This window comes from Desulfitobacterium sp. (assembly GCF_035539115.1).
In the GTDB taxonomy this organism is placed as follows: Bacteria; Bacillota; Desulfitobacteriia; order Desulfitobacteriales; family Desulfitobacteriaceae; genus Desulfitobacterium_A.
The window spans coordinates 1-52,863 of sequence record NZ_DATLJA010000098.1; the positions used below are offsets into that span (position 1 = coordinate 1).

General features: G+C 45.3%; 51 protein-coding genes and 1 pseudogene. 44 read left to right on the top strand and 8 right to left on the bottom strand.

The window, feature by feature from the left end; genetic code table 11:
* Positions 1–231: 231 nt before the first annotated feature.
* A complete protein-coding gene (locus VM640_RS15575) occupies positions 232–570 on the bottom strand; it encodes a hypothetical protein (RefSeq protein WP_325393863.1) in 339 nt (112 codons plus the stop codon).
* A gap of 114 nt (positions 571–684) precedes the next feature.
* Here VM640_RS15575 and VM640_RS15580 point away from each other — a divergent pair, with 114 nt between their 5' ends.
* On the top strand, positions 685–1,509 hold the full coding sequence (locus VM640_RS15580; protein ID WP_325393865.1) for a hypothetical protein: 825 nt from the start codon (positions 685–687) through the stop codon (positions 1,507–1,509).
* 200 nt (positions 1,510–1,709) lie between these two features.
* Positions 1,710–2,042 carry a hypothetical protein gene (locus VM640_RS15585; protein WP_325393867.1) on the top strand — a complete coding sequence of 111 codons (333 nt, stop codon included), beginning with the start codon at positions 1,710–1,712 and terminating at the stop codon, positions 2,040–2,042.
* Between the two features lie 659 nt (positions 2,043–2,701).
* Here the strand turns inward: VM640_RS15585 and VM640_RS15590 are convergent.
* Together VM640_RS15590 and VM640_RS15595 are read right to left on the bottom strand one after the other, a co-directional pair.
* Positions 2,702–2,995 carry a hypothetical protein gene (locus tag VM640_RS15590; protein WP_325393869.1) on the bottom strand — a complete coding sequence of 98 codons (294 nt, stop codon included), beginning with the start codon at positions 2,993–2,995 and terminating at the stop codon, positions 2,702–2,704.
* Between the two features lie 241 nt (positions 2,996–3,236).
* Complete coding sequence (locus VM640_RS15595) at positions 3,237–5,093, bottom strand: Rqc2 family fibronectin-binding protein (RefSeq protein ID WP_325393871.1); 1,857 nt, start codon at positions 5,091–5,093, stop codon at positions 3,237–3,239.
* 156 nt (positions 5,094–5,249) lie between these two features.
* On the opposite strand from VM640_RS15595, the gene VM640_RS15600 reads away from it, so the two are divergent.
* The 9 genes from VM640_RS15600 (at position 5,250) to VM640_RS15640 (ending at position 14,365) form a co-directional block, all read left to right on the top strand.
* Positions 5,250–7,991: a calcium-transporting P-type ATPase, PMR1-type gene (locus VM640_RS15600; RefSeq protein WP_325393873.1), complete on the top strand. Its 2,742-nt coding sequence runs from the start codon at positions 5,250–5,252 to the stop codon at positions 7,989–7,991.
* Positions 7,992–8,389: 398 nt separating this feature from the next.
* Positions 8,390–9,244, top strand: coding sequence for a diaminopimelate epimerase (gene dapF / locus VM640_RS15605; RefSeq protein WP_325393875.1), 855 nt, complete (start codon positions 8,390–8,392; stop codon positions 9,242–9,244).
* 15 nt (positions 9,245–9,259) lie between these two features.
* On the top strand, positions 9,260–10,141 hold the full coding sequence (locus VM640_RS15610) for a YicC/YloC family endoribonuclease (RefSeq protein WP_325393877.1): 882 nt from the start codon (positions 9,260–9,262) through the stop codon (positions 10,139–10,141).
* A gap of 13 nt (positions 10,142–10,154) precedes the next feature.
* Positions 10,155–10,430, top strand: a complete 276-nt coding sequence (gene remA, locus VM640_RS15615) for an extracellular matrix/biofilm regulator RemA (RefSeq protein ID WP_325393879.1) — start codon at positions 10,155–10,157, stop codon at positions 10,428–10,430.
* A 10-nt stretch (positions 10,431–10,440) separates the two neighbouring features.
* Positions 10,441–11,043 carry a guanylate kinase gene (gene gmk / locus VM640_RS15620; RefSeq protein ID WP_325393881.1) on the top strand — a complete coding sequence of 201 codons (603 nt, stop codon included), beginning with the start codon at positions 10,441–10,443 and terminating at the stop codon, positions 11,041–11,043.
* 2 nt (positions 11,044–11,045) lie between these two features.
* Positions 11,046–11,252: a DNA-directed RNA polymerase subunit omega gene (gene rpoZ / locus VM640_RS15625; RefSeq protein WP_325393946.1), complete on the top strand. Its 207-nt coding sequence runs from the start codon at positions 11,046–11,048 to the stop codon at positions 11,250–11,252.
* The gene (gene coaBC / locus VM640_RS15630) at positions 11,252–12,457 is read left to right on the top strand and encodes a bifunctional phosphopantothenoylcysteine decarboxylase/phosphopantothenate--cysteine ligase CoaBC (protein ID WP_325393883.1); all 1,206 of its coding nucleotides are present in this window, start codon (positions 11,252–11,254) and stop codon (positions 12,455–12,457) included. The genes rpoZ and coaBC overlap by 1 nt, the downstream gene beginning before the upstream one ends.
* Before the next feature lie 6 nt (positions 12,458–12,463).
* Entirely contained in the window at positions 12,464–13,654 is a 1,191-nt protein-coding gene (metK, locus tag VM640_RS15635; RefSeq protein ID WP_325393885.1) for a methionine adenosyltransferase, read from the top strand.
* A gap of 225 nt (positions 13,655–13,879) precedes the next feature.
* Entirely contained in the window at positions 13,880–14,365 is a 486-nt protein-coding gene (locus VM640_RS15640; protein ID WP_325393887.1) for a MarR family winged helix-turn-helix transcriptional regulator, read from the top strand.
* 95 nt (positions 14,366–14,460) lie between these two features.
* Here VM640_RS15640 and VM640_RS15645 read toward each other — a convergent pair whose 3' ends face one another.
* Complete coding sequence (locus VM640_RS15645) at positions 14,461–15,408, bottom strand: helix-turn-helix transcriptional regulator (protein ID WP_325393888.1); 948 nt, start codon at positions 15,406–15,408, stop codon at positions 14,461–14,463.
* A gap of 231 nt (positions 15,409–15,639) precedes the next feature.
* On the opposite strand from VM640_RS15645, the gene modA reads away from it, so the two are divergent.
* The 5 genes from modA to VM640_RS15670 all read left to right on the top strand — a co-directional run bounded on the left by modA (position 15,640) and on the right by VM640_RS15670 (position 19,939).
* Entirely contained in the window at positions 15,640–16,446 is an 807-nt protein-coding gene (modA, locus tag VM640_RS15650; RefSeq protein ID WP_325393890.1) for a molybdate ABC transporter substrate-binding protein, read from the top strand.
* Between the two features lie 84 nt (positions 16,447–16,530).
* Entirely contained in the window at positions 16,531–17,223 is a 693-nt protein-coding gene (gene modB, locus VM640_RS15655; protein WP_325393892.1) for a molybdate ABC transporter permease subunit, read from the top strand.
* The gene (locus tag VM640_RS15660) at positions 17,216–17,884 is read left to right on the top strand and encodes an ATP-binding cassette domain-containing protein (RefSeq protein ID WP_325393894.1); all 669 of its coding nucleotides are present in this window, start codon (positions 17,216–17,218) and stop codon (positions 17,882–17,884) included. Before modB ends, VM640_RS15660 begins: the two co-directional genes overlap by 8 nt.
* A 207-nt stretch (positions 17,885–18,091) precedes the next feature.
* Positions 18,092–18,538 (top strand): MarR family winged helix-turn-helix transcriptional regulator, encoded by a 447-nt coding sequence (locus tag VM640_RS15665; RefSeq protein ID WP_325393896.1) that lies wholly within the window; start codon positions 18,092–18,094, stop codon positions 18,536–18,538.
* Positions 18,539–18,574: 36 nt separating this feature from the next.
* Positions 18,575–19,939, top strand: a complete 1,365-nt coding sequence (locus VM640_RS15670) for an MATE family efflux transporter (RefSeq protein WP_325393897.1) — start codon at positions 18,575–18,577, stop codon at positions 19,937–19,939.
* 73 nt (positions 19,940–20,012) lie between these two features.
* On the opposite strand, the gene VM640_RS15675 is transcribed toward VM640_RS15670, so the two are convergent.
* Positions 20,013–21,245, bottom strand: a complete 1,233-nt coding sequence (locus tag VM640_RS15675) for a solute carrier family 23 protein (RefSeq protein ID WP_325393899.1) — start codon at positions 21,243–21,245, stop codon at positions 20,013–20,015.
* 351 nt (positions 21,246–21,596) lie between these two features.
* Here VM640_RS15675 and VM640_RS15680 point away from each other — a divergent pair.
* The 17 genes and pseudogenes from VM640_RS15680 to hslO form a co-directional block, all read left to right on the top strand.
* Positions 21,597–21,788 (top strand): annotated as a pseudogene (locus VM640_RS15680) (heavy metal-binding domain-containing protein); the annotation flags it as partial.
* Between the two features lie 244 nt (positions 21,789–22,032).
* Positions 22,033–24,336, top strand: coding sequence for a replication restart helicase PriA (gene priA / locus VM640_RS15685; RefSeq protein WP_325393901.1), 2,304 nt, complete (start codon positions 22,033–22,035; stop codon positions 24,334–24,336).
* 61 nt (positions 24,337–24,397) lie between these two features.
* Positions 24,398–24,853 carry a peptide deformylase gene (gene def, locus VM640_RS15690; RefSeq protein ID WP_325393903.1) on the top strand — a complete coding sequence of 152 codons (456 nt, stop codon included), beginning with the start codon at positions 24,398–24,400 and terminating at the stop codon, positions 24,851–24,853.
* 99 nt (positions 24,854–24,952) lie between these two features.
* A complete protein-coding gene (gene fmt / locus VM640_RS15695) occupies positions 24,953–25,906 on the top strand; it encodes a methionyl-tRNA formyltransferase (protein WP_325393905.1) in 954 nt (317 codons plus the stop codon).
* 13 nt (positions 25,907–25,919) lie between these two features.
* Complete coding sequence (locus VM640_RS15700) at positions 25,920–26,609, top strand: zinc metallopeptidase (protein WP_325393906.1); 690 nt, start codon at positions 25,920–25,922, stop codon at positions 26,607–26,609.
* Positions 26,602–27,963 (top strand): 16S rRNA (cytosine(967)-C(5))-methyltransferase RsmB, encoded by a 1,362-nt coding sequence (gene rsmB, locus VM640_RS15705; protein WP_325393908.1) that lies wholly within the window; start codon positions 26,602–26,604, stop codon positions 27,961–27,963. Before VM640_RS15700 ends, rsmB begins: the two co-directional genes overlap by 8 nt.
* A 14-nt stretch (positions 27,964–27,977) precedes the next feature.
* Positions 27,978–29,051, top strand: a complete 1,074-nt coding sequence (rlmN, locus tag VM640_RS15710) for a dual-specificity RNA methyltransferase RlmN (protein ID WP_325393910.1) — start codon at positions 27,978–27,980, stop codon at positions 29,049–29,051.
* Positions 29,048–29,851 carry an FhaA domain-containing protein gene (locus VM640_RS15715; protein WP_325393912.1) on the top strand — a complete coding sequence of 268 codons (804 nt, stop codon included), beginning with the start codon at positions 29,048–29,050 and terminating at the stop codon, positions 29,849–29,851. Before rlmN ends, VM640_RS15715 begins: the two co-directional genes overlap by 4 nt.
* Before the next feature lie 13 nt (positions 29,852–29,864).
* Complete coding sequence (locus VM640_RS15720; RefSeq protein ID WP_325393914.1) at positions 29,865–30,311, top strand: FHA domain-containing protein; 447 nt, start codon at positions 29,865–29,867, stop codon at positions 30,309–30,311.
* Entirely contained in the window at positions 30,292–31,011 is a 720-nt protein-coding gene (locus tag VM640_RS15725; RefSeq protein ID WP_325393916.1) for a Stp1/IreP family PP2C-type Ser/Thr phosphatase, read from the top strand. Before VM640_RS15720 ends, VM640_RS15725 begins: the two co-directional genes overlap by 20 nt.
* Positions 31,012–31,015: 4 nt before the next feature.
* Positions 31,016–32,302, top strand: a complete 1,287-nt coding sequence (locus VM640_RS15730) for an FtsW/RodA/SpoVE family cell cycle protein (RefSeq protein ID WP_325393918.1) — start codon at positions 31,016–31,018, stop codon at positions 32,300–32,302.
* A complete protein-coding gene (locus VM640_RS15735; protein ID WP_325393920.1) occupies positions 32,299–33,717 on the top strand; it encodes a peptidoglycan D,D-transpeptidase FtsI family protein in 1,419 nt (472 codons plus the stop codon). The genes VM640_RS15730 and VM640_RS15735 overlap by 4 nt, the downstream gene beginning before the upstream one ends.
* Complete coding sequence (gene pknB / locus VM640_RS15740) at positions 33,714–35,402, top strand: Stk1 family PASTA domain-containing Ser/Thr kinase (RefSeq protein WP_325393922.1); 1,689 nt, start codon at positions 33,714–33,716, stop codon at positions 35,400–35,402. Before VM640_RS15735 ends, pknB begins: the two co-directional genes overlap by 4 nt.
* A gap of 27 nt (positions 35,403–35,429) precedes the next feature.
* The gene (gene rsgA / locus VM640_RS15745) at positions 35,430–36,323 is read left to right on the top strand and encodes a ribosome small subunit-dependent GTPase A (protein WP_325393924.1); all 894 of its coding nucleotides are present in this window, start codon (positions 35,430–35,432) and stop codon (positions 36,321–36,323) included.
* A gap of 2 nt (positions 36,324–36,325) precedes the next feature.
* On the top strand, positions 36,326–37,000 hold the full coding sequence (rpe, locus tag VM640_RS15750; RefSeq protein ID WP_325393926.1) for a ribulose-phosphate 3-epimerase: 675 nt from the start codon (positions 36,326–36,328) through the stop codon (positions 36,998–37,000).
* On the top strand, positions 36,997–37,647 hold the full coding sequence (locus tag VM640_RS15755; RefSeq protein WP_325393928.1) for a thiamine diphosphokinase: 651 nt from the start codon (positions 36,997–36,999) through the stop codon (positions 37,645–37,647). Before rpe ends, VM640_RS15755 begins: the two co-directional genes overlap by 4 nt.
* 651 nt (positions 37,648–38,298) lie before the next feature.
* Positions 38,299–39,189 (top strand): Hsp33 family molecular chaperone HslO, encoded by an 891-nt coding sequence (gene hslO / locus VM640_RS15760; protein WP_325393930.1) that lies wholly within the window; start codon positions 38,299–38,301, stop codon positions 39,187–39,189.
* A gap of 211 nt (positions 39,190–39,400) precedes the next feature.
* Here hslO and rpmB read toward each other — a convergent pair whose 3' ends face one another.
* On the bottom strand, positions 39,401–39,592 hold the full coding sequence (gene rpmB, locus VM640_RS15765) for a 50S ribosomal protein L28 (RefSeq protein ID WP_325393931.1): 192 nt from the start codon (positions 39,590–39,592) through the stop codon (positions 39,401–39,403).
* 173 nt (positions 39,593–39,765) lie between these two features.
* Between rpmB and VM640_RS15770 the strand changes: the two genes are divergently transcribed.
* From VM640_RS15770 to VM640_RS15795, 6 genes are all read left to right on the top strand, one after another.
* On the top strand, positions 39,766–40,122 hold the full coding sequence (locus VM640_RS15770) for an Asp23/Gls24 family envelope stress response protein (protein ID WP_325393932.1): 357 nt from the start codon (positions 39,766–39,768) through the stop codon (positions 40,120–40,122).
* 81 nt (positions 40,123–40,203) lie between these two features.
* Positions 40,204–41,850 carry a DAK2 domain-containing protein gene (locus VM640_RS15775; protein WP_325393948.1) on the top strand — a complete coding sequence of 549 codons (1,647 nt, stop codon included), beginning with the start codon at positions 40,204–40,206 and terminating at the stop codon, positions 41,848–41,850.
* Positions 41,851–41,953: 103 nt separating this feature from the next.
* Complete coding sequence (gene sdaAB, locus VM640_RS15780; protein ID WP_325393933.1) at positions 41,954–42,625, top strand: L-serine ammonia-lyase, iron-sulfur-dependent subunit beta; 672 nt, start codon at positions 41,954–41,956, stop codon at positions 42,623–42,625.
* A gap of 12 nt (positions 42,626–42,637) precedes the next feature.
* Positions 42,638–43,501, top strand: coding sequence for an L-serine ammonia-lyase, iron-sulfur-dependent, subunit alpha (gene sdaAA, locus VM640_RS15785; protein WP_325393934.1), 864 nt, complete (start codon positions 42,638–42,640; stop codon positions 43,499–43,501).
* Positions 43,498–45,900, top strand: coding sequence for an ATP-dependent DNA helicase RecG (gene recG / locus VM640_RS15790; protein WP_325393935.1), 2,403 nt, complete (start codon positions 43,498–43,500; stop codon positions 45,898–45,900). Before sdaAA ends, recG begins: the two co-directional genes overlap by 4 nt.
* Positions 45,901–46,237: 337 nt before the next feature.
* Complete coding sequence (locus tag VM640_RS15795) at positions 46,238–46,357, top strand: small, acid-soluble spore protein, alpha/beta type (protein WP_325393936.1); 120 nt, start codon at positions 46,238–46,240, stop codon at positions 46,355–46,357.
* Positions 46,358–46,639: 282 nt separating this feature from the next.
* On the opposite strand, the gene gpr is transcribed toward VM640_RS15795, so the two are convergent.
* Entirely contained in the window at positions 46,640–47,626 is a 987-nt protein-coding gene (gene gpr / locus VM640_RS15800) for a GPR endopeptidase (RefSeq protein WP_325393937.1), read from the bottom strand.
* Between the two features lie 340 nt (positions 47,627–47,966).
* Here gpr and rsmD point away from each other — a divergent pair, with 340 nt between their 5' ends.
* Positions 47,967–48,512 (top strand): 16S rRNA (guanine(966)-N(2))-methyltransferase RsmD, encoded by a 546-nt coding sequence (rsmD, locus tag VM640_RS15805; RefSeq protein WP_325393938.1) that lies wholly within the window; start codon positions 47,967–47,969, stop codon positions 48,510–48,512.
* A 12-nt stretch (positions 48,513–48,524) separates the two neighbouring features.
* The gene (locus VM640_RS15810; protein ID WP_414648019.1) at positions 48,525–49,016 is read left to right on the top strand and encodes an ATPase; all 492 of its coding nucleotides are present in this window, start codon (positions 48,525–48,527) and stop codon (positions 49,014–49,016) included.
* Positions 49,017–49,167: 151 nt separating this feature from the next.
* Here the strand turns inward: VM640_RS15810 and VM640_RS15815 are convergent, their stop codons facing one another.
* Positions 49,168–50,334, bottom strand: a complete 1,167-nt coding sequence (locus VM640_RS15815; protein WP_325393940.1) for a nucleoside recognition domain-containing protein — start codon at positions 50,332–50,334, stop codon at positions 49,168–49,170.
* Between the two features lie 317 nt (positions 50,335–50,651).
* Here VM640_RS15815 and VM640_RS15820 point away from each other — a divergent pair, with 317 nt between their 5' ends.
* From VM640_RS15820 to rpmF, 3 genes are all read left to right on the top strand, one after another.
* Positions 50,652–51,851, top strand: a complete 1,200-nt coding sequence (locus VM640_RS15820) for an acetate/propionate family kinase (RefSeq protein ID WP_325393941.1) — start codon at positions 50,652–50,654, stop codon at positions 51,849–51,851.
* Positions 51,852–51,916: 65 nt separating this feature from the next.
* A complete protein-coding gene (locus VM640_RS15825) occupies positions 51,917–52,426 on the top strand; it encodes a YceD family protein (protein ID WP_325393942.1) in 510 nt (169 codons plus the stop codon).
* Between the two features lie 30 nt (positions 52,427–52,456).
* Positions 52,457–52,636 carry a 50S ribosomal protein L32 gene (gene rpmF, locus VM640_RS15830; RefSeq protein ID WP_325393944.1) on the top strand — a complete coding sequence of 60 codons (180 nt, stop codon included), beginning with the start codon at positions 52,457–52,459 and terminating at the stop codon, positions 52,634–52,636.
* The last annotated feature ends 227 nt before the right edge of the window (positions 52,637–52,863 follow it).

Consider the following 52,863-nt stretch of genomic DNA (forward strand, 5'->3'; position numbering starts at 1 on the left):
TCACCTCAAACTACAGTATAGATAAATTATATTGAGATATCTATGGTTATCTCCACTATACTATATAATTCAACACAATTGAGGTAGATTCCTGCTTTTTGATGAAAAAATCAGAGGGTTTCTGCACCAGAATCATTATTACTATGCTTACCACTCTGCCGTAATTCTTTATCTCGTTGATAAATTATCTTTGAAATTTCATCTTGAGATTTAACCTTAAGCTCAAAATTTTTATCGAAAGATACTACCCCTAATTTTACTATGTCGTTTATATTTTCCACGCTTTGAATATATTCTTTGAATATATTCTTTGAATATATTCTCATCAACTCCGAGTGTGGCGGCATTAGCATTGACCGTAATGGTTCCATCTGTGTTTAAAGTGACCGCACCTTGCTTTACAACTTCATTTTTGATTTCTCTGATCTGATTTAATTCATTTTGAGTATAACGAGATTGAATAGATTGTTCATCTGATGTAGCCTGTGTAGTTTGGGTAGCTAATGCAACGTTACTTAATAATAAAGTACCTAAGACAACAAGCGCCAACACTCTCATTAATTTTTCCATTTACATTTTCTCCCCTTTTTCTATTAAGTTTTGGTGTTTTAATGTACATACCTCAACTTTCGCTCTGCGAAAGTTGAGTAACAAAGAGGACATCACAACAAAAATTACAGTTTAATGGGAGAAAAAATACCAGAAGGTTTGACAGAGGTAGAGACAGGTGATCAATCTAAACAATTGACAACTGTAGCGGTTTCGATGTTTAAGGATTCTTCTGGCAACATTCAGCCTGCAAAAATGAATGTTGAAATAAATAATTCGGATGAAGTATTAAAAGTCATCATTATCGCTTTAAGAGATGATGATGTTATTTCATCACACAAAAATAGCGAACAATCATTTATCCAAACTATAAAACCGGCTCAAGCTGCTTTGTACTCATCCTGGCCTGCTGTAGTAGGGTGGCCTGATTATGATTCATTTATGTTCGTTATGGTCCGATGGTCATTTAATCTTTACAAGAGTCCTACTAATCCTGATAGTAATTTAAAGTATTGGTGTATTGGAGAAGGTGGAGTTACTGTAACACCATATTCCGGATATTTATCGGGTGGTGTGCATATTAAATTAACTTCAAATAGTTCTGGCATAATAAATGGTATTGCACCGACTCCTTTCACTAATAAAAGTACCGTTTCGATGTCTTTAGGCGTACTCGCAGCAGCCAGTTTATCCTGTGATTTTAATACAGCGACAAATATGGTAGTCAGTCAAGGCGGAGTTGGTTCCCCTTATGCTGATTTTGCGTTTACGCCTGTTTGGGGTAGTTTTGCGAACCTAATATCTAATCAGACTTATTATGAAGCTTCAGCGCAATATTTCCAATCTCCATCTTGGTTTGGCCTAGGATTTTACTATACTGTTGATATGTATAGAGTTGGTACTCTTGATTGGTTTGCTACAGCAAGTCATTCTGGCTTAAGCATTAGCGGGACGTTGTAGAAACATTGCTTCAGCTCGATATATGAATTTGCGAGAGTTAAATAAACAATAACACCAGTATCCGTATTGATAGAATGCTGGTGTTATTGACATAAAAAGTTATATGAACCATACTCAAATCTACGCGGCCATGCACGGCTTTGATAAGGGAGCTTTATTTTCATATTTTTAGATCAGCTGAATTAACAGGAGGAATTATTATGAACAATAAATTTACTAAATTTATACTGCTGGGAATATTATTATGCCTAATAGTCATTGCAATTAAGCCTACAAATAATCAAATGGCATCAGCAAATCCCTTACCTAACCCCAATTTTAGTTTAACTAATGCAGGAGAAGAAGTCATACAACTGGCACCTAATAGAATTGCTGTTAAAGGTAACTACGGTTCCAGCTTTAGTGGAACAATATTAGTTTTTGATTTTGATAGCAATACTAAGAAATTCAACTATGCCGGTTCTATGAATTATATGGATTATTTTAATAACGCATCTAAATACGGAATACCTACAAATTCATCTAATAAATAAATTAAAGGGGAATGGCCATGGACTTTCCTATACCGTTGATATAGACATAATGACGTAAAACCCACGACAAGACAATATATGGTTGTAATAAGCCGATTTTTCCTAAACTAAGGGAGAGTCGGCTTATTGCCAATAACGACCGTTATCTGCAATGGGCTATATCGGAGTGGAGGTATGGGGTTGAATTGAAAAGGAAAAAGGGGATAATTGGAAATCTAAAACGGTTAAATCTAAATTCATCAAATTGGTGGAAGGAAAAATGGCAAGGAAAGAAAAATCTATCCATATCATTGCCCCCCTTCGTTGTGAAATACAGAAGACAAGATGAATGGACTAGCTAATATAAGTCTATGCCATTTACTCTTTGGAGGTTACTAATTCTCGTCCAAATATTATGGCGAGGTAAAGGGGTAGATGGGGTTCGGTCATTACATTGACTGTGATAGTAAGCAATTTTGGAAATGGTCACATTGAAGATAGCTTTTAATTAAAAGAAGACGTCTTTCCAGGAGGCGTCTTCTTAAGAGGGGCTGGGGTTTATAGTAACCCCCATAAAATGCTTAAAAAAATCTCATCTATTAGCTTTTCGGAAAAGGTGATTATCTAATAAATGGTTACCGTGAGAGCAGCTTTAATAGCTGCTCTCTTGCTGATGATTATTAGGTGCTCACAAAGGTGATACCCCGAATCGGGATACGGACAATTGGACGGATACCATCGATGGGAGTCCCAATGTTGGAGTGAAGAACTGCATTTGTCAACAGTGCGACACCATCTTGGATACCGCCAAAGTTTCCAACCCAGAAACCCGCATCCATTCCGATTTCAATCCGGGCGCCGATCGGGAAGGTATCAAACAGAGCAATAATAGATACAAACGGTGCTCTAGGCCCTAAAAACAGTGGGGCGGCTCCAGAGGGGAATCCAAATGGACTTAATCCGAATCCTGCCATGGTATAGCCTTCTTTCTTATAAATTTGACCCGAAGGTCTATAAGATTAAGAATGGCTAACCCAACGAATTTTCTACCCAAGATTCCCTGTCCTAGTTTTAATATAGGCAGCTCGTCTCAAAACGTTCATAGAATCATACTTAATAAGGAAGATGTCCAGAGGACGCGGTGTTCAAGGCGTTGGGGTTGAATAGAAAAAAGAGGGACAGGCTGCAGCCTGTCCCTTAATCATTTATTGTGACTTACTCTTCCGTTTTCTCTGTCTCCGTGGCTAATAAACGCTCAATAACCTCTGGCTGCGGAGTGAGATAAAGGGTCCAGTTGGTTTCATAGATCACCATACCAGGTTTGGCGGCATTAGGCTTTTTAATATTTTTAACATGCGTATAATCTACGGGCACAAGCGACGAGCCTTTGGCCTGGCTAAAGTGAATGGCGAGAGCGGCTGCTTCTTCGAGGGTAGTGTCATCCGGGAATTCCTCTCCATCCTCGAGGGGAATCAGGACGTGTGAACCGGGAATGTTTTTAACGTGGAGCCAAAGGTCTTGAGGACGGCCTTTTTTTAAGGTCAGCCAGTCATTTTGACGATTATTTTTCCCGACAAGAATCATCCGGCCTGCGCTGGATTGATAGGTTCTGGGTTGGGGAGCTTCCGGTTTATTTCCTTGCTTTTTCTTGGCGTTTCCCTTGCTCGGGAATTTGCCGGCTTTTTGGGGGCTGGTTTTACGGGTATGTTTACCGGCAAGATATTCCTCGTCGATTAATTCTTTGCGGACTTCCTCAAGTTCTGAGGGCGTGGAGGCTTGCTCGAGACTGAGAAGAACGGATTCCAAATAGTTTACCTCGTTGAAGCTCGCGACTTTAAGGGGTTCGGTCTTTTGGATGGTTACTTTGGCTTTGTTATAAAGTCGGTAAAAATGTTGGGAGTTATCAATCCCGCTGAGTTGGGCATCTAAGGGAATCGTAATTTTCGGGAGAGTTTCCTCATTATAATCCTCGACGACGATTTCCGTCATCCCAGGTGTTATCCGGTAAAGATTAGCGGTGATTAACTCACCCCAGCGCTGATATTTAAACACTTTCTCGGCATTTTCCATGGCTTCTTCATAAATACTGAGCTTTTTATTCATATGGTGAAGACTTTCTTGGACGATTTTGCGGAGTGAGCCGCGTTTTGCTTCGAGATTATTATTAGAAGCTTTAACATGATAGAAATGCTCGATCGCTGTATTTAGGGAAGAAAAGGTTTCGCCGGTTAATCCCTGGTATTGCTGAAAGGGAACAAACGTAAAAGCTGTTGGTAAACCTTTCGAGGGAGTACCTTCTTGATAATAAAGGCAGGGCCTGATCTCAGCTAGGGACTGGGGATTGGCCAGGGTAAGATATCCTTGAAAAGCCCGGGAAAGGTCGATATCTCCGCATTGTTCAAGCCGTATCGTCAGATTGAGTCCGGCCCGAGTGATGATTTCCCGCGCGAGTTCCGGACTAATTCCGGCAAAGCGTTTGACGAGAAGGTCAGTTAACTTACTTGAGATTTCTTCGTTTAGAAGCACAGATCGAAACGTTTCTTCTTCAGAGATAGGGTCCCATTTCCCTTGCGTAGGGGGGGCGATATAGGTCCGACCCGGCAGAACTTCTCGGTGCCGACTCACAGCATGCGAATAGCGTTTGATCCCGTCTAGAATAAGCTGTTTCTCGGGATCGACGAGGATCAGGTTGCTATGTTTGCCCATAATTTCCAGATAAAGCTGGAGCGTGGCAAGGTCTCCGTATTCATTGTAGTTTTGCACGGTGATCAGAACTATTCGCTCAAGCCCGATCTGTTCAACGTTCAGAATTTTCCCGCCTTCCAAGTGTTTGCGCAGGATCATGCAGAACATAGCGGGAGACGTCGGATTTTTTTTGTTTTCTTGAGTGAGATGTAAGCGGGCAGCGGTGGCGTTAATGTTTAAAAGTAAGCGCAGGGATTGCCCTTGATTACGGAGTGAGAGATGGATTTCTTCTTTCTCAGGTTGATTTATTTTATCAATGCGCGCTCCAATGAGTTGAGGCGCGAGTTCTTTGACAAGATGATTAAGGGTTATGCCATCTAGAGCCATAAGGAGAACTCCTTTCGTGATTTGAAATTCCATCACCTAATGATGCTACACTTCAAACGTTGATCTAGTATACCATAATTCCTGGTCATTTTTCTTTTCCCTTCTGAATAAGCATGTACAAAAAGCTAGGACAGGATTTAAAGGAGGAGGAAAGAAATGCGGCAGCAAGCATGGCATGTTTTGCCTTGGCTCGATGTAGTAAAGGCTTTTGAAGTGCATCCGGGAAAGGGTTTAAGCCTGAAAGAGGTGAATCACCGCCTAACCGAATTTGGGAAAAATATGCTCCAGACAAAAAAAGGACCCCATCCCGTTTTCGTATTCTTAGGGCAGTTTAAGGATTTCATGGTTTTAGTCCTGTTAGCAGCGACGATCGTATCGGGGCTATTAGGCGAAATAGCGGACGCGATTACAATTATGGCGATCCTGATAGTGAATGCCATCCTCGGGTTTATTCAGGAATACCGAGCGGAAAAGTCGATCGATTCCCTTAAATCCTTAACTGCACCAGAAGCCCGGGTACTCAGGGATGGAATGGAAACACGGATTCCGGCAGCTGATCTTGTGCCTGGAGATATCGTCTTATTAGAAGCGGGAGATCGCATACCTGCGGATATTCGCTGGATCCAAGCGGTCAATATCGAAGTGGAAGAATCAGCCCTCACGGGCGAATCTCACCCCGTCAACAAAATAGTTTCAGCCTTAACGGATGAACTGACCCCGATGGCTGATCGGGCGAATATGGGGTACATGGGGACAGTAGTTGTCAATGGACGTGGCGCAGGAGTCATTGTAACTACTGGCATGGAGACAGAAATGGGAATTATCGCGGGAATGATCCAGAACGTCGAGGATGAGGAGACCCCTCTCCAGAAACGTCTGGACCAATTGGGCAAGTATCTTGTCCTCATTAGTCTTGCCGTCTGCGCACTGGTTGTAGCAATCGGCGTATGGCGAGGAGAAGGCTTTTATAAAATGTTTCTTGCCGGAGTTTCGTTGGCCGTTGCCGCTATTCCCGAAGGGCTTCCGGCGATTGTAACCGTGGCCTTGGCTATCGGAGTTCAGCGAATGGTCAAAAGAAAAGCAATTGTGCGCAAGCTTCCAGCGGTAGAAACTTTAGGCTGTGCTACCGTGATTTGCTCAGATAAGACTGGGACGCTGACGCAAAATGAAATGACCGTACGCCAGATTTATTCGGATCGCCGCATGATTGCCGTGACTGGACAGGGCTATGATCCGAAAGGAGAATTTCACGGCGGAGATCCGATGAAGGGGAAGGACCCGCTCAATGAAGCTTTGAAAGTTGCGGCTTTATGTAATAATTCCTCCTTAACACGGAAAGGGGTACAGGTTGCGGGACTCTTCCGTTCTTCCAGTAAAGAATCCCCTTGGGGAATTGAAGGAGATCCAACTGAGGGGGCTTTGTTAGTTGCCGCAGCAAAGGCTGGGATTTGGCGGGAGGTCTTAGAACGGAAAGAGGAACGGATTGGAGAAATCCCCTTTGATTCAGATCGTAAACGGATGAGTGTTGTCTATCAGGGAAAACGTGGACGGAAAGCGTATGTCAAGGGAGCTCCGGATGTCATCCTCAGACATTGCCAAAGTGAACTTACTTCTGAGGGTGTCGTCGAACTCAATGATATCCGACGCCGAACGATTATGCGGGCTAATGATGAAATGGCGCGCAAGGCTTTACGGGTGTTAGCAGTCGCTGAGCGATCTCTGCAGGAAGGAGAGAAAGAGGACGCGCGGGTTGAAGAAAACCTTGTCTTTGTTGGCTTGATGGGGATGATCGACCCTCCTCGAGCGAGTGCGGGCAAAGCAATTAAAGTCTGCCGCCGTGCTGGAATTAAGCCGGTCATGATTACGGGAGACCACCGGTTAACTGCAGAAGCAGTTGCTCAGGAGCTTGGGATCTTGAGGGGAAATTCTCAAGGAATAATGACGGGGACAGAACTTGAACAAATTTCCGATGAGGAACTGGCCAAGAGGGTCATGGATATCTCAGTTTATGCTCGGGTCACTCCGAAGGATAAACTCCGCATTGTGCGTGCGTTGAAGAAAAATAACCAAGTGGTGGCCATGACTGGAGATGGGGTCAATGATGCTCCTGCAGTGAAGGAAGCAGATATTGGGATAGCGATGGGAAAAACCGGAACAGATGTGACGAAAGAGGCTTCCGCGATGGTTCTGGCCGATGATAATTTTGCGACGATCGTTGCAGCAGTTGAGGAAGGTCGGGGCATCTATGATAACATCCGTAAGTTTATTCGTTATTTGCTCTCGTGTAACTTGGGAGAAGTTTTAACCATGTTTTTGGCTACGCTGGTCGGACTCCCACTCCCGCTATTGGCAATTCAGATTCTTTGGGTCAATCTTGTTACTGATGGATTACCTGCTATGGCCTTAGGCGTTGATGGGGTGGATAAAGATATTATGAGCCGCCCACCACGAGCGCCAGGAGAGAGCATCTTCGCTCGTGGGTTAACGCGGAAAATTGTCATCCGCGGTACGATGATTGGACTTGGGACGTTAATCGTGTTCATTGCGGAGCTCTTCTTAGAAGGAAATATGTTAAGCGCCCGCACGATGGCGTTTAGCACCTTAGTCTTCTCTCAACTGTTTCATGTTTTTGATTGTAAGTCTGAAACACGCGGCATTTTCGAAGTTGGAATATTCTCCAATCTCTACTTAGTAGCCGCGGTTGCAACCTCGACCTTAATGCAACTGAGTGTAATCTATTTGCCTCCGCTCCAGGCTATTTTCAAAACAGCTCCACTGCAGCTTTGGCAGTGGGGAATCATCTTAACGCTAGCCGGTGGACCGTCCATATTAATTGGCCTTTGGCGTTTGGTTATGAATGCAGGGCAGGGCCGTACCTCGATCGTTGGAGGAAAGTGAAATTCTAACAGAAATCGTTATTTTTATAAACTCCGGGTCACTTGCGAAGAATCAAAGTGGCCCGGAGTTTTAAACTCCATCTGGAGAAAAGGAATTTGAAGGATTTTGCAGAATTACTATTAAATAATAAGAAGTTTGCGAGGAGAAAACGATGTTTCAGCTATTTATCAGTTCTATTTTAACGGATAATACTCAAGTGATAAAATATGGAGTTCTAGCCGTGTTAGCAATATCCATCCTGACAACTATTGTTAAGAAGCTATTTAAGCTAGCAATAATTCTTGCCCTTCTAGCAATAGTCGCTTATTACATCATTCCGGTTCTAAGTTGACCTAAGTAACAAACGATAGTATTCTTGAGCTGACGTGATTCAATTCATTAAGGGAGGCCGGATTACCGTGGAAATCATAAAAATGCATGGCCTAGGAAATGACTTTGTTTTTATTGACCATTTTGATAAACAGTCAGAAGAAAAACAGCCGGATTATCCGGAACTAGCACGAAAACTTTGTCACCGCCAATTTGGAGTAGGTGGCGATGGGTTAATCGTCGTATTGTCTTCGCAGGTGGCGGATGCGAGAATGCGGATTTTTAATTCTGACGGCTCAGAACCGGAAATGTGCGGGAATGGAATACGTTGCTTTGCTCGTTATATCTACGATAAGGGCTACGTTCAGAAGAATCCGCTGAAGGTTGAAACCTTGGCCGGAATTCTCACCTTGAATTTGAAGCTTGAAGCAGGAGAGATCACGGGTGTTCAGGTCAATATGGGGGAACCGATCCTTAAGGCTGAGCTGATCCCCATCTTAGCGCAAGGAGAACCCATTGTTGGGGCACAACTCGAGGCTAAGGGGGAGGTTTTTAACTTTACGGCAGTCTCCATGGGAAATCCGCATTGTATCATTTTTGTCGAGGACTACCAGAAACTCGATTTTGAACATCTCGGCCCAGCTATTGAGAAACACCCACTTTTTCCGCGCAAGACGAATGTGGAGTTTATTCGCGTCGATTCGCCAACGAAAATCACGATGAAGGTCTGGGAGCGGGGAGCGGGTCCCACTCTTGCCTGTGGTACGGGAGCTTGTGCTTCGGTTGTGGCCTGTGTCCTGAATAAAAAAACGGAGCGAGCCGTAACAGTCCACCTTCCCGGTGGAGACTTGTTTATTGAATGGAAGCTGGATAATCAGGTTTACATGACTGGGCCAGCAACCTACGTGTTTAAGGGAGAAATCTTGAACGATCATTTCAATTGAAGTGGGTGAATTTTTATGGCTAACAGTATGACCGGTTTTGGGCGGGGGGAAGCCTCAGGCCATGGTTATCAATTTACGGTTGAATTAAAATCAGTCAATCACCGTTTCTTTGAGGCTTCGATTCGGGTACCTCGAAATATGATGAGTTTTGAAGAAAGAATTCGTAAGCTCCTTCAGGAAAAAATTCAGCGGGGCCGTCTTGATGTCTATGTCAATGTCAAGGAAACGGAAGAAAAAAAGAGATTGGTGAAGGTTGACAAAGATTTAGCCCTGTCGTATGATAAAACCTTGAAGGAACTCGCTTTTTCCCTTGAAGCACCCTATGAGACCGATATCTACCGTTTAACCGCTTTACCGGAAGTCCTTGCTGTTGAAGACGAGGAACTGGATTTAGAGCTTTTATGGGAGACTTTACACGGTGCTGTGAGTGATGCGCTGAATGTTTTTTTGGAGATGCGCCAGATTGAGGGAAAAAAGCTTGCGGAAGATCTGCTCAAGCGTTTAGAGGTTATCTTAACTGAGAAAGATCAAATTTCGAGCTTTGCGGAGAGCATGGTTCCTGATTACCAAGGTCGTCTACGGGAAAGAATTCAACTCTTATTAGGGGAGAATTCTGTTTTGGACGAAGCAAGGCTTGCCAATGAAGTAGCGGTATTTGCGGACCGAGTTTCGATTACCGAAGAACTGGTTCGTTTACAAAGTCATTTAGATCAAGGCCGTCAAACCTTACAAAGTCCAGAGAAGGTAGGACGAAAACTCGACTTTCTCGTGCAGGAAATGAATCGGGAAATCAATACAATTGGCTCAAAAGCGAATAATTTAAGTATCGCTCAACTCGTGGTCGAGGTTAAAAGTGAACTGGAGAAAATCAGAGAACAGGTCCAAAATCTTGAGTAACGGAGGGTTTAACTTGGATATCAAACTGATCAACATAGGGTTTGGCAACATCGTCTCAGCTAACCGAATTATTTCTATTGTGAGCCCGGAGTCTGCCCCCATTAAGCGTATTATCCAGGAAGCACGGGATGCGGGAATGCTTATCGATGCTACTTATGGACGTCGGACGCGGGCAGTGATTATCTGTGATAGTCATCATGTCATTCTTTCCGCAGTCCAACCCGAAACCGTCGCGCATCGTTTGTCCAGCAAGGACGCCAACGTCCATCTTGAGGACCCAGCAGATTAAGGGGGTCAGAGTGGAAAAACATAATGGATTATTGATTGTTCTCTCAGGACCTTCAGGTGCGGGTAAAGGGACGATTTGTCATGAGCTTCGACGGAAGTTGCCAGATGTTCAATATTCAGTTTCCGCAACGACCCGATACCCACGGCCGGGTGAAGTGGATGGGTTAGATTATTTCTTTCGTACACGGGAAGAGTTTCAGACGATGATAGAAAAGAACGAACTTCTCGAATGGGCTGAATTCTGTGAGAACTATTACGGCACTCCTCTATTTGCTGTCGAACAAGCTCTCCAATCCGGTACCGATGTTATCTTGGAAATTGAGATTCAGGGTGCGCTTCAGATTAAAGAACGATTTCCTCATGGCGTTTTCATTTTTGTGATACCGCCGTCCATGAGCGTACTTTCAGAGCGGATTCATAAACGAGGTACGGAATCTGAAGAGGTTATCCGTAAACGTTTAGAAACAGCTACGCGCGAACTTGAGTATGTGACAGAATATGATTATGTCATTGTCAATGATGAGCTAGAAAAGGCGGTTGACAAACTAAAATGCATTCTTGTCGCCGAAAAGTGTCGTGTTAAAAGAAAATCTTATGATTTCCAGGGGGTGTAATGATGAAACAGCCTTCCCTTGATTTATTGATGAGCAAGGTTGATAGTAAGTATACGCTAGTGCTCGCTACTGCTAAGCGTGCCCGGATCTTAATGGAAGATTCGGAATTCCAGGCAAATGCCCATGGGGTTAAACCCGTGAGTCAGGCATTGGAAGATATTGCGAAAGGTAAATTCCGTTTTGAGCTTACGAACGAGGGCCTAAAGTAATGCTTCGCGGGAAAAAAATATTGGTTGGAGTCTCGGGCGGGATTGCGGCTTATAAATCGGCTGAAGTTGTTAGTCGACTCCGCAAGTTAGGAGCAGAGGTGCATGTTGCTATGACCAAGGGAGCAACGGAATTCATTGCTCCTTTGACTTTGCGAACCTTGTCCATGAATCCTGTCCATGTGGAAATGTTTGAAGAACCCAAACGTTGGAATGTGGAGCATATTGCGTTAGCAGAGCATGTCGATGCCGTACTAGTGGCCCCGGCTACGGCTAATTTATTGGCCAAAATGGCGGTCGGGATTGCGGATGATTTTCTTTCGACGGTGCTTTTGGCTACACGGGCCCCAATCTTTGTCGCGCCAGCCATGAATCATGCCATGTTCCATCATTCAGCGACTCAACAGAATCTGGAAACGCTCAGGACCCGTTCGGTGCGAGTCATCGGGCCGGACACTGGGTTTCAAGCCTGTGGGACAGACGGAGACGGGCGGATGAGCGAACCCGTCGAGATTGTGAAAATACTGGTAGACTTCTTAACTTCCTCAAAATTGCTGGAGGGTAAGAAGGCCTTAGTCACAGCCGGAGGAACCCAAGAACCGCTTGATCCGGTTCGCTATTTGGGAAATAGATCCTCTGGAAGAATGGGGTATGCTATAGCTCAAGCTTTGCAGGAGGCAGGAGCGGAAACTATTCTGGTCAGTGCACCTACAGATTTGCCTGTTCCGCATGAAGTTAAGCGGATTTCCGTGATGACCGCTCAGGAAATGCATGATGCTGTTCTGGAACAATTCCCGAAGATGGACGTCGTTATCAAGGCAGCTGCGGTGGCCGATTATCGTCCGAAAGAAAACGCCTCACAGAAAATCAAAAAGCAAGGGACAAGCCTTTGGGTAGAACTTGTTCCCAATCCAGATATTCTGGCCGAACTCGGAAAAATTAAGTCCACGCAAATCCTTGTTGGTTTTGCGGCCGAAACTGAGAACTTAATTGCCAATGCCCAGGACAAAATGCGACGGAAGAACGTTGATATGCTCGTTGCCAATGATGTAACCCGCCCGGGTTCTGGATTTGGCAGCTTCACGAATAGTGTTAGCTTTCTCTTCCCTGATGGGAGAAGAATAGATTTACCTCAAATGAATAAGCTGGAGGTTGCTCGGCATCTTAGAGATGAGATTGCTGGGCTGCTCGGTGTAACAAAGGAGTGACGAAAAGTGGTAAAAAAATTATTTACTTCAGAATCCGTAACCGAAGGACATCCTGACAAAATCTGTGATCAGATTTCGGATGCGATTCTTGATGCAATTTTCGCACAAGATCCCAATGCGCGGGTAGCCTGTGAAACTTCTGTCACGACGGGTCTAGTCTTGGTGAGTGGTGAGATTACGACAACTTGCTACGTCGATATTCCGCGTGTCGTTCGACAAACGATCCGTGAAATTGGATATACGCGTGCTAAGTTTGGTTTCGATGCCGATACCTGCGCAGTTCTTACCTCAATCGGAGAACAGTCCGCTGATATTGCCCTCGGAGTGGACAAGGCCCTAGAAGATAAAAACGGAGAAATAACCGAAGATGAAATCGAATCGATCGGTGCTGGCGACCAGGGAATGATGTTTGGTTATGCTACGAATGAAACAGATAGCTTTATGCCGCTGCCGATCGACTTGGCTCATCGCTTGGCTCGTCGACTGAGTGAAGTTCGTAAAATGAACATCCTTGGCTATCTACGTCCAGATGGCAAAACCCAAGTTACCGTTGAGTATGAAGACAACAAACCTGTACGGATTGATACAATTGTTATCTCCACTCAACATCATCCGGATATTGCGCAAGATCAGATTCGCCGCGACCTTTTAGAACATGTCGTTTTACCTGTTGTTCCTCAAGATCTCCTCGATGAAAAGACCCGCTATTTTATTAACCCAACCGGCAGGTTCGTAATCGGTGGTCCTCAAGGGGATGCAGGCTTAACGGGACGGAAAATTATTGTCGATACGTATGGGGGTATGGCCCGTCATGGCGGTGGTGCTTTCTCGGGTAAGGATCCCACAAAAGTTGACCGTTCTGCTGCTTATGCTGCTCGTTATGTCGCTAAAAACGTCGTTGCAGCAGGTTTAGCTGATCGCTGTGAAATTCAATTGGCCTATGCCATTGGGGTTGCTCATCCTGTTTCAGTTTCCGTGGAAACCTTTGGTACAGGTAAGATTTCCGAGGAGAAGATTGGTGAGTTGGTCAAGAACAATTTTGACCTTCGCCCAGCAGGAATTATCAAATCTCTTGATCTTCGTCGGCCAATTTATCGTCAAACTGCTGCTTATGGCCATTTTGGGAGGACCGATCTGGATCTCCCTTGGGAAAGAACGGATAAAGCAGAAACTCTTCGTCAACAAGCCGGTCGCTAAGACTGGATAGGGTAGTCTAACCTGGTGGGGACTTTGGTCGAAAGACTGAGGTCCCCATTTCTTTTTTTGAAAGAACAAGACAGAAAAAATTTGACAAATTTAGCTAAATAGCAAATAATCTGCTTAGTTATTATTTTAGTCAGTAAAAATTTTAGATACTTAGGAGATTGCTGAAGATGCTAAGGACACGAGGGCTTTATGAAATTATAAGTAATAAAGGAGGAGGTGTTTCCTACGGAAGTTGAAGAAAAAGTTCTACTCGCTCAAGAGTTAGCACGTACAATGATGCGATTCCGTCGTAGCGGAGGGCAGGATAAATCAAAGCATGACATCCGGATGAGTGAATTTATGTTGCTTTGTACGTTAAAGGAGTGTAAAGCAACAACGACTAAGGGGGTAAAGGTTTCCGATCTCAGTACGAGGTTAAAAATTACCCCTGCTGCGGTAACGCATATGATTAATTCGTTAGAAGAAGGCGGATATATCGAGCGTTTGCCAGATCCCAAGGATCGACGCGTTGTCCTTGTTAGTCCGACTGAAAAAAGCCTCGGCATCATGGAGGAGATGCAGGCGGAGCATCTCGAATTTAGCCAAGGCTTAGTTGCTTTTTTAGGGGAACAAGATAGTAAAGAGTTTATCCGATTACTTAAAACGTCATTTGAATACTTAAGCGAAAGACGAGAGAAAAGTGGAGAAGAATGCAGGAAGTAAGATAGTATCATCTAAGGGAGAGGTTAAAAGGTTGCCCTCATTTCCATAAGGAATTTAGGGCAACCTTTTAATATTTCTACGACTAGCATACTTGATTAGGAATTGGCAAGAATTTGTCCCATCTGAGAAATATCATATCCGCCAATTCCGAGAACTTCATTTCGAAAAGCGGGGGAATTTAAAATACTCATTAAAGCTTGAAAATGAGGCTTTGCCAAGTCTTCCTGATGTACAACCAGATCATAGCGTTCCTTTTGTAAAGGGATAAAGTCAAGATTGTTGACTTGCAGAGCAGCTTTCTCAATTCCTAAGCCCACATCCGCTTCTCCTCGGGCAACTTTACTCGCGACAGCCACATGAGTCATTTCTTCCTCAATGTACCCTTGGATCGAGGTATGATTAATTCCAAGTATCCTTAATTTTTCATCAAGCAAGACACGGGCACCGGATCCTCGTTCACGATTAATAAAGCGAATATCTGGTTTCGTTAAGTCCGTCCACGTGAGGATATGCTTGGGGTTTCCTTTAGCAACATAGAACCCTTCGATGCGATAAATCAAGTTGATGATCGTGGCAGGGTGACCCGGCAACATTCTCCGAACATAAGGAATGTTATATTCGTCAGTATCGCTATCCCATAAGTGGGCCGTTACGACGTTAGCTAGACCTCGGTAAAGCGCAATAAGTCCATCAATGCTCCCTATATAATGACGTAAGAACAGAATATGAGGAAACTGCTTTTCCAGATGGCGCGTTAAAATATCTAAGACGATGTCTTGACCACAAATCACCAAGCCTTCCTCTGCCGAAAAATAATGATTGGTTTGATCAGTTGAAATAGGAGAGGCTATCGAGGCTAAGGGTGATTGAATTCCCTTGGCTTTTTGAATATAACTTTCGAGGTCAGCGCCTTCAACGCGTACTTTGCGGCCAATGTGGTAAGCGGTTAAATCACCCCGCTTAATAAGTTCATACACAGTAAACTTCGAGATTTTAAGTATCTTTGCAACTTCTTCGGGCGTATAAGAAATATCATTCGGCAAACTCAGCTCACCCGTCCTTCTAAACAAATGCGTCTGGCATTCGCTGCTTAATGATTGCTGCTAAATTCTATTGCTAATTTATTATAACATATCGTATAATGAGGATGCAGTACAGTTATGTTTGTTTACGTTAGTTTATGCGATGATCCTGATTGTGTAAATGAACATAAACAAATGCTAACGAACTAAAATGAATAGCGATTAACTTAAGCAAAGATAGGGGGGGATTGAATGAAAAAGCGACTATGGTTCTCGTGGTTAGTGCTGTTGAGCCTATTATTGATCTTAAGCGGGTGTGGAACAGGCAACACAACTGGTTCTTCGAAAAGCAATGCTCAAGTTCAACCTCAAGAAATTATTGTATCTGCTGCGGCTAGCTTGCAAGATTCTTTAACAGAACTAGAGCAGACTTATAGGCAAAGGAACCCTGGGGTCAAGCTCACGTTTAATTTTGACGCTTCTGGAACACTCCAAAAACAAATTGAACAGGGAGCTCCGGTTGATCTTTTTATTTCTGCTGGAAAGTCCCAAGTCGATGCCCTTAATCAAAAGAATCTATTAGTTAAAGACAGCGAAATAAACCTCTTAGGAAATGACTTAGTTCTCGTAGTAGGCAAAGATAATACCGACGTCAAAACTATTCAAGATCTTACCCAAGCTAGTGTACAGAAAATAAGCATCGGGACGCCTGAGTCTGTTCCGGCAGGTAAATACGCCCAGGAATCTTTGATCAAGCTCCAACTATGGGATACCTTACAACCGAAGTTTGTATTCGCTAAAGATGTTACTCAGGTGCTGAATTACGTCGAAATGGGGAACGCCGAGGCTGGACTTGTTTATAAATCAGATGTTCAAGGCTCAACAAAGGTTACAGTTGTGGCGACAGTTCCGGCGGATAGTCACCAAGCCATTGTCTATCCCGCAGGGGTTGTTGCGGCAACGAAGAATAAGCAAGTCGCTGAGGATTTCTTGAAGTATCTGCAAAGTCCTGAAGCACAACAAGTCTTTGTGAAGCATGGATTTTCAATCCTTGAATAAAGAAAACCCGGCTTTCGCCAAGCTTCTATCTGCCGAAAATTCATACTTTCTGTTAGTAAAATAAAGTCACTGCAGGAGATTTCTATGGAGTTTAGCTTTATACCTATTCTGTTATCTTTGAAAGTTGCTATCGCTTCGGTACTTATTGTCAGCTGTCTATCAATACCTATAGCAGGGCATATGGCGAAACGCGAGTTTCTGGGAAAAGATGTGGTCGAGTCAATCATCACTTTGCCTTTGGTTCTTCCACCCTCCGTCATCGGTTTTATGCTCCTTTATGTTTTTGGCAAGAACGGTCCACTAGGCAAGCTCCTGGAGTCAATGTTCCATATCCGAGTTGTTTTTACCTTGTGGGGAGCGGTTTTGGCTGCAGTGGTTGTAGCTTTTCCGTTAATGTATCAGTCTGTAAAGGCAGCCATCGAAAGTGTTGATCCAAATCTCGAGAAAGCAGCGCGGACCTTGGGCGCAGGGGAATTTAAAGTTTTCTTGACGATAACTCTTCCCTTAGCATGGAACGGAGTCATTGCCGGTTTTGTGTTAGCTTTTGCTCGGTCTTTAGGGGAATTTGGTGCGACCTTGATGATTGCCGGAAATATTCCCGGAAAAACGCAAACCATGCCGCTGGCCATCTACTTCTATAGTGAAGCAGGAATGACGTGGGAAGCGACAATTCTGGTTTCGATCATGACTGTATTCAGTTTCCTCGTTATTTACGGACTGAACCGCTGGGGCAAAGGATCGAAACGCCGAGCAAAGAGGGGGAGCCTGGATGATTAATATGCATTTCGAAAAGAAACTTCCTTCTTTTGAACTCAATATCAATATTTCCTTGTCAAACCACATTCTTGCTATTGTCGGTCCTTCGGGTGCTGGCAAGACAACACTTTTACAGTGTGTCGCCGGTCTCCAAAACCCTACGTGCGGGGAAATTACGATTGGCGGAAAGGTTGTCTTTTCGTCCGCACAACAGATTAATCTCCCCGCCAGACAACGTCGCATTGGGTATGTCTTTCAAAATTATGATCTATTTCCGCATATGACGGTTGAACGAAATATCTTATACGGAAAGCAGAAAAAGGAGCGTTCTTCCAATCGAAGTCTAGCCGTTGGCGAGGTCCTTGAAATTTTAAAGATTGAGCACCTTAAAGCGCGCTATCCAACGGAGATTTCAGGTGGAGAAAAACAAAGAGTGGCGCTGGCACGTGCCTTAATGATCGAACCCGAGCTTTTGCTCTTAGATGAACCTTTATCTGCTCTGGATCAGGATACCCGAAGTGAACTTCAACAAGAATTACTCAAGGTTCAAGATCAATGGCAGATTCCCTTTATATTAGTGACCCACGATATTCGAGAAGCGGAGATTCTGGGAAATCAAATCATAAAAATTGATCAAGGCAAGCAGAAAGCAATTCTGAAGCTGAGTGAGAAAGTGCGTTAATTTAAATTTGAAAAAGCACGTTTGGGAAAAAATAATTTTCCTGACGTGCTTTTTTCTAAAAATTGTCCTTAGGATAATTTTTAGGTATTGATTTGATCGGTCTCTTCGACTAGAATAGATAAGTATTCTTACTGTTAGAATTCTAATAGTTTAGCTGATAATTAGTACAGATATGAACAATACACTTCGCGTTTGGAGGTGATTCTTATGAATTTTGATAAGGCGAAAGAAATTCACGATCTGTTATTTACCTTCATGGGACTATTCCACGAGAAATTTCTTCATCGCTATCGACATGAGTCTATTTGTATGCCCTGCTTAAAAAAGAACCATACTAAAATCTTGAATATTTTGTACCAAAAGGACCACATTACCTTGACCGAAATTGGCAAATTGATGGATATCGAAAAAGGGAGTCTTACCACGCTAATCGACCAGCTCGAAGAGAAGGACTTAGTGATCCGCTCAAATGATCCCATGGATCGAAGGAAGTCTCTAATATCCCTAAGTCCTCAGGGAAGGGAAGAGATGGATCGCGTTATGAATTTATATGCGCAAAAAATGGATGAACTATTGCGCGATGCTGATTTAGTGGAAATCCAACATTTTTTAACAAGCTTACAGTTCGTAGTTAAGTTTATGAAAAAGATATAGAAATTCTAGAATTAAAGAAAGAGGAGAAAGTGATTTATGGCAAAAAATTTAGATATTCGAAATGGAAATATTGGCAAGTTGCTCTTGGAATTTTCGCTGCCAGCAATCATCGGTATGTTGGTGAATTCACTTTATAATGTTATTGACCGAATATTTGTGGGTCGAGGGGTAGGTTCTATCGCGATCGCTGCAACCACTGTTGCTTTTCCGATTATGATTATTTTAATGGCTGTTGCCATGCTCATCGGAGTTGGGGCAACGGCATTGATCTCAATTCGTCTCGGGGAACAGAAAAAAGAAGAGGCAGAGAAAATAGCGGGTAATGCTACCCTCTTATTAGTACTATTACCTTTAATAATTTCAGGAATCTATTTGTTCTTCTCTGACCCAATCTTAAAGCTGTTTGGTGCCAGTCAAGAGGTTTTACCCTATGCTCGCGATTTTACGCATATTATTATGCTGGGAGCAGTTCCGGGAGCGATTTCTTTTGGGATGAATAATTTTATTCGGGCCGAAGGAAATCCCCGGGTCGCCATGTTAACTCAAATTATTGGCACAGTGGTGAACACGATTTTAAACTATATCTTTATTTTTAAACTGGGGTTGGGTATCAAAGGATCGGCTCTAGCATCCATCTCCGGCCAAACGGTCTCAGCAATTTGGGTGCTCAGTTATTTCCTTCAAGGCCGAAGTAAAATTAAAATTAGACTTAAAAACCTTAAGCCCCAAATCCCGATCGTTATGAGTATTGTTTCGATAGGTTTTGCTCCTTTTGCGATGCAAATTGCCAATAGTGTGCAACAAACGATTTTAAATAAAACCTTAATGGTCTATGGGGGAGATTTAGCGCTTTCAGCGGCGGGTATTATCATGAGTGTGGCGATGATGCTTTTTATGCCGATTGTCGGGATCAGCCAGGGTGCTCAGCCTTTGATCGGTTTTAACTATGGAGCTAAGCTCTATGAACGCGTGAAAGAAACTTTGAAAAAGGGAATCATAGGGAGTACGATTCTCGCTATTGTAGGTTATATTTTCATTCAAACCCATGCTACCCAAATTATCGGGCTTTTTAGCAATGGAGATACTGCTTTGACGCAATTGGCGGCTCATGCTCTAGTCACGTTCTTTGCCATGATTCCGATCGTTGGCTTTCAAATTGTAGGCTCAAATTATTTCCAAGCTGTAGGCAAACCCGTTCAATCCACGATCCTCAGCTTATCGAGACAAGTGCTCCTCTTCATTCCACTCCTTATCATCTTGCCCCACTTCTGGGGAATTGAGGGAGTTTGGAGAACGGCACCGATTGCGGATGCTTTGTCTGTGCTTTTGACGGCTACCTTACTCTTTCGCGAAATGAAGAAACTGCCCAAAAAGTCTTCTCAGGTTGTTGAATCAAACTAAAAGAAAGCACGATAGGAAAAGAATGGTTTTCCTAGCGTGCTTTCAATATTTCCAGAGGGTTATATTAGAATTTCTAAGCAGCTTTTTGGGAAGAGGTCGTGTCTTCTTCTGTTTTCGATCTGCTAAGAATGAGGTTTAAGATAATTCCAACGGCGGTTGCCCAGGCTACGCCGTGATTTGTGACTCCGATTCCCAGTGCGAAGATGACTGAGACGATCATCAGATTTTTGGTTTCGGACAGATCCACTTTAGCATCGATCAAGGTCCGAAGACCAGCAGCTCCAATCATTCCGAAGAGAAGAATTGTTACCCCACCCATAACAGCCGTCGGGATGGACATGATCAAGGCTTGAAGGGGATTAAAACAACTGAGGATAATCGCGATAATAGCGGCAACCCAAAGATTAAAGGTGCTATAGACGCGGGTGACGGCGAGGACCCCAATATTTTCTCCATAAGTGGTTACTGGAGGGCCGCCGAAAAAGCTTGCGACAACCGTTGCTAAACCATTTCCAGCAAGGACGCGATGAAAGCCAGGATCGGAAACTGGGTCAGAGTGGGTGATATTGCCAAGTACGATCATATGGCCGAGATCTTCGATGATTGTAACCATCGCCAGAGGAGCCATCAACAGGATTGCTTCTTTAGCAATACTTGGAAATTGCCAGTGAGCAAGATCGACTGGAAATACGACTAATTGTTGAAAAGAGTTGGCGATTTTGCTGAAGTCGACGATTCCAAAGATTACTGCGACGATATACCCTGCGGTAATTGCGGCAAGAATGGGTATGATTTTTAGGAAGCCTTTCGCATAAACGGAAAGGAGCAGAGCAACGGCTAAGGTAAAGCCCGCGATATACCAGTTCGAAGAGGCCATGCTGATTGCGGTAGGAGTTAAGCTTAAGCCGATAATTGCTACGACCGGACCGGCGACGACAGGAGGGACCACTTTGTGAATCCAGGCTGTGCCGAAAGCAGACATGAGTAGAAACATGATAAGATAGATGATTCCGATGATTAAGACCCCGCCCATAGCGGCCGCTAAGTTATGCTGATCTTTGACAAAGTACGTTAAGGCACCGATGTAGGCAAAGGAGGAACCGAGATAAGCGGGGACTTTACTTTTGGTAAGAAGTAAAAAGATAATGGTTCCAACCCCTGAGGAAAGGAGTGCTACAGCGGGGCTGAGCCCGGTTAGAAAGGGTACGAGGACAGTTGCCCCAAACATGGCGAAGACATGCTGCAATCCAAGGGGAATTGTCTGGGCAAGGGGAAGTTTTTCGTGAATCTGAACTTCTTTAATCATGATAGAGTACCTCCTTTTTTATAAAACCAAAAAAACCTCTTCCCTGCCCGCGAGCAAGAAAGAGGTGTCCATGATCAAAGTACTCATGATCGCCATGCCCTTCTTAGTCTCTCGGGACTAATTTAAAGGTTAAGGTTATTTTCTTGCCTAGAGCATACCATAGATGAAAAGAATTGTGCAAGACTTTTTTATCATACTAACAGAAAGTATAAATTGGGGGGCAGATAGTATAAGTGCAACCAGCGGTTTTCGCTTTCGCAAAGCTCGGCGAAAGCCGGGTTTTCTTTATTGTTCTCTTTTTTATGATCTTTTTCTGCTTCTGTGAAAACCGCGTTTTATTAACGTACTTGTTCAACAACACCAAGTATCGAAGGGAAACAAATTCTCAACTATCATGGAGTGATCATGGGAGAAGCCATCATGGGCGCGAATATTATTCGGGATATTTTTGAGAGTATTACGGATGTTATCGGGGGACGTTCCGGGGCGTATGAAGAAAAACTTCAGGATGCTCGTGAAATTGCGATGCAAGAGCTCGAACAGCGGTAACAATAGGCTAGTTGAATGAAATATTAGGCTCGTTACCTTAATCACAGGAAAGCCGGGACAAAGCCAGGAAGTTGCACTTTCTAGCCAGTCTCCGGCTTTTCCTGCATTGTTTTCGCTTTTCTGCGATTCCGCTTAAGGGAGTAAGCTCCCGCTTTCATTTTGTCCGGCCACTCACTTTTTATGCTAAATTATGATAAAATGTATTCTTAAGTTAAATGTTTTGAAGGAGGCGTCGTGATTGCAATATGCAGAAGTTCTAGTCGATGTCGCGAATCGTCGCCTTGATCAAATATTTCATTATCGGGTTCCTCAATCATTAAGCCTTAATGTAGGGATGCGTGTCTTAGTCCCTCTCCAACATCGTCAAGTGCAAGGGATTATCTTGAGAAGGACTGAGGTTTTACCCGCAGAAGTTAAGGATCATACTATTAAAGATATTATTGGGGTGGTTGAGGACGCTCTCGCCATTCCGGAAGATTTACTTAAGCTAGCCTTATGGATGGCTGAGAGGACCATTTGTCCGGTCGCTCAAAGTTTGCATACGGTTTGGCCACTGATGAAGGGAAAAGTTGAAGATTGGGTTGTTCCTCTGGCCTCAAAAGAGGATGAGGATGTTCAGACGCTTAAGTTCTTAGATCCTGAAGTGTACAAGGGGTTTACGGTGCTTTTCCGCGCCCGGCAAAAAGCTTTGCCTTTGAGTATATTTCTCCAACGCTCCGGCTTTACTCAAGGAAAAGTGGACGAATTGCTGAATCAGGGCTGGCTGAGATTGGAGTCTCGGTTTACGTCAGGAATCCCAGCTGGAGCCCGAGCCCACTCCTCAGAGAAGACAGACTTGCTTGAAGCAGCGGAAGCGGAGGAACCACTAAACAGCGAAGGAGGTTCGGAAAACGCTCAACGTTGGAAGTTGACTCCCGAACAATCTGAAGCCTGTCAAGTCATTGAAAAAGCGCTGGCGAAGAAGGTCCATCAAACGATTCTTTTACATGGAGTGACTGGGAGTGGCAAAACCGAGGTCTACCGCGAGGTGATTACCAAAGTGATCGCGCAGGGGGGGACAGCCATTCTTTTAGTTCCGGAGATCTCCTTAACCTCGCAGGTGGCTCACTATTTCCAACATCAGTTTGGTAAACAGGTCATTCTTTTGCACTCGGGGTTAAAATCTGGGGAAAAGCTTAAAGTCTGGCAGGATATTTTAAAGGGACAGATCAAACTCGTGATTGGGGCGCGCTCAGCGGTTTTTGCTCCCTTGCCGAATTTGCGGCTGATCATTTTGGATGAAGAACATGAGGGAGCGTATAAACAGGATGAAAACCCAAAATATCATGCGCGAGATGTGGCCCGTAAACGCATGGAACAACATCAAGGGGTTGTGGTTCTCGGAAGCGCAACGCCGTCTCTGGAATCTTATGCGGCTGCCCAAACGGGTAAAATAGGATTCACCAAGATGGAACACCGTGTGGCTCTTCGTCCCCTTCCGCCGGTCGAGCTTGTCGATATGCGGGAGGAATTGATTAAGGGCAATCGGAGTATGTTCTCTGTGGCTTTACAGAGTAAGTTGCGCTCTCGTCTAGAAAACCGGGAACAAAGTATGATTTTTTTGAACCGACGAGGTTATTCCACGTTTGTGAACTGTCGAGAATGTGGCTATGTCGTACGCTGTCAGGCTTGCGATGTCGCTTTGACCTATCATAGCCATGGACAAGTTATGCGCTGTCATTACTGCAACCATGAAGAGGTTCCACCCCATGTCTGTCCCGAGTGTGGAAGCTGGTATATTCGCTTTTTTGGTCAAGGAACACAGCGCGTGGAAGAAGAATTACAGGAGCTATTCCCTAAGGCTAAGATCTTACGTTTAGATTGGGATACAACGCGTGTCCAGGAGAATTATAGCCGAATCCTTACGACCTTTAGAAAGCAGGAAGCGGATATCTTGGTCGGTACCCAGATGCTGGCTAAAGGGTTGGACTTTCCCAATGTGACGTTAGTGGGAGTTATTGCCGCCGATCAACTGCTCAATATGCCGGATTTCCGAGCTAAAGAAAGGGCTTTTCAACTTCTAACCCAAGTTGCGGGGAGAACAGGCCGGAGCACTAAACCTGGGGAAGTTATTATTCAAACGTACTCCCCCAAGGATCGGGCGATTGTCCTCGCTTCGCAGCATGATTACCCGCACTTCTTTTGGGAAGAAATTAAGTATCGAAAGGAAAGACGATATCCTCCGTTTACCCATGTCATTCGGGTTATTTTGCTCCATGAACAAGAGGAGCGGGTCATTAAAGCCGCACATAGCCTTACCGACTATCTCCGCCTGGGAATACCGGAGAGTAAAAATGGATATAATGATCTAGTTATTCTTGGGCCTGCGCCAGCGATTTTATCGCGGCTTAAAAACAAATTCCGTTGGCAGGTTTCGGTTAAGGGCAAACGGTTGGATCCGTTACGTACTTTTCTACATCAAGGGGTGCAAAAATACGCGCAGGATTCGTCGAGTCAAGGTGTTCAGCTTAATATTGAAGTTGATCCGCTCTCCATGGGATAATGCCATTTTTTATTCAAAAAAAATAGATTATAATAGAGAGTAGTGAAAGGGGAAGACAATCATGTCAGTTTATCAAATCGTGGAGATAGGTTCCGAGGTTCTTCGTGAAAAGGCAAAAGAAGTTAAAGAGATAACCCCCAATATCGTTAAGCTTCTGGAAAATATGCTGGATACAATGTATGAAGCAGACGGGGTTGGTCTAGCCGCTCCGCAAATTGGGATTACCAAAAGAGTGGTTGTCATTGATGTGGGAGATGGGCCTGTCGAGTTGATTAATCCAGTAATTATTGAACAAGAAGGGGAATCGGATGACAGTGAAGGCTGTCTGAGCATTCCAGGAGTGACGGGTGATGTGATTCGTGCGGCCAAAGTTACAGTGCAAGGACTGAATCGCAAGGGTGAACTTCAGACGATAAAAGCGGATGGTTTATTGGCCCGAGCTTGTCAGCACGAAATTGACCACTTGGAAGGTATTCTCTTTGTCGATAAAGCGCATAAGACCCATCGCAGTCGTTAAATGAAATAGAAATCATAATCGTATAGGAAAGCAAGAGCTTGGTGATGGTTAGCCATCAAGCGATGGGGTCATGATATTGGAGAAAGGATTTAGAAGCGTATGCGTCTTGTTTTTATGGGAACACCAGAATTTGCTGTTCCCTCATTACAGGCTTTAGTTGCTCAGGGTCATGAGATTGGCGGGGTTTTTACTCAGCCGGACCGACCTGCAGGGCGAGGAAAAAAACTTAAGCCCAGTGCAGTGAAAGTAGCTGCTCAAGAGTTAGGACTTTTGGTTTTTCAACCTGAACGGATTAAAACGCCTGAAGTATTGGCTCAACTTCGAGAACTTGCTCCGGAAGGAATTATCGTTGTCGCCTATGGGCAGATTCTTTCTGCAGATATTTTAAAACTCCCGCCTCAAGGCTGTATCAATGTACATGCCTCCTTACTGCCAAAGTACCGCGGAGCAGCCCCAATCCATTGGGCGGTGATGAAGGGTGAAACCCAAACCGGAGTAACTACGATGCTGATGGATGAAGGACTGGATACAGGAGATATGCTGCTTAAAGCGGTATATCCCATCTCCGAAGAAGCGACAACAGGTGAACTTGACGAGGTTCTAGCTCAGCAAGGGGCAGAGCTTTTGCTAAAAACACTCGATCAGCTAGCACAGGGAACCTTAGTTCCTAAACCACAAACCGGAGAGACCAGTTATGCCTCTCTGCTCAAACGGGAACATGAGAAAATCGACTGGACGCGCAGCGCTCAGGATATTCATAATCAGATCAGGGGGTTAAATCCTTATCCAGGTTCGTATACGACCTTCCTTCAGGAAAACTTAAAGATCTGGAGAAGCCGATTGCAGCCTTCAGACCCTTCTCAGACTAAGACGGGAGAAAGAGGGGGAGTACCTGGAGAAGTGGTGGAAGTGGTGAACGAGGGAATAATTCTGCAGACGGGTTCAGGGCAGATCCTTGTTCAGATAGTTCAACCCGCAGGTAAGCGAGCCATGCCCGCCCGCGATTTTTTCCTTGGGCGGCGGGCTCAGGTCGGAGAAGTATTAGGTCAATGAGGAGGAAATAATCATGTTTTTTGGGGTTTGGGATTTGTTACTGATTCCAGCGATTATATTATCCATTTATGCGCAAGGGAAAATTTCATCAACTTATGGCAAGTATTCTAAAGTTTATTCTCGTTCAGGTTATACCGGAGCTCAAGCGGCACGGGCGATTCTTCAGGCAAATGGACTCTACGATGTTCAGATTGAGCCGGTGGCAGGTAAGCTTTCGGATCATTATGATCCGCGAGACCGTACGGTTCGTCTAAGCGAAGGGGTTTATCAAGGTAATTCGTTAGCTTCCTTGGCGGTCGCAGCTCATGAATCGGGTCATGCCATTCAGCATGCGACTGGGTATTTCCCCTTGCAACTGCGTTCCACTTTTGTTCCAGTAGCCAATTTCGGGAGTAGCCTAGGGCCTATCCTTATTGTCGTCGGTTTATTCATCCCTACTTTTAACTGGCTATTGCAAGTAGGAATCCTGGCATTTTCGCTGGCTGTTCTGTTTCAAGTGATTACCTTACCAGTTGAATACAATGCCAGTAATCGAGCGATGGCTTTGCTGCAAAGCAATGGCATGCTTGCCCAGGATGAGGCTAAGGGTGCTCACAAAGTTTTAAGTGCAGCGGCACTCACTTATGTTGCAGCTGCGTTAGCGGCGGTATTACAGCTTGTCCGTTTCATTATGATTGCGCAAGGACGAGATGGGGATGACTAATATGACACCCCGGGAACGGGCCGTTCACGTCCTCAGCCGTGTAGAACAAGAGGGCGCTTTTGCGAACCTCCTCCTGCAAAGTGAATTAAGAGAGGTCGAGGATGGACGTGACCGACAGCTCATTACCACGTTGGTGAATGGTACTTTGAAAAACCGGCTTACGCTCGATTTTGCTTTAAGGAAACACTTGCGCACGCCTCTATCCGCTTTACCCCATGAAGTGCGCTGGATTTTACGGATTAGCGCTTTTCAACTCCTCTATTTATCGCGAATTCCGGCGTCAGCGGCCGTGAATGAAGGGGTGGAGCTCACGAAAAGCCGCCAGGGAAAATACACAGGGTTGGTGAATGGAGTTCTCCACAAGGTTATTGAAACTGGTTGGAATATTCGCTGGCCGAATTCGGGGAAAGAGGCCGTGCGTTATTTATCGGTTCGCTATTCTCATCCCGAATGGATGGTGAGACGTTGGCTTAAACGGTATGGATTTGAAGAGACAGAAGCACTTTGCCAAACCAACAACGAGCCCGCGCCGCTTTGGATTCGGACGAATACCCTGAAGATCACCCGGGAAGATCTTCGAGACAGGCTTCAGAAAGAAGGCGTTCAGGTCAACATAGGGGAACGGGTACCTGAAAGTTTAATTCTCGAAAATCCGGGAGCAATCGATCGACTTGAGAGCTTTCAAGCGGGACTTTTCACGGTTCAAGATGAGAGTTCGCAGCTTGTCGCTCATGTTCTCAATCCCCAACCGGGGGAGCGAGTCTTGGATGCCTGTGCTGCACCCGGGGGAAAAACAACCCATCTTGCCCAGAAAATGAGGAATCAAGGGGAAATTCTCGCCTTTGATATCTATCCTCATAAAGTTGAGCTCATTGCTCAACTTGCTGAGCGCCTGGGGATCACAAATATTCAGGCGCAAGAGGGAGATGCCCGAGAATTGATTGGGGTCAAAAATGGTTCCTGTCAGAAAGTTTTAGTGGATGCACCGTGTTCGGGTTTGGGGCTTATTCGGCGCAGGGCTGACCTGCGTTATCATAAAGCGGAAGAGGAGATAGAGAAGCTTCCACTTTTGCAGCTCGAGATTTTAGAAAGGGCAGCTCAATGTGTTGCTCGAGATGGGGAACTTGTTTATTCCACCTGTACGCTCGAGCCGGAAGAGAATTTCGAAGTCGTGAAAGCCTTCCGTAAGGCCCATCCAGAATTTAAACCCGTTAATTTAGTGGATATTCTGCCTTTTTCCCTGACCGAAGAACAAGATATCCGGCAGGCGGAAAAGGGGATGCTTCAGATTTTACCCCATCGTCACGGAATGGACGGGTTTTTCTTAGCTAAATTTCAGCGGGTAGAAGTTTAGCTGGAAGGAATTAGGTGAATACTATGGTGAGAAGTGACATAAGAGGGTTAGCCGAGACTGAACTTGTAGAAATCTGTCTGGAAATTGGGATCCCCAAATTCAGAGGCCGTCAGCTCTTTCACTGGATTCAACAGAAGGCGGTTCAAAACTGGGACGAGATCAGAAATATTGGGAAAGCTGATCTCGTAAAAATTCAGGAGTATTTACTACTCGAACCGCTTCAGCAACTCAAGGAACAGGTTTCACGGGATGGAACCCGCAAATTTTTATTTGAACTGGCGGATGGGCAGTGTATTGAATGTGTGCTGATGGATTATGATCGGGTGAAAAGTCGAGACCGTCGCACCGTTTGTGTCTCGACTCAGGTCGGTTGTCCAGTTGGGTGTGCTTTTTGCGCCACTGGCTTAGGAGGATGGCAGAGAAATCTTTCCTCGGGGGAAATCGTCGGTCAAATCCTCGATATTACTCATGCAATGCGCCACGAGGATCCCGATTTTCAAGTGACCAATGTTGTCTTTATGGGTATGGGAGAACCGTTGCTCAATTATGACGAGGTCTTAAAGGGGATTGGAATTCTTAACCAGGAGACAGGGCAAAACATCGGGATGCGGCGGATGACAATTTCCACGAGCGGTGTAGCTCCTAAAATCCGCCAATTGGCGAAGGATAACCCTCAAGTGGGGTTAGCTGTTTCCTTGCATAGCGCGAATAATGAGGTTCGCGATGACTTAATCCCGATTAATCGCCGCTATCCGCTGGAAGAGCTGATGAAGGCTTGCCGCGAGTATACGGAAAAGACGAACCGGAGAATTACGTTTGAGGTCGCCTTAATCGCGGGCCAGGCAACGCAGAAAGCTGCAGAGGAAGTCGCCGAGCTTTTACAAGGGCAATTAGCACATGTCAATCTAATCTCGGTTAACCCCGTGGCGGAAACGAGAATGGCACGGCCGGAGCTTAAGGAAATTCAGAGTTTTGCGCGAGTCCTCGAACAACGGGGGATCCCGGTTTCCCTGCGTGAGGAAAAAGGAACTGATATCGACGCAGCCTGCGGGCAACTGCGACGCCAGTGGGAGAGTGAAGAGAAATGAGCCTTCTAGCCCGTTTTGAAGAAGTAGCTGAACATCTTTTTACAGGGGTTTTCAAGAAAAATGCGGACCGACTTCAGCCTGTTGAAATTGCTAAAGAACTGGTCAAAGCGATGCTCAAGAATAAGCAGGTGAGTATCTCCCAAGTGTATGTTCCCAATGTCTATCGGGTCTTTCTCCATTCCAGCGATTGGAGCCCGTTAGCTAGCTTCGGAGACGCGTTTTTGATCGAACTTTCGAAATACATATACGCGGAAGGTCAACGTAGTGGTTTTACCTTTTTGAGTAAACCCTCAATCGAACTGCATTCGGATGATACGGTCAAACCGTGTGAGATGTTTATTGAAGTCGATTTTGATGATTCCATTGAGGTGAATTGGGAAGCGGACGAGGAGTACGACGAGAAGTATAGTGAAGGAAATTATTCACCGGAAGCTTGGCGAGACCAAACCACCATTTTGCAGAGTACCGGTCCTCTAAATCTTGTGGAGCCTTTAGAACAAGGAAGGAAATCTCAGTATTTTCTCGAAATCCTTGAGGGTCCGGATCAAGGGAAAAGGTTTCCGTTGGAGGAAGAGGTTATCCATATCGGTCGACATTCCCAGTGCGAGATTGTTCTCAACGACGTGGAAGTTTCACGAAGACATCTTAAAATATGTCGCATGGGTTCCGGCTGGGAAGTCGATGATTTGGGAAGTACGAATGGAACTAGGCTTAATAGTCAACGAATTACGAAGCAAATTCTTGTCCCGGGAGACCGAATCGAAATCGGGCAAACTGTAATGGCTCTTCGTCGGGAATAGCGCGGAGGTATCTATGCAATTCATTGTGGTTTTAGGGCGTCTTCTTTTTATGGGTCTAATCTATTTTTTCTTATTCCGGGTCCTAACTATCCTTTTGGCAGATCTTCAGTTTAAGGGGATTCGCAAGGAGGAGTATGACTATGGACGTCTGGAAGTGCTCTCTGGAGGAGAACTTTTACCCAAAGGAAAAGCCTTCCGGATTGATGGTAAAGGACTAAGACTGGGGCGCGGGAAGCATAATGGAGTGGTTCTGGCGGATCATTTCGCGTCGATCGATCATGCGCTGGTTTGCCATAAAAAAGGAGTAGCAACCATCGAAGACCTCGGAAGCACGAATGGAACTTGGGTTAACGGTGAACGAATTCATTCTCCAGTCCAATTAGTCGCGGGTGATTATGTGAAAATTGGAAGTATTACCTTCCAGTATTCGAGGTGGCAAAATGAAAGTTCTAAGCTTTAGTGAAACTGGGTGTGTACGGAAAAACAATGAAGATTCACTGCTTGTTCTTCCTCAATACGGTCTTTATGCCGTAGCTGATGGTATGGGGGGGCATCGAGCTGGAGAGGTTGCGGCGCATACAGCATTGGAAGTATTGGCCGAGGCGGCTCCAGAAATTGAAAGCCTAGAGGGAGACGCGGTATTGGCCTGGGTAAAGCAAGCCTCGATTAAAGCCAACCGCCGAGTGTTTGAGGCCTCAACCGTAAATCCGGAAAACGAAGGTATGGGAACAACCTTAACTGCTTTAGTCTTCAAGGCTGACCAGGTTGTAATTGCTCATGTGGGAGATAGTCGAGGGTATTTATGGCGGGGAGAAAAGCTGATCCCCTTGACCGTGGATCATTCTCTTGTTGAGGAGTTAGTCCGGAGGGGACAAATTTCCGAAGAAGAAGCAGAAAAACATCCGCAACGCCATGTCCTTGTTCGGGCAGTCGGAGCGTCGCAGACCGTGGAAGTGGATTCTAGTTGTTTGGATTGTCAACCTGGAGACGTTTTTTTGCTCTGTACGGATGGATTTACGAATGTGATAACGGAGCAAGAGTTAATCCAAGAGTTCTCGCAAACAGGCTCATGGGAAGAACATTTCGAACGGATGCGTCAGCTCATTCTTGAGCGGGGGGCTCCGGATAATTTCACAGCCTTGTGCTGCATTATGGAGTGACAGGATGAAGGGATACGGTTTGCTGCGCCTTCTTAATTTAATAATCTTGTGGGTGGGTCTGGGCGTCTTGTATTTAGAAGGACGGGCAAATCAACAAATTCTTTGGCAAGCGGGAGTGTTTTCTGCTTTGCTTTTGCTCGGGTTAGTGGTAGAGAAAATAACGGCCTACCAAGGAGACCCCTTGCTTTTGGCAACAGTACATATGATTATGACGATCGGTTTAGTGTTTCTGACCCGAATTCGCGCTGCTTCGGCAATGCGTCAATTTTGGTGGGCGAGTATGGGACTTTGTGTCTTCTATCTGGTCGTTTTTGTGCTCAAAGATTATCGTAAATTAGGACGTTATCAATATCTCTGGGGATTAGTTGCGGTTGCTACACTTTTTCTGACTCTGTTGTTTGGTGTGACCACCAGCGGGGCAACCAGTTGGTTTAGTATTGGCGGCTTTAATTTCGAACCAGAGGAACTGGTTAAAATCGCCTTACTCTTTTTCCTTGCCTCTTATCTGAGTGAGCATGAAGAAATTCTCAGAGTGGGTACGGTACAAGTCGGATGGCTTTCTTTACCAGATTGGCGTACGTTAGGACCCTTCCTAATTATGAGTGGTTTTTCCCTTGGCTTGTTGGCGGCACAAAAAAGTTTAGGAACGGCCTTAGTCTTTTATTCGCTCTTTGTGCTCATGCTTTTTGTCGTGACGGAGCGCCCTTTTTACTTGGGAGTGTCCTTACCTGTTCTTGGCGTAACAGGGTATCTAGGTTATGTCTTGTTTGGGCATGTTCGAGTTCGAGTTGCAACCTGGCTCAATCCGTGGATCGATTCGTCAGGTGATGGGTATCAGATTGCCCAATCTCTCTTTGCGATCAGCGGAGGGAAAATTCTCGGTACAGGGTTGGGAAACGGAATTGGTGCCTTTCAGGTACCTGCTGCCAGTACGGACTTTATCTTTTCCGTTATTGCTGAGGAAATTGGGTTTGCGGGTGCGATGGCGGTCTTGCTGCTTTTTCTGATCGTCGTTCTGCGTGCTTTCCGTGTGAGTTTGAGGGCAATAGATCGCTTTGGGCAGATCCTGGCGGCCGGAATTGGGATCCTCATTGGCACGGAAACCTTGATCATTTTAGCCGGGGTGACGAAGCTTTTACCGCTAACAGGAATTCCTCTACCTTGGGTGAGTTATGGGGGAAGTTCCCTGTTGGTTCATTTTTTCCTCTTGGGGATCTTGGCTAATATTTCCCAAGTATCAGCGGCCGGGCCCTTCAGCTTGAAGAACAAGGTGAGGGGGTATGCGGGATGAAGAAGGGTTTACGTTATATCGCTTTAGGTTTTTCAATTAGCTTTATCTTTCTGAGCTTTGGGTTAGTTTATTGGCAAGTCGTGCGGTCTGATGCGCTGCTTAATAACCCGGCTAACCGACGACTCATCCTCATGGAGCAGCGTGTCGATAGAGGAGGAATTTTTGACCGGAACGGCGAAATATTGGCTCAAACACAAACAACCAATAATCAGAAAAAACGGGTCTACCCGAAAGGGGAAGTTCTTGAGCCCTTGCTGGGATATGCTACCTTGCAGCATGGTTCAGCAGGAATGGAAGCTAATTTTGGAGACTGGTTATTAGGAATAAAACAGGCAACCCCGACACAGGAAATAGAGCAGCTCTTTCAACTGCCCCGACAGGGAAATGATGTTGTCTTAACCTTAGACTACCGTTTGCAGAAGGTCGCATATGAGGGGCTCAAAGGCAAGATGGGTGCGGCGGTAGCTCTCGATCCCAGAACCGGAGAGATCCTAGCTTTAGTGAGTCAACCCGGATTTGATCCCAACTCTCTCGATCAAAACTGGGCAGAACTGAGTAAAAGATCGGGGAGCCCTTTTGTCAATCGTGCTTTTGCCCTTTACCCACCTGGTTCAACGATGAAAGTGATTACATCCGCGGCAATTTTTCGTTCAGGGGTTAATACAGGAGACCTTTACAACTGCACAGGATCAACCGTGATCAACGGGCAGGTCATTTCGGAACAAAATGATAAAGCCCACGGTTGGGTTAATTATGATACAGCCCTTGCCGATTCCTGTAACACTTATTTTGCTACTTTTGGAGTGCAGAGCGGGGACCAACAATTTCTTAATGCGGTCAAAGGTTTTGGTTTTGGCCAGACGATTCCATTCGAATTGCCCGTTTCGTTGAGCCAGATTACGAATCAAGCACGCGTCCCCAAACAGTTAAATACGAATCTGCTGGCGGCGAGTACTTTTGGTCAAGGTGAGGTGCTCATTAGTCCTTTTCATATGGCCTTGGTTGCCGCAGGAATTGCCAATCATGGAGTGATTATGACTCCCCATATCGTTAACCAAGTGATCGATGATAAGCAAAATGTACTTTATAAGACTAGCCCGAAGTCCTGGTTAACTGCCTTATCCACCGAGGAGGCCGCCAAAATTAAAAATGCAATGGTTGCAGCTGTAAATGATGGAACCGCATCACCTGGTGGAATCTCAGGAATTCAAGTGGCTGCTAAAACCGGCTCAGCCGAGCCTGGAGGAAATGATAAAACGCACGCGTGGTATATTGCTTTCGCTCCAGCCGAGGCTCCCCAGATTGCAGTTGCAGTAATGGTGGAGCATGGTGGAACAGGTGGGGGTGCAGCGGCGCCGATTGCCCGAGACATTATCCAAACGGCATTAAACGAGAAAGTAGGTGAATCTAAATGAGCAAAGTATTTGGCGAACGCTATGAAATTATCGATAAACTCGGCGCCGGGGGCATGGCTATAGTTTATAAGGCCAAGGATCTCCTACTCAATCGTATCGTCACCGTCAAAGTTCTCCGCGAACAATTTGCGTCAGATGAGGATTTTGTGCGTCGCTTTCGGAGAGAGGCGCAATCTGCTGCCAGTCTTTCTCATCCTAATATTGTCTCGATTTACGACGTGGGTAAGGATGGGGACACAGAATATATCGTGATGGAGTATGTCGAGGGACAAAATCTGAAGGAACTTATCCGTAATTATGCGCCCTTGTCGTCCGAACAGAGTATTAATCTGGCAAGGCAAATCGCCGAAGCCATCCGGCATGCTCATGAGCATCACATCATTCATCGGGATATTAAACCGCATAATATTCTCGTGACTGCGGATGGACGAGCTAAAGTAACGGATTTCGGAATCGCGCGAGCCGTTTCCGCAGCTACGATGACCCATACAGGAGATATGGTTGGCTCTGTTCACTATCTTTCACCGGAACAGGCTAAAGGGGTTCCAACTAATGAACAATCGGACCTCTACTCGCTGGGCATTATTCTTTATGAGTTACTGACCGGGAAGGTTCCCTATGATGGCGAAACCCCAATTGCTATTGCCCTCAAACATCTGCAAGAAGTCCCCGTTCCTCCAAGTAAACTCAATCCGCAGATTAGTCAGGGACTAGAAAATGTTATCTTGCGAGCGATTGCCAAAGCCCCGGAACAACGTTATCAAACCGCTGTCGAATTGATCAATGATTTAACCCATGTCCAGAAGGGTGAGCCTATTCGCAAGGTTGAGCTGTCTGCCGAGGAAGATCTGGAGAGCACACGTATCCATAAATCCTTAAGTAATGGAGTAAATGCGGCTTTAGCGGCTTATCCTAAAGATGGCGAGGCTAAACCTGATCAACCCAAGAAAAAACGCAAGATCTGGATTGGGGTTACGGCGGCAGTACTGCTGCTCCTTCTCGGCGGAATTTGGTTTGGGTTTAGAAGTTATATCGGTGGTGGAACAACAAAAGTCCCGAATTTAGTGGGCAGTTCGGTCATCGAGGCTGGGGTTTCAGTGAAGCAGGCCAATCTAACACTTGATCCCATTCAAGCAGGGGAATATAGTGATACGGTCGTTAAAGGAAAAATTACAAATCAGGATCCGATTGCCAATACGCTTGTTAAAGACGGACGAGCAATTAAGATCTGGGTGAGCAAAGGACCGGAAATGCTTAAAGTCCCCAATATGGTGACGGGTCAGATGACTGAAGAAGCTGCCAGAAACGCGCTTAAAAATGCAAACTTTACGGGAGAAGTCAAGGTTACCACAGATAATACTTCAAGCTTACCTGCAGGAATCGTCGTTTACCAGAATCCCCCCGCGGATATTCCTTGGGCTAAGAATGGGGAGATTGATCTCAAGGTAAGTGGAGGAGCAGCAAATCCTAACCAGGTGATGCCGAATATGGTCGGTAAATCCGTGAACGAAGCGCAGAACATCTTGGTTAATCAAATGAAATTAGACGTCAGGATCATCGAACAGAATTCTACAGATTTTCCTAAAGGAGCGGTCTTAGAGACGAATCCTAAACCCGGGGATCCGATTCCACCGGGTTCGAGCGTGACCCTAACGGTTTCGAGAGGCCCTGGGCCACTGGCCTAATCGCAACGCTAAATTGAAAGGAAAAAAATGATAACAGGTATTTTACTCAAAGGTTACGGCGGATTTTATTATGTCTATGCGGAGGGCCGAGTATGGGAGTGTTCCCTACGCGGTCGCTTTCGTATCCAGGATCAGGAATTTCTACCAGGGGACCACGTTCAGATTCTTCCGGAGACGGGGATCAAAGCTACCATTGAAAAAGTAAATAAGCGGCGGAATTCTCTGGTCCGGCCCACGATCGCCAATGTTGATCAGGCATTTCTCGTTTTTGCGCTCGTTTCTCCCCGCCCTGATCTCAATTTATTGGATCGCTTGTTGATTCAGGTCTCCGAGGTAGGAGTCAAGCCGGTGATTATCCTTAATAAAGTGGATCAGGCTGAAGAACAGGAAGAAGATGCTAGGACAGAAAATTCTGTTGCGGGCTTAGAATTTTATCAGAACTTGGGGTATGATTTCCTTAAAGTTTCAACGCGGACAGGGCAAGGAATAGCGGAAGTCCGGGAACATCTCAAAGATCAGGTTACTGTTCTCGCTGGCCCTTCGGGAGTAGGAAAATCGAGCTTAGTGAATGCCTTGGAACCGAGTCTAGAAATAAAAACAGGCGAAATCAGTCGCAAATTGAAGCGTGGCCGTCACACGACACGGCATGTCGAGTTAATGGTGTGCGGGGAAGGTTTGCTTGCAGATACTCCAGGATTTTCCGCGCTTTATCTGCCTAAGATGAAACGTGAAGAGCTAGCAGGCTTTTTTCCAGAGTTTGTTGATGTTCGAGGAAACTGCCGTTTTACGAGTTGTCTGCACCATAAGGAACCGGATTGCGCCATTAAAGCAGCGGTTGATTCTGGGCAAATCGAGAAATCGAGATACGAACACTATTGTCTTTTTTTAGAAGAAGTTATTACCGCAGAGAGGAGATATTAAGAGTGTTAAAGATTGCGCCCTCAATTCTTTCCGCCGATTTCTCATGTCTAGGAGAGCAGGTTCGTACCGTTGAAGAAGCGGGAGCAGAAGTCCTGCATATTGACGTGATGGATGGGCATTTTGTCCCAAATCTGACGATTGGTTCGTTGGTGGTCAAAGCTTTGCGTCCGAATTCTCGGATGTTTTTTGATGTGCACTTGATGATTGAGCAACCGGAACGCTATATTGAAGATTTCGCTGAGGCAGGGGCTGATCATATTACTGTCCATCTGGAATCGACACCCCATATTCATCGGGCAGTTCAACAGATTAAAGCTTTAGGTTTATCTGCGGGTGTGGCCGTAAATCCGGCGACTCCATTAGATGGTTTAAAATACATCTTACCAGAACTCGATATGGTTCTAATTATGAGCGTCAATCCCGGTTTTGGAGGTCAAAAATTTATTCCGGGGGTTCTTCCTAAAATTCAAGTCTTGAGCAAGTACCTGCAACAAATGCAGTCTGCCTGTCAGATCGAAGTAGATGGGGGAATTAACGTCCAAACGGCGCCAGCAGCCGTTAAAGCAGGTGCTGAAATTCTGGTGGCAGGTGCAGCTGTATTTGCCCAACTCGATCCGGCTCAAGCCATTCAGGATATTCGTCGAGTGGCAGGTAGCCTCAGGGATGGCGCAAAGTGAAATTTGCGGTTTTAGCGAATGGCGAATGGGATGTCGACTGGGGACGTCGGAAGCTGTCCCAATACGACTTTTTGATCTGCGCAGATGGGGGAGGAAACCACGCCCTTCAAGCAGGACGTTTGCCTGACGTTTTGATCGGAGACTTGGACTCCATTACTCCGGAAAATCTGGAATTGTGTCGGCAGAAAGACGTGCAGATTCAACAATATCCACGAGAAAAGGATGAGACCGATCTTGAACTCGCACTGGAGTTTGCCGTGAGTCAGCTTGAACTCCAACCTTCTTCTCTGGATTCGCATTCTCTTTGGCTTTATGGTGCCATAGGAGGACGAGTCGATCATCTCTTAGGAAACCTCGCACTCTTACTTAACTTTTGGAAAAGGGGTTACCGCATTTATTTAGAAGATCCGCTTCATGAAATCTATCTGCTTCAAGGTAGAGAAGTGCTTAAGGGTCGTCAAGGACAAGAACTCTCGATCATTTCAGTTACAGAAAAGGCGCGCATCACTACCGAAGGATTATATTACCCTTTGACTGGGGATGTTATAGTACAAGATTCTCCGCGAGGAATTAGCAATGTATTTCTAGGGGAGAAGGCTGTGGTCCAGGTCGACGAAGGAATTGTTTTGCTGGTGCTGCTTGCTTAGCTATACTTGGGCAATGTGGTTTTTTGATTAGCATACTTGGGTCGTGTAGCTTTTCGCGCATCCGTACCTTCGGGCGTGAATCTCCACTGGAGACTCACGTACTCAGCATCTCCGGGGCTGCCTCACTTGCTTCCGAGGCAGCTCTGACAAACCTCTGCTTACTGCAAGTGCGTCGCTCCTGCAAATCCCGAACAGTCCAGTGAACTGTTCACCCGAAGGTTGCGCCCGCGACATCAGGCCCTCCATGGCCAAGCCCTCGGCGACGCTGTCCTTCGGAAGCTTCGTTCGCTTTAACGTCCCTCCGATGAAATCGTTCACTCCTGCGCGAAAAGCTACGCTTACGGGATAAGTATTATTTAAAATTCAATTTCCCAGCACTGACACCAGGCGTCGCTTTGGTCTAAGGGAGCGTATTCAAGCGAGCAGCTCACCGAACTTAGCGAAGAAGTCGGGCGGAGGCGGGACCGCGCACACGATGTGCGCGGCCGGCAGTGAGCCAAGGATGGCGATTTTGCCGGGTATCCCACTGGAGCCCGACTTCTGAGCGCTAGTTCGGTCTGCAAGCGCCATGAGTGACCGTGACCAAAGTGGCGCCGCTGTCCTGCCAGAGCAAAACTATTTACATATACTAAATAAAGGATGATGAAGTTAATGCCAAACGATAGGCACGATGAGATATGGGTAGGAACCCTTCTGCAGGGTGAAGCGCGCTGGGTTGTGGCTAGGACCACAGATCTTGTGGAAGAGGCTCGAAAGCGGCATCAGACTTCTCCTGTAGCTACAGCTGCTTTAGGGCGACTGATGACGGGGGCTTTGCTTCTAGCCAGTTCACTTAAAGGAGAAGAAGAATTAACAATTCGGCTTTTGGGGGATGGTCCACTCGGTGGGGTTGTGGCCGTTGGGAATGCTCAAGGGGAAGTTCGCGGCTATGTCCATGAGCCTTTTGTTGAATTACCTCTTAATGAAAAAGGAAAGCTCGATGTTGCCCAAGCCGTTGGGCAGGGAGAGTTTGCCGTTAGTAAAAGTTTAAAAAATGGAGAGAATTATACGAGTATGGTCCCCTTGGTGAGTGGAGAGATTGCAGAGGATCTCGTGCACTATCTTTTGACGTCTGAACAAATTCCTTCGGCTGCTCTGTTAGGAGTTCTCGTCGAACGGGATTTTCAGGTTGCAGGTGCGGCTGGCCTGTTAATTCAACTTTTACCCGGAGCCTCAGAAGCGTGTATTGAAAAAATCGAAGAACAACTTAAGGGTTTGACTCAAGGAATTAGCAAAATCGCGGTTGAGAGCAGTTCGATGGAGGAAATTGTTCAGACCTTATTGGGTGGTTTGTCTTATCAGGTTTTGGAAAAACGACCAGCAGGATTTCATTGTACTTGCTCTAAGGAACGGATTGAAGCAACATTAATTAGTTTAGGGCAGGAGGGCTTCGAAGAAATTCTCGAAGATCAGCAAGCAGAATTAATTTGCCATTTCTGTAATGAGCATTATCATTTTGATGAAAAAGAGTTAATTGAGCTATATGAACAAGCCAAAAAATAAAGAAAACTTGGCTTGCGCCAAGCCTCTGGCGTAGGCGGAAGCCTTAGTTGCACTTATGCTATCTGCCCCAAACTTATACTTTCTGTTAGTATAAAAAGAGGAGCATCTCAAAAGTACTTTGAGACGCTCCCCAGACCGCTTAGTGACCTAATCGAGCCAATGAAAAAAGCCCGACACCTGCCGAGCTTTACCTGGACGAAACGCACAGGGATTAAACAGCGCGTTGAACTTTGCCGGAACGTAGGCATCTGGTGCAAACTCTGATCCGGGTCGGAGTGCCGTTAACGATGGCATGAACCCTTTGCAGGTTCGGTTTCCAAGTCCGTTTAGTACGGATATGGGAGTGACTAACCTGCATACCCGTAGAAATCCCTTTTCCGCAAATAGCACAAACATTCGCCATTGCTTTACCTCCTTTACACCGGAAATGACACTATAATAGTTTATCAAATGTTTATAGGATTAGCAAGGTTTTTACCTGTTTTATTCCAGGAAGATTTAAATTATTGAACATTTCGCATATAATTGATAGAATAGTGACGGTATGGACTATATCGGAAGGAGAGATCCTTAAAGATGGGAAAAGAAATTAACAACAATTTAGGAAAAATTGATATTTCGGAAGAAGTCATCGCGACGATCGCCGGAGCTGCGGCTGTCGAATGTTATGGCTTGGTTGGAATGGCTTCTCGTAAGTTAACCGATGGGTTTACCGAATTACTGGGCCGTGAGAATTTGGCCCGCGGGGTAATGGTGAAAATTGAAGATAACCATGTGGTTATTGATCTTTTTATCATTGTCGGTTATGGTGTAAATATTTCCGAAGTCGCAGCGAATGTCATAGAACGAGTACGATATACGACAGAAAACCTGACCGGGCTTAATGTTGCTCAAGTGAACGTTAATGTTCAAGGGGTTCGTGTGCTTGAGTAATCCGGTTAAAGATTAGGAGGATCTAGAGTGAAACCAGGTACGGGAACAGGAGATCTTATCAACGGGCAGCAATGGAAATCGATGATGCGAGCGGGAGCTAGAGCGTTGGAGCTTAAAAAAAATGAAGTGAATGCACTGAACGTTTTTCCCGTTCCAGATGGAGATACAGGAACGAATATGAATTTAACCATTCAATCGGCGGTGAAGGACGCAGATAAAACCTCAGGTGAATCGGTGGCAGAGGTAGCTTCGGCAGTATCCATGGGTTCGCTTATGGGGGCACGTGGAAACTCCGGGGTGATTCTCTCTCAACTTCTTCGCGGAATCGCCAAAGGCTTAGAAGGACAAAAAGAAGTTTCAGCTGAGCAGATTGCGCACGCCTTGCAAATGGGAGTTGATACAGCCTATAAAGCGGTTATGAAGCCTGTTGAAGGGACGATTCTTACTGTTTCCCGGGAAATGGCCAAAAGAGCGTTGACACGGGCGAAACAGGGAGGAAATCCCTTAGAAACGCTTAAGGAGGCCTATCTAAAGGGTCAGCAAATCCTCGCGAAAACTCCGGAAATGCTGCCAATTCTCAAACAGGCAGGAGTTGTCGATGCTGGCGGACAAGGATTTCTTATTATTCTTGAAGGATGGGTTTCGGCTCTCGATGGTCATGAGCCAGAGGAACTTTCCTATTCTCCCATTCAGCAGACGGCTCAGCCTCAAGAAGTTCAACCCGGATTCCTCGTGGTTGAGAACCTCGAATTCCCTTACTGTACCGAATTTCTAGTTAAGGGGAAAAACTTGAAGATCGACCAGATCCGACATGATTTAAGCGGACAAGGAGATTCAATGTTAGTTGTCGGCACGGACGAAGTGGTCAAGATTCATATCCATGTTAAAAACCCGGGAAAGATTCTTGACTATGCACTTCAATTTGGCTCTCTTCATGAAGTTGGAATTCATAATATGCTCTCGCAAAACGAGGCCATGGCCCATGCTTTGAAAAATAAAGAAACAGCTCAAGAAAGTCTCGGACAGCCTCAGGCAGAAACCGAGGCAGAAACCGAGGAACAAACACACAAAGAATACGGAATTGTCGCTGCGACGATGGGGCAAGGAATGGCTGAAGTTCTCAAAAATTTAGGCGTGGATGAAGTCGTGTTCGGTGGTCAAACTATGAATCCGAGTACGGAGGATATAGCGGATGCCGTTCGACGGATACCTGCGAAAAATATTTATATTCTACCCAACAATGGAAATATAGTCATGGCTGCTCGTCAGGTTAAGGACATCATTACCGATAAAGAAATTTATATTATCCCTACCAAATCTATACCTCAAGGGATTTCCGCTCTCGTCAATTTTGACCCAGAAGGAGATCCAGAGGAAAATGCTCAAAATATGGAGAAGGGTCTAAACCAGATTCAATCTGGAGAAGTCACCTATGCTGTTCGAGACTCTCAATTCGGGGAGTTGGAAATCAAAGCTGGGGATATTCTTGGACTGGTCGAAGATGTCATTCAGATCAAGGGCAGCGAAGTACTACAGGTTGCCCAATTAACACTCGAAAAAATGGAATGGCGAGATCATGACATGGTTACGATCTTCTATGGAGAGGAGACTTCTCAAGAGGAAGCTGAAAAACTCAAAAAATGGCTGGAGCAAGAAGTCTCATCTATCGAAGTTGAATTATATCCTGGACACCAACCCCTTTATTATTATATTCTGGGAGTTGAATAACAAAAGTTGAGACTTTATCCCTCCGGCAGACCCGGAGGGATTTCCAATAAGTTGACTTAACGCAGCGAAGACGTGATTAATTTTGACCTGGGAGGTTGATCGTTTGGCTAAGAGCACTGTGTTTGATTTGATTGGGCCTGTGATGGTGGGACCGTCGAGTTCACATACGGCTGGGGCTGTTCGACTTGGAGCTATGGCGCTGAAAATATTAGGAACTGAACCGCTGGAGGCGGAGATCACCCTGCATGGTTCCTTTGCTGAAACGGGGAAAGGGCATGGTACGAATTTGGCCCTGGTTGCTGGAATTCTTGGTATGCATACAGATGATGAACGGATTCCTCAGGCAGTTCAGCTCGCGGAGAAAAAAGAAGTTAAGGTCCGTTTTAAGTGCGAGAACTTAGGAGAGGTACATCCCAATACGGTAAAGTTCCGATTAACTGGAGGGGATGGAAAGGTTGTCGAAGTGATCGGATCGTCAATTGGTGGAGGACGAATAGTTATTAATCGGATTAATGAATTTCAGGTTGAGTTCATGGGAGACTATTATACGTTGGTCCTTTTGCATCAGGATTTACCTGGAGTTGTGGCACAAGTCACCTCACTTTTAGCCACTGCCCAAATCAACATTGCGCAAATGCATGTTTCACGAGAAAAGAAAGGCGCTCAGGCCTTGACGATCGTTGAAGCAGACCAGGCAATTGAACCTGCAGCTTTAGCATTAATGCTTAAATTGCCTGCTGTATATCAAGCACTGGCGATTGAACCACTGGAGTAAGGAGGAACGTTCATGCGTACTTATCAAGATTATGTTCAGCTTGCTGAGGAAAGAGAATTGAAAATCGGCGAAATTGTCCTGGTTGAGCAAGCCGAAGAGTCTGAGAAAACAGAATCCGAATTGCGGGAGCGTATGCGGCTAAGCTTAAACGTAATGCGAGCGGCGGTGCAAACAGGATTAAGTGGGGAACGTAAATCTCTTTCTGGTCTTATCGGGGGTGATGCGGCTAAGGTTCAGGCCCGCTGGAAGAGTGGAGAAAGCCTTACCGGGGAACGGATTAGCGGAGCAATTGCCCGAGCTTTAGCTGTTGCTGAAGTAAATGCCACCATGGGAAAAATTGTGGCAGCTCCCACCGCGGGTTCCTGTGGGGTTTTGCCGGCTGTGCTGCTAACGGTGGAGGAGGCCCTTAATTGTCCTGAAGAGGATTTGGTGACCGCCCTTTTTACGGCAGCGGGGATTGGCATGGTTATTGCCGATCGGGCTAATGTTTCAGGTGCAGAGGGTGGATGCCAGGCTGAGATTGGTTCAGCGGCGGGTATGGCAGCAGCGGCAGCAGTTGAGCTATCTGGTGGAACTCCTGGTCAGACAGGAGATGCCGCTGCACTCGCGATGAAATCCTTGTTGGGCTTAGTTTGTGACCCAGTAGCAGGGCTTGTCGAAGTTCCTTGTGTGAAGCGCAATGCAACGGCAGCGACGATCGCTCTCGCTGCAGCAGAGATGGCTCTCGCTGGCGTAGAGAGTAAGATTCCGCTTGATGAAGTGATTGATGCTATGAATGAAATCGGCAAACAGATGCCTTGCAGCCTTCGTGAAACAGCTCAAGGTGGATTAGCCCTGACGCCAACAGGGCGGAGAATTAAGGCTGAGTTTATATGATATCCAGTCAAGAAAAACTTGTTCTCCAAAATCTGAAAAGGGCAGTTGTGGCAGAGGAAAAGCAGGGATACAGTGATACGGGAGTCGTAGGTGGCTTTCATTTCTTTCTGACCGGCATTCTGCGGCGTTTGGAACAACTAACTCCAGATTTCGACTTGCAAATTCTCAAAACAATTGCCCAGAATTATGAAACGTGGAGTCCACTCCAGCGACGGGAATCTCTGGTTCATCTACGACGTTTTCTCGAGGAAGTGAGTTCAGGCTCATCTCGGGAAAAATCAACTCCAGAAAAACTAATCCAGACAAAACCAACGCAGGACGGCTATCCACCAAAACCAAGAGAGCCTCAGGGCCCTGAAAAACCAAAGAAGCCGATTTCGATCAAAGCGATCGCTGAGCCGAAAGATCGACCTCTCCAATATCTCAAAGGAGTTGGTCCAGAACGGGCTAAACAGTTGGAACATTTAGGAATTGAAACCGTCAAGGAATTGTTACTATATTTTCCACGTCGTTATGAGAATCGTCATTTACAGCGGATTGAAGAGCTCAAAGACGGAGAGCTGGCGACGGTCAGCGGCAAGGTGGTTGCTGGACAAGTTACCAGTGGTCGAATGAAGGTTGTGAAACTTTCGATTGAGCAAGAAGGACGTTTGGTTACTGCAGTGTGGTTTAATCAAACCTTTATCCTCAAACAGTTTCCGGTCGGGACCCCAGTAACGGTGACTGGAAAAGTGCGTTGGCAGAAAAGAGTTCCCGAAATTCAAGCCACAGATGTTATCAAGACGGGGACAGGTAAACCCCCGGAGATTATTCCCATCTATTCGGAAACGGCTCGCCTTTCCTCAAAGGTTATTCGAAATCTGGTTAATGGTGTAATCGCCCAAATCCCTACTTATTTCCCGGAAATCTTTCCCCAAGAAATGCAAAAGGATTGGCTAGAACGTCCACAAGCCTACCGCGAAATACATTTTCCAAGTTCTTTTCAGCGCCTTGGACAGGCTCGCGAACGGCTTGTATTTGAAGAGGTTCTCTTTTTACAATTAGCGGTAGCTCGTTTACGCCAAGGGGTGCAACGAGAAGACAGCCCTCCTCTAACGAGGGGGCAGACGTTAATTGAACATTTCGTGAGGGACCTTCCCTTTGAACTTACTTCAGCCCAGAAACGCGTGATCCGAGAGGTTTTTCGGGATATGGAGAGTTCACAGGGAATGGCCCGGCTAATTCAAGGAGATGTTGGCTCAGGAAAGACGGCAGTTGCGATGGCGGCTCTCCTCAAGGCAGTGGGCTCAGGTTATCAGGGTGCAATGATGGTCCCAACCGAAATTTTAGCGCTTCAGCATGTTCAATCCTTAAGGGCAGCCTTTACTCCGTTGGGTATCCGAGTGACCTGCTTACTCGGAAGTCAGTCCCGGAGCGAGCGGGAGAAGGTACTTCAAGAAATTGCCGACGGCACCGCTCAAATCGTAGTTGGCACACATGCGCTAATTCAGGAGACCGTGGAGTTTAAGGCGCTAGGGCTGGCCGTGACGGATGAACAACATCGTTTCGGGGTAAAACAACGCACTCTGCTCCAAACAAAAGGGCAAAATCCCCATGTGCTAGTGATGACGGCTACGCCGATTCCCAGAACCTTAGCTTTAACCCTTTATGGAGATTTACAACTCTCGGTTTTGGATGAAATGCCTAAAGGACGTAAACCCATCATTACCCGTAAACTCTCGGAACGGGGTCGTTCCAACTTAGAGAACTTCATGGAAGAGCAAATGGACATGAAACATCAGATTTACGTGGTCTGCCCCCTTGTCGAAGAATCAGAACACATGGATTTTATTTCGGCGACAGAAAGATATGAAGCGCTTTGTCAACGGTTTCCGCATCGGAAGGTGGCTCTCTTACATGGCCGGATGAAAGGTCACGAGAAAGAAGAAGTGATGCAGAACTTCCAGGCAGGCGAGACGGATATCCTCGTCTCGACAACGGTGGTCGAGGTCGGCGTTAATGTTCCCAATGCGTCCGTTATGATTATTGAAAATGCCGAACGATTTGGTTTAGCTCAACTCCATCAACTTCGTGGTCGTGTCGGTCGGGGAAGTGAGCAGTCGTTTTGCATCCTCATGTCCTCAGCCAAGGATAGTCGGAGATTGAAAGTCTTATGCGAAACTCAGGATGGTTTTAAAATCGCGGAAGAGGACTTGAAATTAAGAGGTGCCGGTGAAATCCTCGGGACAAGACAGCATGGGGTTATGGAATTGAGATTGGCTGATCTTTCCCGAGATGCCCGGATCGTTGAACAAGCCTATCAGGTGGCGCAAAAGGTTTTGGCTCATCCGAATGACTATGTGGAATTATTACGGGAAGTGGAGAAATACTACTCCTTAGAAAAAGTGGGTTTGCATTAAGGGTTCGCTTAAGGATTACATTTACATCAGGTTATATTACATCAAGTTATTTAGAAGTTTTTTTATACTAACAGAAAGTATAAATTTTGGGCAGATAGCATAAGTGCAACCGGCGACTTTCGCTCTCGCTAAGCTCGGCGAAAGCCGGGTTTTCTTTACTAAATTTATAAGTGGTATTTTTTTGTGCTACTGGTTTTATAACTTTGTTTTATCTATTATTCCCGGGTATCACTTGTATCCTCAAAAACAATAATAACAGTAGAATTCAAAGAGAAAAACAAGGAAGGCAGCGATGTAGGTCTGCTTCAAAAGGATGTAAGTAAGAGGAGGGCTAATCATGGCAGATCAAAAAAATCCAGGAGTTCCTCTGACAGCGGAGCTCGAGAAATTTAAGTATGAGGTTGCTCAGGAGATCGGAATTGCCAATCGCAAGCATAAAAAGTTCCCAAATACTTAAAGATTTAGGGACAGAAAGAGCGGGAGTTTCTCCCGCTCTTTCTGTTTTGTTACGTGGAAATAGTAAATACGTGAGTCAAGTAGTTTTGGGGTAGTATCTTTGGCCTAAGCAGCAAATGTAGATTTTCGCGCACCGTTCACTTACATCTCTGGGGCTGTACAGCGCCTTTTTCCATCCCGATAGTCCCGGTGGGACTGTCGCACTTGTTTGGAGGCGCTTGCGCTAGGCACGTCCATGTGCCGTCGTCACTCGCTTCCGAGGCAACTCTGCCAACCCTTCTGCTTACTGCAAGTACATCTGATATTCCTCTTGGGTAATTTCAGGGTGTAGGCTAATCCCTATAGCGCCCGCAATGATCCGGGCAGCGTTCTGAATTAAGGTATCGATTTCTTTAGGAGCCACCATCAGATTATTGGTGTAAGGGGATAAGGACTGATTTAAAATATGTTCTAATGTTTTCGGACTAAAATCCTTATAAAGACGGTAAAGACTGGGACTGGTCTTTAGTTCTTCAAGTAAAGCATCCAAGCAGTTGTGGGCGATGATAGCCGCGTTAACGACGGTGGGCAGGCCGATGGCCACCACTTTGCAGCCTAAAGTTTCCTCGTTAATGCCGACACGTTGATTTCCTACACCTGAGCCAGGAGAGATTCCAGTATCGGAGATTTGAATACTGGTACCGATTCGCTCGAGGGAACCTGCGGCCAAAGCATCAATGGCGATGACCCAATCCGGTTTCACATGCTCGACAATACCACGGATAATCTCTGCTGTTTCAATTCCTGTGATACCGAGCACTCCAGGAGCGATAGCACTCACTTTTCTTAACTTTCCTTTGAGCTCATCTGGTGATAACTGAAAAAGATGGCGTGTGACTAAGCTTTTATCAATAACCTGAGGACCTAAAGCGTCTGGAGTTGCATTCCAATTTCCTAAGCCAACAAGAAGAATACTTGAATCATCTTGAAGATTCATTAATTTCATGAGTTCATCTGCGAGGATTTCGCTTATTTCATGGTGAACTAAATAATTATTCTGACGGACTTCTGGAGCATCAATGGTTATGTAGGTTCCTTGGGGTCGTCCCATTTCTTGAACGCCTTGTTCTGTTTCAATATCAATTGTGGTCACGGTGGCATGATCAAATTCTGCTTTGCTCATCCGTACACCGGGAATCTCATCGCCACACTCTCCACGAAGAATTTCATGGGCTTCGACGGCCATATCAATATTGACATTGAATTCTCGGATAAAATCTGATTTTTTCATAGAGATTTGACCTCCAGTAGTAATTTGAGACGCTTTTCATTCGGTTGCTCGTACCATAATTGGCGTGGATATATCTTCCTGAAGTGCAAAAAAATCACTGGCCCTCACGACCAGTGACCAGAGAGGAGAAATGAAAGGAAGAACTGGTGGGGGAAAGGTAAAAATAATCTTACCTAAAATAGTATTTGCAGATTAAAAGGAAATATACGAAAATTTTAGTAAGAAAATGACAGGTTGTGGTATACTTATAATAACTTGTGCTGTCTTAGATTTTTATGCCAAAGAATCAGTCTTTGTGCTTGTACTTATGAGTTTATTTTTAATTTCTAGGAGAACATCTATGAGAATTATTGCCGGGGAAATGCGAGGGCGTAAACTTAAAACGGTATCAGGAATGGATACTCGTCCTACGGCGGATAAAGTAAAAGGTGCTATTTTTAATGTGCTACGGGAGAAAGTAGCAAATGCACGAGTTTTGGATCTTTTTGCAGGGACAGGAAATCTAGCCCTTGAAGCTCTTTCGCGGGGAGCACGAGAAGTGGAAATTGTCGAAAAAGCATATTTGGCACAAAAGGTTATCCAAGAAAATCTAAAGCTCACAGGAGAAGCTCAAGCCCAACTCTTTAGTTTAGATGCTTTTGAGTTTTTGAAGCAATATCCGGAGAAAATGTTTGATCTAATTTTTCTTGATCCTCCATATCGTCAGGGGTTGGTGACTAGGGCGCTAAGTATGCTTAGTGAGCCCTGTCGTTTAACCTTAGCTGGTGTAATTGTTGCCGAAACGGCCAGTGAAGAAGATCTTCAGGTATTTGAACCTTTTGAGATCCGCAAAACCAGTGAATATGGAAATACGAAAATCTGGTATATTCAGAGATGTATGGAATAGGAGAGGATGGCTTTGGAAAACGACGTTTTTGAAATTTTAGAAGAATTAGAGGAAATTGTCGACCGCGGGACCAAAATACCAATGACCGGAAAAGTTTTAGTGGATGATACGCAGATTTTCGCGCTCATTGACCGGATGCGAACCTCTTTACCCGATGAGATCCGGGATGCGCAGAGAGTGCTCTATGAACGACAAAAAATTCTTGATGAAGCAAAAGCAGAGGCTGATCATATTTTGGAGCGCGGTAAATCCTATATTGAAAAGTTAGCCGGAGAAAATGAAGTCGCCAAGCAAGCTCAGAGTTATGCCGAAGATCTTGCCCGTCAAGCACAAAACTATGCAAAAGACGTTAAATTGGGAGCAGTTCAATATACGGATGAGCTTTTGCAGCAGGTTGAAAAGAGCGTTGCTGAGACGTTGCAATCTCTGCGTCAGAATCGGGAAGAGCTCAGGACATTAGTTAAACGGGATCAACATGAAAAGAAAACAGAGACAGCAGAATAAGGAGACGCCCCTAGATGGGCGTCTCTCTTTTTCTACTAACAGAAAGTATAAGTTTTGGGCAGATAGCATAAGTGCAACCAGCGGCTTTCGTTCTCGCTAAAGCTCGGCGAAAGCCGGGTTTTCTTTATCGCGTACTAGTTCTAATACTTAATCATTTTTGAGACAGAAACCGGATCCATAAGGCTGTAATGAAGAAAAAGACCATAAATCCGCAGAAGACCCAGACGCTGAGTCGCCAGGTTAATAAAAAACCTGTGGCAGATTGCAAATTGGGAATTGTGGATAGGGGAGAGAATGCCGGAACTTTGATAAAAAGGAGTAGAAATTGACTCAGGATCGGGGCAAATACGGTCTGCAAGACTCGCCCGATGAAAAAGGCTGAGAAGTGGAGATCTGTCATACTCGTAAAGCTGGCGACCTGCGCAAATACAGAAAATCCCCCCCAAGCCATGACAGCACTCAGAACGCCAACTTGAACGTTAAGGTCAGAGAAGGCTTGGATGCTGGTACGGCAACCTAAGGTTGTTTCGAAAAGGGCATTTACTCCAGCCGTCACGCCATGTACCGTAAGATGGTCACCTGTTAACGATTTAACAATAAGAGCCAAACCTGGTATGATCTGTACCACACTCAATAGATTAATGAGCACAGAGAAAAAGGTAATAAACCCCCCAACGAGCAAAACGGTCTGAATGCTTTGGCGAACGGCATCGCCTAAAAGCTGCCCGAACGGGCGACCATCCTGGTCCTGAGCTTTGAGAAGCTCTTGCCAGGCCCTTTTAATAGAAACAGAAGTGTGAAGCCATCCGTCGGCAGGTTGATGACGGTAAAAGCGAAAGAGAATACCGACGAGAAGGTTAGATAAATACACTGAACCAGCTAAAATGAGGCCGAGTTCCGGCTTTCCGAGCATTCCTGAGGCTACCGCGCCAAGCATAAATCCAGGGCTTGGGTTACTGGTAAAAGCCAAAAGCCGCTCTCCTTCTATTTGAGTTAACTGATTTTGCTGACGTAGCTTACTGGTGAGAACGGCACCAACTGGGATTCCTGACGTAAACCCCATGGCCACAATAAAAGCGGCCTTGCCAGGAAGACGAAAAAACGGTCGCATTAAAGGCTCAAGGAGAACTCCAATAAAATTTACAAAGCCTGCTCCCATCAAGAGTTCGGAGAGAATAAAAAAAGGAAGTAAGGCAGGTAAGACAAACGTCCACCAAAGGGTTAAACCGGTTGTCGCCGAAATGACGACTTCCTGAGGGTGAAAGAACATTGCTAAAGCCAAAAGAAATAAAGGAATAATGCGGATAGCTGCTGCCATAATTCTCCCGCCTTTCGTTATACATAATCTATATGGAAGCTTAATAAACCCTAGAAGTGGGACTTTGGGATTTGCCCATCTTGTTGAAGAAGTCGAGTTAGGCCAGAAAGCAGCAATGGCGAAATCTTCTGAGATCCGCCGAATTTCCACGTAAGGGGTTGAAAATGAGGATGATTGTGATAAACTAAGAAGTGTTTTAAAACGTAAAAGATAGCGATGGCTGTAAAAATCTACTTCTTTGATAAGAAGTAGTTTTTTTGGGGCAAACTAGAAAGAGAAAAAAGAATGGGTGGAAAAGGAATTTAGGAGGTACAAACGTGAACATTCTTGTCATTAACTGTGGAAGCTCATCCCTTAAGTACCAGCTTTTAGACATGGAAACCAAACGTCCCATAGCTAAAGGGCTAGTTGAGCGGATCGGCATGCCTGGGTCTGTGTTAATTCATCGTAAAGCAGCAGGAGAAAAGGAAATTATTACGGCAGAAATCCCGAACCACATGGTAGCCATCCAACTGGTTTTGGACGCTCTAGTTAATTCAGAATACGGGGTTATTAAAGATCTCAAGGAAATCGGAGCAGTTGGTCACCGGGTCGTTCATGGCGGAGAGAAATTTGCTCAATCCGTTTTAATTTCGGATGATGTCATGAAAGCTATTAAAGAATGTATCGAGCTGGCGCCGCTTCACAACCCACCGAATATTGCAGGTATTGAAGCTTGCCAAAATTTAATGCCAGGTGTACCGCAGGTCGCTGTATTTGATACGGCTTTTCATCAAACTATGCCGCCTTATGCCTATTTATATGGTCTTCCTTATGAAATGTATGAAAAATATAAGATCCGGAAATATGGGTTTCACGGAACTTCTCATAAATATGTCAGCCAACGCGCTGCGGCTTTATTGAACCGTCCACTCGAAGATCTGAAGTTGATTAGCTGTCACCTGGGAAATGGCTCTTCTATTTCGGCAATTCAAGGTGGAAAATCTCTAGAGAACTCGATGGGCTTTACTCCTTTGGAAGGGTTGATGATGGGAACCCGTTCAGGAGACTTGGATCCTGCGATTGTTTCTTATATCATGCAGAAAGAGGATCTCACGTCTAAGAAAGTTAATGAGTTCTTAAACACGAAATGTGGCGTTCTCGGATTATCAGGTGTGAGTAGTGATTTCCGTGATATTGAAGGGGCTGCTGCAGAAGGTAACTACCGAGCTCAGTTAGCACTTGATGTCTTTGCCTATGATGTTAAGAAATATATCGGATCCTATGCCGCAGTTCTGAATGGGGTAGATGCAATCATCTTCACGGCTGGGCTGGGAGAGAATTCCCCGGAAATGCGCGCGAACATTTGTAAAGGTCTTAATTATCTCGGGGTTGAAATCGATCCTGAGAAAAATGATACCCGAGGTAAAGAAGCCGATATCGCTACTGATAATTCCCGTTGCCGAGTGCTTGTCATTCCAACGAACGAAGAATTGATGATTGCCATGGATACTTATAAGATCGTGAATGAAGGTTAAGGAGTTTTCCTTGACAAAGAAAATCGTGCCAACTATAATAATGGTTGTGTATTGGAGTGGTTACAGTGAAAGTTAATGTCGCTCAAGTTCGCCGTAATGAGATTGGAAAAGCTCATTTTGATTTAGAAGAGGATTTTTCTTCTTATGACTCGGAACTTGAAGGGGTGTCTTTTACAACTCCTGTACGTGTTCACTTACAGGTGATTAACCTGGGAGAATCTTTGCTGGTTCAAGGGCAGATTCAAGCAGAGCTCAAAGTGATATGTGGTCGCTGTATGGATGACTTCATTTATCCACTGGATTTAACTTATGAGGATGAATGGGTACTTAGCAGTTTGGCTTCAGAAGAACAGAGTGAAACAGCCTTCGTTTTTGAAAAAGACGAAATAGAAATTAGTGAACGGATTCTTGAACAGATCGTGTTGGCTCTACCAATGAGGTTTATCTGCTCTCCAGAGTGCCAAGGGCTTTGTCCGGTCTGTGGAGTCAATCGAAATCATACCTCTTGCGAGTGTATGATTGAGCAGATTGATCCGCGTTTAGCAGCACTTGCCCAGTGGTCAAAGAGAGATTGATGCATTAGGAAGCTTAAAGGGGGTGTAATTATGGGTGTCGGTCAACATCGCCAATCCAAATCGAGAGTGCGTAAACGGCGGGCTATGTGGAAGTTAACTGCACCAAACCACATTGAATGCCCCCAATGCCATAAACCGAAATTAGCACATCATATTTGTCCAAGTTGCGGTTATTACAAGGCAAAAGAAGTTATCTCCATGGGAGAATAAGTTCGGTAAAAAGGAGTCCATTAAGGACTCCTTTTTATTTTACTAACAGAAACATTTATGAACTTTTGGTTCACAGGGAGGAATGAAAATAATATATAGGGATTAGCTTTTCATAGCATCAATAAACTGAGATAATTCAATTAAGGTGGGTACAGTAAGCCGTTCTACTTTGTGGTGGGTTATACCCCGGAACAGAAACTGACTCCAACAACCTATGAGTACAGGAT

Excerpts from the sequence above, each read along its gene's own strand:
- VM640_RS15575 (WP_325393863.1), bottom strand. The coding sequence starts at position 570 with ATGGAAAAATTAATGAGAGTGTTGGCGCTTGTTGTCTTAGGTACTTTA.
- VM640_RS15580 (WP_325393865.1), top strand. The coding sequence starts at position 685 with ATGGGAGAAAAAATACCAGAAGGTTTGACAGAGGTAGAGACAGGTGAT.
- VM640_RS15585 (WP_325393867.1), top strand. The coding sequence starts at position 1,710 with ATGAACAATAAATTTACTAAATTTATACTGCTGGGAATATTATTATGC.
- VM640_RS15590 (WP_325393869.1), bottom strand. The coding sequence starts at position 2,995 with ATGGCAGGATTCGGATTAAGTCCATTTGGATTCCCCTCTGGAGCCGCC.
- VM640_RS15595 (WP_325393871.1), bottom strand. The coding sequence starts at position 5,093 with ATGGCTCTAGATGGCATAACCCTTAATCATCTTGTCAAAGAACTCGCG.
- VM640_RS15600 (WP_325393873.1), top strand. The coding sequence starts at position 5,250 with ATGCGGCAGCAAGCATGGCATGTTTTGCCTTGGCTCGATGTAGTAAAG.
- VM640_RS15610 (WP_325393877.1), top strand. The coding sequence starts at position 9,260 with ATGGCTAACAGTATGACCGGTTTTGGGCGGGGGGAAGCCTCAGGCCAT.
- rpoZ (WP_325393946.1), top strand. The coding sequence starts at position 11,046 with ATGAAACAGCCTTCCCTTGATTTATTGATGAGCAAGGTTGATAGTAAG.
- coaBC (WP_325393883.1), top strand. The coding sequence starts at position 11,252 with ATGCTTCGCGGGAAAAAAATATTGGTTGGAGTCTCGGGCGGGATTGCG.
- modA (WP_325393890.1), top strand. The coding sequence starts at position 15,640 with ATGAAAAAGCGACTATGGTTCTCGTGGTTAGTGCTGTTGAGCCTATTA.
- modB (WP_325393892.1), top strand. The coding sequence starts at position 16,531 with ATGGAGTTTAGCTTTATACCTATTCTGTTATCTTTGAAAGTTGCTATC.
- VM640_RS15660 (WP_325393894.1), top strand. The coding sequence starts at position 17,216 with ATGATTAATATGCATTTCGAAAAGAAACTTCCTTCTTTTGAACTCAAT.
- VM640_RS15665 (WP_325393896.1), top strand. The coding sequence starts at position 18,092 with ATGAATTTTGATAAGGCGAAAGAAATTCACGATCTGTTATTTACCTTC.
- VM640_RS15670 (WP_325393897.1), top strand. The coding sequence starts at position 18,575 with ATGGCAAAAAATTTAGATATTCGAAATGGAAATATTGGCAAGTTGCTC.
- VM640_RS15675 (WP_325393899.1), bottom strand. The coding sequence starts at position 21,245 with ATGATTAAAGAAGTTCAGATTCACGAAAAACTTCCCCTTGCCCAGACA.
- def (WP_325393903.1), top strand. The coding sequence starts at position 24,398 with ATGTCAGTTTATCAAATCGTGGAGATAGGTTCCGAGGTTCTTCGTGAA.
- fmt (WP_325393905.1), top strand. The coding sequence starts at position 24,953 with ATGCGTCTTGTTTTTATGGGAACACCAGAATTTGCTGTTCCCTCATTA.
- VM640_RS15700 (WP_325393906.1), top strand. The coding sequence starts at position 25,920 with ATGTTTTTTGGGGTTTGGGATTTGTTACTGATTCCAGCGATTATATTA.
- rsmB (WP_325393908.1), top strand. The coding sequence starts at position 26,602 with ATGACTAATATGACACCCCGGGAACGGGCCGTTCACGTCCTCAGCCGT.
- VM640_RS15715 (WP_325393912.1), top strand. The coding sequence starts at position 29,048 with ATGAGCCTTCTAGCCCGTTTTGAAGAAGTAGCTGAACATCTTTTTACA.
- VM640_RS15720 (WP_325393914.1), top strand. The coding sequence starts at position 29,865 with ATGCAATTCATTGTGGTTTTAGGGCGTCTTCTTTTTATGGGTCTAATC.
- VM640_RS15725 (WP_325393916.1), top strand. The coding sequence starts at position 30,292 with ATGAAAGTTCTAAGCTTTAGTGAAACTGGGTGTGTACGGAAAAACAAT.
- VM640_RS15730 (WP_325393918.1), top strand. The coding sequence starts at position 31,016 with ATGAAGGGATACGGTTTGCTGCGCCTTCTTAATTTAATAATCTTGTGG.
- VM640_RS15735 (WP_325393920.1), top strand. The coding sequence starts at position 32,299 with ATGAAGAAGGGTTTACGTTATATCGCTTTAGGTTTTTCAATTAGCTTT.
- pknB (WP_325393922.1), top strand. The coding sequence starts at position 33,714 with ATGAGCAAAGTATTTGGCGAACGCTATGAAATTATCGATAAACTCGGC.
- rsgA (WP_325393924.1), top strand. The coding sequence starts at position 35,430 with ATGATAACAGGTATTTTACTCAAAGGTTACGGCGGATTTTATTATGTC.
- hslO (WP_325393930.1), top strand. The coding sequence starts at position 38,299 with ATGCCAAACGATAGGCACGATGAGATATGGGTAGGAACCCTTCTGCAG.
- rpmB (WP_325393931.1), bottom strand. The coding sequence starts at position 39,592 with ATGGCGAATGTTTGTGCTATTTGCGGAAAAGGGATTTCTACGGGTATG.
- VM640_RS15770 (WP_325393932.1), top strand. The coding sequence starts at position 39,766 with ATGGGAAAAGAAATTAACAACAATTTAGGAAAAATTGATATTTCGGAA.
- VM640_RS15775 (WP_325393948.1), top strand. The coding sequence starts at position 40,204 with ATGATGCGAGCGGGAGCTAGAGCGTTGGAGCTTAAAAAAAATGAAGTG.
- sdaAA (WP_325393934.1), top strand. The coding sequence starts at position 42,638 with ATGCGTACTTATCAAGATTATGTTCAGCTTGCTGAGGAAAGAGAATTG.
- recG (WP_325393935.1), top strand. The coding sequence starts at position 43,498 with ATGATATCCAGTCAAGAAAAACTTGTTCTCCAAAATCTGAAAAGGGCA.
- VM640_RS15795 (WP_325393936.1), top strand. The coding sequence starts at position 46,238 with ATGGCAGATCAAAAAAATCCAGGAGTTCCTCTGACAGCGGAGCTCGAG.
- gpr (WP_325393937.1), bottom strand. The coding sequence starts at position 47,626 with ATGAAAAAATCAGATTTTATCCGAGAATTCAATGTCAATATTGATATG.
- rsmD (WP_325393938.1), top strand. The coding sequence starts at position 47,967 with ATGAGAATTATTGCCGGGGAAATGCGAGGGCGTAAACTTAAAACGGTA.
- VM640_RS15815 (WP_325393940.1), bottom strand. The coding sequence starts at position 50,334 with ATGGCAGCAGCTATCCGCATTATTCCTTTATTTCTTTTGGCTTTAGCA.
- rpmF (WP_325393944.1), top strand. The coding sequence starts at position 52,457 with ATGGGTGTCGGTCAACATCGCCAATCCAAATCGAGAGTGCGTAAACGG.